A 41,670-nucleotide genomic window follows, 5' to 3' on the forward strand; every position below is an offset into this window, starting at 1 on the left:
CTCGAAATTGTTCGGCCGTTCCGGCAACTCTGAAGACCAGGCGCAGGCAGCACCGGGGAAATCCGAGGCCTATGCGGAATGCACCATCCGCGCGACGCCGATGCGCGAGGGCTCCCAGTTTCGTCTGGCGGGCAACATCGAGAAAGTCTCGGCCGAAGGCGGCGCCAAGGTCCGCAGCTTCATCCGCGCCGATCTCTTCACGTCCGAGCAGGACGCGATCGACGCGGCGCTGCGCAAGGGCCGCCAGATCATCGACCAGACCGGTCCGTCGTTGTTTTCCGACGACGCCCCGTCGCGGCAGGTCTGAGCCGCGCGCCTATATCCAAGATAATCTAAAATAAACAGAACATTGTCTGCCACAGCTCATGTTCTGCGGCAGGAATGCCGGAGACTTGTGTCGGCGGTTTAGCCTGCTGGAGCGGCCAGGCGCCAAGTGTGTGGGCCACCGCAAGCGGCAGCCCACTGATCGGTTCGTGGCTCAGAGCTTGATGCGGAAACGCGCAAAACCCTCGGCAGCGTCACCGGCGTCCTCGATCGTCACGCCCTTCACCTGCGCCAGGAACTGCCGCGCCTTCGGTCCGCTGTCGAAGGTCACGCTGGTGCCTGCGAGCGGGACGAAGGTCCAGTTGGCGTCGGCCGACGGGTTGATCGTGCCCTGCTCGATGATGTAGCGCACCACCACATCGCGGTTGGTGTCGGGCGCGACGAAGACCACCTTGTCGGCGCCGATGTCGGGGAAGTTGCCGCCGCCGCCGGCGCGGTAGTTGTTGGTGGCCACGACGAATTTCTGGGCCGGATCAATCGCTTGTCCGTTGAACTGCAGGTTCTTGATGCGGTTCGAGGCGGCGTTGATGGTGTTGCCGTCCTTGTCGAACTTCGGCGGTACGGAAAGGTCGATCTGATAGGTGACCCCGTCGATGACGTCGAAATTGTAGGACGGGAAGCCACCATTGATCAGCGGTGCGTCCACACTCCCGGGTTTGACCTCGTTGAAGATGCCGGCTGACATTTCCAGCCAGTTGCGCACCTGTTCGCCCGAAATGACCACCGCCTGGACGGTGTTCGGATAGAGATAGAGGTCCGCGACGTTCTTGATCGCGATGTCTCCGGCCGGGACGTCTGTGTAGTAATCGGCGCCGCCGCGTCCGCCGGCCTTGAAGGGGGCCGCGGCCGAAAGTACAGGCAGGTCGCGGTGCTCGGTGTCCTTCAGCATGTCCTTGATGTACCAGGTCTGCGCCTGGCTGACGATCTGCACCGACGGATCGTCGGCAACCAGGGCAAAGTAGGAATAGAGCGGCGCACTGGTCTTGCCGACGGGCGTGCGCACATAGGCGAGCGTCGCCTCGTGGTCCTTCTGCGCGGCCGCCAGGACCTCCGGCTTGTCGGCGACCTCGGCGATGACCTTCTTGTCCTCGCGGCGGTAGATCGGGCGTGCCTCGCTCGTCGAACTGACGACGCGCCATTTGCCGCCGTCGCGCTCGATCAACAGGTCGATCAGGCCGAGATGCGAGCCCCAGAAGCCGCCCATGACGCCGGGCTTGCCGGAGATCAGCCCCTTCTCGTTGTCGACGCCGGCAATCTCCTTGAACTTCGGCCCGGGGAAATCCAGGTGGCTGTGGCCGGTGACGATCGCATCGATGCCTTCGATTGCGGCCAACGGTACGGAGGCGTTCTCGAGGTTCTCCGCATAGGCCTGCTGGCCGATACCGGAGTGCGAGAGCGCCACGACGATGTCGGCGCCTTCTTCGCGCATCTGCGGCACCCAGGCTTCGGCCGCCTTGACGATGTCGCGGGCGTTGGCCTTGCCTTCCAGGTGCTTGGCGTCCCAGGTCATGATCTGCGGCGGTATGAAGCCGATGAGGCCGACGCGGATCGAATGCTCCTGGCCGGAACCGTCCTTCACCTTGCGATCGAGAATGACATAGGGCTTCAGGAACAGTTCGTCCTGGCGCGCATTGGCGGCAAGCGATCCCTTCGTCAGGTTGGCGCAGACCACGGGGAAATTCGCCCCGTTCAGCACCTTGAACATGAAGTCCAGGCCATAGTTGAATTCGTGGTTGCCGAGCGTGCCGCAGTCATAGCCGAGCACGTTCATGGCCGCGACGATCGGGTGGATGTCGCCATCCTTCATGCCGCGCTGATAGGCGATGTAGTCGCCCATCGGATTGCCCTGCAGGAAGTCGCCGTTATCCACGAGGATGGAGTTCGTCGCTTCGGCGCGGATGGCGTCGATGATCGAGGCGGTGCGCGCAAGGCCGACCGTGTCGTTAGGTTTGTCGCCATAGTAGTCGTAGGGGAACACGTGGACGTGCAAGTCCGTCGATTCCATGATCCTGAGATGCGCCTGATTGGCGGCGGCGCGCGCCGAGAATGGATGCAGCATGACGAGTGCCGAGGAGGCCGCGGCCCCCGCGAGAAGCGAGCGGCGCGTGAGGTGAAGCGGGGAAGTCATCGATGTCATGCGGTCCTCCATTTATCAAGAATGCGGGTCTTCATGGAAAAGGAATACAATCGGGAGTTTTGTTCGCTGGTCAGCGAACGACGGTGGGTTGGAGCCGACTATGCCGGAAAGCCGCCGTTTCCGAAAGCGGCAGATTTTCGCACTGAAAGGTCGGGCAACAGCGGACACCTGGTAAAGTTTTCTTCAAGTTTCCTGGTTAACGGTGCTCCAGGAAACGGAACTTTCTCAAGCACATGCCAAACGCCAACCTTCTTCTCTTCGTCGGCGAGGCGCTGGTCTACGTGACGGCGATGATCGGGCTGTTGCACCTTCGTGCCCGACTGGGGCTCGGGGTATTTGTCGCCGCCCTTGGCGTCATGCACTTCATCGAAACCTATCTCGCTGCGGTCTTCTATGTGCAACTGCCGTTCGGCGTGATCTCGCCGGGATCGGCCGTCCTGTTTTCCGGCAAGTTGATGATGATCCTCCTCCTCTATGTGAAGGAGGACGCAGCAACGGTGCGCCAACCGATCTATGGTCTGCTCGCCGGCAATTTCCTGACGGTAGCGCTCAGCCTTCTGCTGCGACAGCACGATACGGTGTCGATCGTCGCGGAGCGCTCCGCCGACCTCGCCTTCATCGACGAGATGGGATGGCTGATGGTCTGGGGGACGACGATCCTCTACTTCGATGCGCTGATGATCATCCTGCTCTACGAGCGCCTCGGTCGGTGGTTGCGTCACTTCGTGACCGTCCGTTTCCTCATCTGCGGTGTAGCGGTGCTCACATTCGATCAGGCCGCCTTCTATGCGGCGCTGCGATGGTGGAACGGCGCGCCGGCGGAGGTGTTCTGGGGCGGCTGGATGGCGAAGATGCTGGCGGCGCCCTTCTATGCCCTTGCCGTCGGCCTTTATCTCAACCTCTCGCGCCACCCGTCGCTTGCCATGTCGGACCGGCCGCTCGGCGATATTTTCAACACGCTGACCTTCCGCGAGCGCTACGAGGATCTGTTGTCGCGCTCGGGGCAGGACACGCTGACCGGCTCGCTCGACCGTAGCCGGTTCGAGGTCGAGGCACCGGAAATGCTGCGCGCGGCCAGCGGCGCGAACGCTGCCGTCACCCTGATGATCATTGACGTCGATCACTTCAAGGGCGTCAACGATCGCTTCGGGCATCTCGAGGGCGATCGCGTGCTCCAACAGCTGGTCGAAACGGTGAAATCGAAGATTCGCCCCGTCGATCGCCTGTTCCGCTACGGTGGCGAGGAGTTCGTCATCCTTTGTCCGGAGATGGACCACGTGGATGGGCTGCGGCGCGCCGATGAAATCCGGATCGCGATATCGAGCCAGTTGTCGACGCCGGATGGGCGCCCGGTGACGGCGAGCATCGGCCTATCGTCGACGCCGGCCGATGGGGGCTCGGTCGAGCGTCTGCTGGCGCAGGCCGATCTGAGGCTCTATGCCGCCAAGGGACGCGGCCGCGATTGCGTCGTCGGCCGGTAGGGTCTGCGGCCGCCTTCAGATGCCGACATTCGGCCGGTCGATGATTTCGCGCAGCGAGAAGCTCGAGTTGATCTTCACCACGTGGGGCAGGGCCGAAAGCCAGTCGCGGTGAATGCGCTCGTAGTCCTGCAGATCCTTGGCCGCCACCCGCAGGATATAGTCGTATTCCCCCGACATCAGGTAGCAGACGAGCACGTTCGGACAGAGCTTTACCGCCGCCTCGAATTCGGCGAGCGTCTTGGCGAACTGCCCCGAGAGCGAAATGTGCACGATGACCATGATCTGGTAGTCGAGCGCCTTGTGGGCGATCCGGGCATGGTATCCGGCGATCGTTCCCGACTTTTCCAGGATGTCGACCCGGCGCGAGCAGGCCGACGGCGAGAGCCCTACCTTGGCCGCAAGGTCGGCATTCGAGATCCGGCCGTTCTGCTGAAGAATGCGCAGAATCGCATGATCGATGGCGTCAAGTTCGCTCATTGGTGATTTCCCTCAATATTGCTCCAAATGCCGCAATATTCTTCGAAATCAATGCGCGTTGGCTTTCGTCTTTGCAAGGACATTCGATTGTCCGCGTGTTTTGCTGATTGCCTCGTCAAAAGCGGCGCAAAAGCCAATAACAGGAGAGGAACGCAAGAATGCGTGTCGGTTGCCCGAAGGAAATCAAAAACCATGAATATCGTGTCGGCCTGACGCCCGGCTCGGTGCGTGAATATGTTGCCCATGGCCACGAGGTAATCGTGGAAACCAAGGCCGGGGCAGGGATCGGCGCGGACGACGATGCGTACCGTGCCGCTGGCGCGAAAATCGTCGCGACGGCAAAGGACGTGTTCGAAAAATCGGACATGATCGTCAAGGTCAAGGAGCCGCAGCCTTCCGAATGGGCGCAGCTGCGCGAAGGCCAAATTCTCTATACCTATCTGCATCTTGCGCCCGATCCGGAACAGACCAAGGGCCTGCTCAATTCCGGCGTCACGGCGATTGCCTACGAGACCGTCACCGACGATCGCGGCGGCCTTCCGCTGCTCGCGCCGATGTCCGAAGTTGCCGGGCGCCTGGCGATCCAGGCCGGTGCGACCTCGCTGCAAAAGGCCAATGGTGGCCGCGGGATCCTGCTCGGCGGCGTGCCCGGCGTACTGCCGGCCAAGGTGACCGTCATCGGTGGCGGGGTCGTCGGCCTGCATGCCGCCCGCATGGCGGCGGGGCTCGGGGCTGACGTCAGCATCATCGATCGCTCGATCCCGCGTCTGCGCCAGCTCGACGATCTCTTTTCCGGCCGCGTACACACGCGCTATTCGACTATCGATGCGCTGGAAGAGGAGGTCTTCTCGGCCGATCTCGTCATTGGGGCCGTGCTGATACCGGGCGCTGCGGCACCGAAGCTCGTGACCCGCGAAATGCTGACCGGCATGAAGAAGGGGGCTGTCATCGTCGACGTCGCCATCGACCAGGGCGGCTGCTTCGAGACCTCGCATGCGACGACCCATTCCGACCCCACCTATGAGGTTGACGGCATCGTGCACTACTGCGTTGCGAACATGCCGGGCGCGGTACCGGTGACCTCGGCGCATGCGCTCAACAACGCCACGCTGCATTATGGTCTGCAACTCGCCGACAAGGGCCTGAAGGCGATTGCCGAGGACCGGCATCTGCGTGCCGGCCTCAACGTGCACCGCGGTCGCGTCACCAACGCGCCCGTGGCCGAAGCGCTCGGCTATGATGCCTATGCGCCCGAAGCAGTTCTGAACGTCGCCTGACAATCGTTTCGGCCCGGCAGCAATGCCGGGCCCATTTCGTCTCAGGCCAGCTCTATCCGGCACTGGTAGCAATTGTTCCGGGTGGAGCGGACGTGCACGGACGTAACGTCCGGTCTCGACAGCAATTCTGTCGCGCGACTTTCCACGTCTTCCCTGGCAACAACGTCGCCGGTTCCATAGACGATGCGCTCGTCCGCGCCGTAGCCGCGCAGCAGGTAGTCGGCGCGTGAGTTCAGGATCGGCGGCAACGCGTCGCCGTCATGCGCCGGGCAGGCCTCGGCGTGCATGAACACGGGCCCGGTTTCCGCATAGGGCTGCAACGAGGAAAACGGCCGAAGCGCGAAAACCAGATAGGGTGCGCCGGCCCCGACATAATCCAGGCAATGACGGCAGGGTACGCCGCCGCCGTCGGAGATCTGTCGCTCCGGCGCATTGCCATAGGCGTCCAGCCCGCCTTCTCTCATCCGGCGGGCTTCCGTGTCGGACATCGGAATATAGCGCAACGACATAGTTTATCTCCTTGATCGGCTTTTGTTGTTCGATCAGGAGAGTGCACTGGCCGCAGCAATCGGGACACCCGGAACTTGCCGCATGGTGTTCTTCAGAGGTTCTTCACCAGCTTCAGAAGTTCGGCATCGGTCAAAGGCTTGACTGTGGCTTCGCGGGTCGCGACCGGCGAGAAGCCGAATTGCTGATAGAGCTGCAGCGCGCGGGGATGGTCGAGGTTGTTGGTGGTCACCGTCAGCTTGCTCGGATTCAGCGCCCAGGCGGCAAACAGCGTCTGCAGCAAGAACCATTTGCCGAGCCCGAGGCCGAGTGCGTGTTCCATCAGCCCGAAATGCACAAGCTCGACCACGTCGTCGTCGCCCTGATGCAGCTCGAAGAAGCCGGCCGGCGCGCCGTTGACGTAAAGGACCGTTACGCTCCGCCTCTTGTCTCCAAGCAGGGCAGCCAGATCCTCGTCGCTCATCCGCAGCCGTTCGGTCCAATGCCAGCGGCGTCCGACGCGCAGATAGAGAAACCGATAGTAGCCGAGCGGAATGTCGGAGACGCGCAGGATCGCGGTCTGGATATTGACCGGCATCGGCAGGCTCTGCTTCGGCGGAGCCGTCATTTCGAGTTCGGTGACGTGCGCCGTCAGCGAGGCGAGCTTCGGAGTGCGCATGGCGTCACTCGCGACCCGTGACGACGGCGGTGTCAGCGCGCCCGCCCCATTCTGACCAGGATCCGTCATAGAGCGTGTTGTCGGTGTGGCCGAGCGACTGCAGCGCCAGGGTGATGATGGCAGCAGTCACGCCCGATCCGCAGGTGGTGACCACGGGCTTCGAAAGATCGACGCCGGCGGCGGCAAATGTCTGGCGGAGGCTCTCAAGATCCTTCAGCTTCCCGTTTTCCGAAAAGACGCCGGACGGCAGACTGTGGGCGCCGGGCATGTGGCCCGAACGAAGGCCGGCGCGCGGCTCGGCTTCCTCGCCATAAAAGCGTGGGGCGCCACGGGCGTCGGCGATCTGGATCGCGCCATCGGCGACGATCTGCTTCATCCCCGCGAGAGACGTGACCGCGGCCGGCGTGAAGCTCGGTGTGAACGTGGCCGGCTTGGGCGAGGGGACGTCCGTGCTCACGGGCCGGTCTTCCCGGTTCCAGCCGTCCATGCCGCCATCGAGCACATAGACATTCTTGGCGCCCATGATGCGAAATTCCCACCACACGCGCGGCGCCGTCATGATGCCGGGGCCGTCATAGACGACGATCGTGTCGCTCTCGCTGACGCCGAGCGCGCCGACGGCTTCGGCAAAAGCTTCCGGCGAAGGCAGCGTGTGCGGCAGGCCACTCGTATGGTCGGCAATGGCGTCCTGGTCGAAGAAGACCGCACCGGGAATGTGCCCGGCGTCGTATTCCGCCTTCGGGTTGCGCTTCTGTGCCGGCAGGTACCACGACGCGTCGAGGATCCTGATCGAGGGATCGCCAAGGCGCTCCTGCAGCCAATCGGCGGAAACGACAAAGGCGCTCTTGTTGTTGGTCACGGTCGCAACTCCTTACTCAAACTGATGCGCGGTCTTCGGGGGAACCGAAGCGGATACGGAACCGGCGGTTCTCCTTACCCTTTTTCTCGATCTTGGCGATGTGGATGGCGCCGACTTCCTGCGTTTCCGACACATGCGTGCCGCCGCAGGGCTGGCTGTCGATCGCCGAATTCTCGCCGATGCAGACGAGGCTGACGCGCCCAAGGCCGATCGGCGGGCGAACATTCTTCGACTTGACGATGCCGGGGTTGGCGGCGAGTTCGTCGTCGGTGATCCACTGGACGTAAACGGGGTGGTTTTCGTCGACGAGCTTCATCAGCGCTGTCGTGACCTCGTCCCGGTCGATCGTCTCACTCATGTCGAAATCGACACGGCTCTCGTCCTCGCCGACCGAGGCTCCGGTAATCGGGAAGGGACAGACGACCGAAAGAAGGTGGCAGGCCGTGTGCATACGCATCAGCCGGTAGCGGCGCGGCCAGTCGATGTGCAGAACCAGCTTCTCGCCGATCTCGGGTGCCGGCTGGCCCTCGGCCGGCACGTGGACGATGATGTCCTTGGTCTGCCCATGGCGGGCGACCGCGATGTCGATGCGGCTGCCATCGGCGCGCTCCAGAAAGCCCGTGTCGCCGGGCTGGCCGCCGGAGGTGGCATAGAAGCAGGTCTGATCAAGCTCGATCCCGCCGTCTTCGAGGATTCCGGTGACATTGGCCTCGCAGGTCGAGAGGTAGAAGTCGTCACGGAAGAGGGCGGTCACGGTCCTGGTCATCGCATTCCTATCCAACTGATTCGTATGGCACTGCAATGTTGGAAGCCGTCTTCAACCACGTTGGCACCGGCAGCCCCTTGGAGGTGAGGAAGTCCGGGTTGAAGAGCTTCGACTGATAGCGGTTACCATAGTCGCACAGGATCGTCACGATCGTATGTCCCGGTCCGAGATCCTTGGCGAGCCGCACCGCGCCGGCGATGTTGATGCCCGTCGAACCGCCGACGCAGATGCCTTCCCGTTCGATCAGATCGAAGACGTACGGCACCGCTTCCGAATCGGGGATCTGGTAGGAGAAGTCGGGCGTGAAGCCTTCGAGGTTGGCGGTGATGCGGCCCTGGCCGATGCCTTCGGTGATCGAGCTTCCCTCGGACTTCAGTTCGCCATTGGTGTAGAAATTGTAGAGTGCGGCCCCTTGCGGATCGGCAAGGCCGATCTTGATCGCCGGGTTCTTCGCCTTCAGCCCTTGCGCGACACCGGCCAGCGTTCCACCGGAGCCGACGGCGCAGATGAAGCCGTCGACCTTGCCATCCGTGTCGCGCCAGATCTCGGGCGCCGTGGTCTCCACATGGGCGTCGCGGTTGGCAACGTTGTCGAACTGGTTGGCCCAGATCGCGCCGTTCGGCTCGGACTTGGCCAGTTGCTCGGCGAGCCGGCCGGAAATCTTCACGTAGTTGTTGGGGTTCTTATAGGGAACGGCCGGCACTTCGACGAGCTCGGCGCCAAGCAGCCGCAGGGCGTCCTTCTTTTCCTGGCTCTGGGTTTCCGGGATGACGATGACGGTGCGGTAGCCGAGCGCCTGGCCGACGAGCGCCAGCCCGATGCCGGTGTTGCCGGCCGTGCCTTCGACGATGACGCCGCCCGGCCGCAACTGACCGGTGCGTTCCGCATGGCGGATGATCGAAAGGGCCGCCCGGTCCTTCACCGATTGTCCGGGGTTCAGAAACTCGGCCTTGCCAAGGATCGTGCAGCCTGTCGCGTCGGAAACGGATTTCAGCCGGATCAGAGGCGTGTTTCCGATTGCTTCGAGCACGGACGGGAGAATGGCCATTTTCAGAACCTCGTGTTTGAGGACAGGCACCGCGGCAAGGCGGCACGTACCAGGTAAAAGCGAACGGCGGCCAGCGAATATCGACAACGTTCCGGGACCGCCGAAATGTTGGCGTGTTTTCGGCTCAGCCTGCACTTCAGGCAAGAAATAGCGTTTCGCCGTCGCTCTGTCCCGAACAAAAATCGTCTCCAGGGACTGCGAGAGCCGACGGCAAGGAGCGCTGCCGCGAAGAAGGGCCGGGCAAGTCATTTTTCGCCCACAGAAGGAGATGCGTACGTGTTTCCCGGCGCGTGCCGAGGAGTGAGTGATGAGTATTCAATCTACGAAATCGGAACAGAAGCTGGCTTGGGTAACGGGCGCAAGCTCGGGAACCGGGCGGGCACTGGCGCTTGCGCTGGTGCGCGAAGGTTACTCCGTCGTCGTGACGGCGAGAAACCACGACAGGCTCGTGGATCTGCAGCATGAAGCGGCAAGTGAGGGGCGGATCACCGTACTCGACGGCGATGTCACCGACCCCGCCGACATGGAGCGGGTGATGGCGGCGATCGAATACGATCACGGGCATCTGTCTCTCGTGGTGCTGAACGCCGGGGTCGCGCTGCCGGTGCGGGGAGACGAGCTTCACCGCGAGGCCTTCGAGAAGAGCTTTGCCGTCAACCTCAACGGCGTCGTCAACTGTCTCTTGCCGGCGGTGGAGCATATGAAGGCGCAGGGGTACGGACACATCGCCATCGTCTCGTCGGTGGCCGGCTATGGCGGATTGCCGACCAGTGCCGCCTATGGCGCCACCAAGGCCGCGCTGATCAATATGGCTGAAAGCCTGAAGTTCGATCTGGACCGGCTCGGCATCCGGCTGCAGATCATCAGCCCCGGCTTCGTCGATACGCCCGGGACCGCACATATCCGATTTCTGAGACCGGCACCGGTGACCAGCGAGGAGGCGGCAAGGCGTATCGTCGCCGGCCTGAAGTCGCGACGGTTCGAGATTGCCTTCCCGCGCCGCTTTGCCTACGCGGTGAAGCTCATGGACCTGCTGCCCTACAGCCTCTATTTCCGCGTGTTGAACTGGCTGACCCGCGGCAAGGCGGAGGCCATGGAAGGCAAGAAGCACGCCGGACCCGGCGGGCACCCGCGTCAGGCGGTGTGAAGCACCAGCACCGCGCCGAAGATGAGCGCCAGCCCGACCCAGCCGATCGGCTTCAGCTTCTGGCCGAACAGGAAACGGCCACAGATGGCCGTCCCGAAGATGCCGGTTGCGCCAAGCACGGCATACGCAATGGCGAGCTCCATGCCCTTGGTGGCTTCCGCCAGGAAGGCAAAGGCGGCGAGTACCAGCAGGATCGAGAGAATGCCCCAGCCACGGCGGGCGAACCCTTCCGATTTCGTCGATGCAAGGTTGGCCCCGATATCGAGGATGCCGGCCACGACCGCGAGAACGAAGTAGATGCTAGGCGCGCTCATCGGCGGCTCCTTCACGCGCTGCTTCGTCTTCCTCATGATACTCGCCGGCATTGACGAGCAGGATGCCGACGATCGCCATCGAAAGTCCGAGCATTTCGCGTCCGGTCAGCACATGGCCGAAGACGAAAACCGAAACCAGTGTGATGATGGCGACGCCCGAACCTTCCCAGATCGCGTAGGCGACGCCGACCGAAATCGTCTTCACGGCCTTCGCCAGAAAGACGTAGGAGAGCGCGATCGAGACATACATGACGATGTGGCCGAGGTAGGAGCCGCTTTCGGAAGCGGCCTTCATCACCGTCAGGCCCACCACTTCAGTCGCGATGGCGAGCGCGAGGAAAAACCATGCAAGACGCATGCTGTACCTTTGAACAGAAACTTGGATCGACCGCCTCTTAAGCGCTACCGGTGACGCGGTAAAGACGCGGCGTGCGCTTCACTCGAAGACGATCTGCCGGACATCGATGTTGCGGGCGCGGAACCCGGCCTCGCAATAGTAGAAGTAGAACTCCCACAGCCGCTTGAAGCGCAGGTCGAAGCCGAGCGGCTCGATCCTGCTCCAGACCGCCCAGAACCGCTCCCGCCATTCGCCGAGCGTGCGGGCATAGTCGACCCCGAAGCCGAAGTCGTTGATCATCCGCAGGCCGACATTGCGGCCAAGCTCGACCAGATGCTCGCGCGTCGGCAGCATGCCGCCCGGGAAGACGTATTTCTGGATGAAATCCGGATTGGAACGATACTCCTCATAGGATTCGGGCTTGATCGTGATGATCTGCAGTCCGGCCTTGCCGCCGGGTTTCAGGCACCGCTTCAGCTGCGAGAAATAGGTTGCCCAGAATTTTTCGCCGACCGCCTCGAACATCTCGATGGAGACGATACGGTCATAGGTGCCTGTTTCCTCGCGATAGTCCTGGAACTTCAGTTCGACACGGTCGGCAAGGCCGGCCCGCTGCATGCGCTCGCGGGCGAAGGCCAGTTGCTCGCGGCTGATCGTCAGCCCGGTGACCTTGCAGCCAATTTCCGCTGCTGCGAACTCGGCAAAGCCGCCCCAGCCACAACCGATCTCGAGCACGTGGTCGCCGGCACGCAGATTCGTCGCCTCGGCCAGCGCGCGGTACTTGGCTTTCTGCGCCGAGCGAAGATCGTTGGCGCCGGTGGCGTAGAGCGCGGACGAATAGGTCATGCTCGGATCGAGCCATTCGCTGTAAAACGCATTGCCGAGGTCGTAGTGGGCCTGGATGTTGCGGCGGGCACCGGAGCGGGTGTTGGCATTGCGCCAGTGCAGGAACTTGTCGAAGAGGCGCAGAAGCCCGCGCGCGCGGTTCGGGAAATTATTGCCGATTTCGGCGTTGACGAGGAAGAGTTCGAGAAAGGCGCCGACATCGGGACTGTCCCAATCGCCGTCGATGTAGCTTTCCGCGGCCCCGATGGTGCCGCCTGAAATGGCGCGCTGGGGCAGGTTCCAGTTGTTGAGATTGAGGATGGCTCTAGGGCCGGCCCTGGCGCCTTTGATCACCAGCCGGCGGCCATCTGGCGTGGCGAGCATCAGCGTTCCCACCTGAAGGTGCACCAGGGCACCAAGCACCATGCGCGCCTTGAGCGGAAAATCCCGCACGACCGTCGCCAGGTTGTCGGAAGATAGCTCCACCGCATCGGAAAATGCAGCAAAATCGGCTTCCAGGTTACGCATACACCACCCCCTCAGCTGTTGCATCCGTAAGGTGAGCCTAGCCGTAATCGGGCGAGACGCCAACTGAGGAATTCTACCGGAGGCTCTATGGCCCCTCGGAACCTCCCGGCGCGCTTGTGATCTGCCGGAACGCCGCCAGTGCCCGATCCCGCGCAACGGCATGGTCGACCATCGGTTTGGGATAGGTCGTGCCAAGTTCGATGCCGGCTTCCGCGAGGGCTGCGGGCGGGGCTGCGAAGGGCCGATGGACATAGCGCGGGGAAAGGCGCTCCAGTTCCGGCACGAAGCGCTTCACATAGAGACCATCGGGGTCGAATTTTTCGCCCTGCAGCAGCGGATTGAAGATTCGGAAGAACGGTGCGGCGTCCGCGCCCGATCCGGCGACCCATTGCCAGCTTGCGCCATTGTTGGCCGGATCCGCATCGACCAGCGTGTCACGGAACCACGCTTCTCCCTTGCGCCAGTCGACGAGCAGGTCCTTGATGAGAAAGGAGGCGACGATCATGCGGACGCGATTGTGCATGTAGCCGTGACGCCACAGCTGGCGCATGCCGGCATCGACGATCGGGTATCCGGTGAGGCCCTTGGTCCAGGCGGTGAAATTGTCCTCGTCGTTCAGCCAGTGGAAGCGGTCGAATCGACGGTCGAGGTTGCGGCGGGGGAGCTCAGGATAATGAAACAGCAGATGGTAGGAGAATTCGCGCCAGGCGAGCTCCTTGCGGAAGGTGGCGGCCCCTTCGCCGCTGTCGGCCTGGGGGCCGGCTGCCGCATGCCAGGCCTGCGCCGGCGAGATTTCTCCAAACGCCAGATGGGGCGAGAGCAGGGATGTGCCATCCGCATCGGGAAAGTCGCGGCGACGTTTGTAGGCGTCGAGCTTTTCGTCGATGAATTCTTCGAGGCGGGTGGCCGCGCCGTCTTCGCCCGGCGTCCAGACCTCGCTGAATGTTGCTGCCCAGTCCGGCTTTGTCGGTAACAGCGACCAGTCGTCGAGGCGCTCCGATCGCGGCCAGGTTTCCGGTGCTGCAATATGGTGCGGCCGGTCGATCGGCGGTGCCGGCTCGTTTTTCAGCTCGAGCGCGCGCCAGAACGGCGTGAACACGCGGTAGGGGCCGCCCGTGGTCGTCAGCAGCCGCATGGGCTCGTGCAGCAACTGTCCTGCAAAGCTCTCGGCGGTGATGCCCCGTTCGGCCAGCGCCTTCTTAAGCGCGGTATCCGTGGCGATGCCGCTCGGGTCGTAGCGGCGGTTCCAGTAGATGCGCTCCGCGCCGCTTGCGCGCGCGATCTCGACGATCACGTCCAGCGGCGTGCCTGATCGAAGAACGAGGCTTGAAGCGCACTCGGTAAGACTTGCGCCCAAAGCTTCAAGCGAATGGTGCAGCCACCACTCCTGAGCCGCGCCGAGCGGACCGTTGCCGCTGTCGGCGGGTTCGCGAATATAGAGGGGAATGACGGCGGCTTCGCCGGCAGCGGCCGAAAGGGCGCGATTGTCGGCCAGGCGAAGATCCTTGCGGAACCAGACGATGATGGGCGGCGCCGCGGCCTTTGTCATGGAGAACCATCGGGAGGTTGGGGATTGATCACCCAGGGAACATAGGTGCAAAATGAAAAAGAGCCATTCGCATCGCTGCAAATGGCTCTTTTAGAAAGTGGCTCCCCGGGCCGGAGTTGGCTCCGTTTGTGATCGCGGCTACCAATCAAGAAATTACAGTAGGTTGACCGCTATTTTCTCAAGTTCTGAAGTTGGGAATGTAGCCAAAATGTAGCCGAAATGTAGTCCGTTATGGCTCCCATAGGGGCCGCGCCGGTAGCGCGACGAAAGCGCGCACCCTCGACCTGAGAAAAAATCAGTTTGCGGAGATCAGTTTGCGGATACGGTCGACCGCCGTGCCGCGCGATTTGGCGGCGAGGTATTCGCGCTCGAGGCGGTCAAGCAACGGTTGCGCGATGGGGCCGCGCCTGTCGACGAGCTCGGCGCAAATCAGCAGCATCTTCTCGATGCGCTCGATCGAGATTTCCGGTGCCTGGCTCATCCTACTCTCCAGGCTTCGGTTGTTTCCTCGCACTCAAGGCCGGGACCACCGATCATGCCGGCGCGTGCGCGATCGCGACGCTTCTGGTTTTCCTTGTGCGTCACCAGTTCCGTGTGCTCGGGGTCGGGATTGACGCAAAGGCGGTTGCGGCATTTGTGGTCGAGTTGCTTCTTTCCGGGAATGTAGCCGTGCTCATTGGTCCACATGACCAGGTGGACAGCGACCGTCTGGCCGCCGAGCGACATGCGCGGGTAGTTCTTGCCGCGGCCTTTGCTTCCCGAAGTCGGTCCCTGCCAGATCCAGCAGCCGGTGACGGGGTCGATAAAGACCCTCGCCATGATCTTTTCGCGGATCTCGTCGCGACGGCTCAACATCATCCGTGCCGCCTCCAAGCATCGAAGGCGTTGACCAGGTTGCGCCAGCGTGCGGCGGCGACCTGGTTGTCGTCCAACTCGCGGCGGGAAGAGATGTTGAGGATGGAGCGGACCTTAGTCGCGGCGCGTTCCTTCGTGAGCGGCCGCTGGAGGCCATGACGCTCCTCAAGGAATTTCAGGAAGGCCGGCTCGCTGCACTTCATGGCGCATTCGGCGGCGAACTGCTTGGGCTTGGGCTGCTGCGCAGAAAGCCTCTGGCGCAAGTCCCGGATCTCGTTAAAGGCATACTGCAGCAGGAAGTCCATCGCCCGCATGTAGGTCGGTGCGTGCGTCATGATACGGCGATCGTCATAGCTGCAGGCCGGCAGAAGGTGGGCTATCGGCTCCACCTCGCCTGTTAATGTGTCCTTGGCGCAGATCTCGGCGAGGCCGCTCTCGATCTCATAGGATTCGCACCATTCCTCGCTGGCAAGACCGAGCAGCTGGCGTGCGTCCTGGTACTTCTCCTTCGCAAGCTCAAGGTTCATCGACCGACCTCGTCGCAGAGTGGGCCATTCGCGATTTCCAGCAGCACGTTGGCGTGGCAGGGGGTGCCGAGCTTGCACCAGCAGGCGAGGTTTCGACCGCGTAGGGCTTTGATGATGTCAGTCCTGGTCGGGACCGGGTCAATGAGACGGCTGTTGTGAGGGCCGGTGACCGTGACGTCCGCGCGGAAGCGCTCTACCGCATCGGCGATTGCCTCTTCCTTGCTCGGCCATGTCGCCGCAACGCTACGGTGCGCCACCATCCAGCGCTCGCTTGGCGGCGCATACTCGTCGCGGTCCACTCGGTAGTGGTTTCCGAAGCGCGTGGTGCGGTCGACCTTGACGGCCGGCAGTCCGTTGAGGGCGAGGCTGGTGGCCTGAAGGTCAAAGCCCTTGCTGCGGGATAGCTGAAGGCGAACGGGCTTCGTCACTGCCGCGGCCCTCCGATAATAACCGTCTGGCACTTGCCATTGGCGCCTCTGGAAACAGCTTCGGCAAGGGCGCGCGGAAGGGCGCGCTCCATAGCGTTACGAAGCTCTTTGCGGTGACGCGGATCGGCGACCGAGGAGAGAACTGCCGCTTGCACGCTGACAAGAGCACCGCAGAGCGCATTCATGATCGGCGCATCGAACGTCTTTCCGGTCTCCTGGATCGCGGCGTCGATCGCGTCGGCAAGAATTTGCGCTTGGCGGGCTTCTTCCGCTTTCCACTTTTTGAAGGCTTCCGGTGTTGGTGTCATCGGCGCACCTCCGGAAAGCCGTTGTGCTCGACGCCGTCGAGGAGGCGGCCGGCTTCTCTCTTGCCGACGTGGCGCATCGCCACGACATTGCTGGCGTCAGCCGGGTACTGATCAAGTTTGCCGTTGGCGTTGGCGATTAGCTCGCCAATACGTGCGGTGGCGGGGTTCCAGAACTCCGTGATGGTGATCCGTGTCGGGGTGAAAGCGCCCCACTGTTTGAACAGAAGCGGCACGCCGGCGGCGGCGCACTGGTCGCGCAGGGATCGTGCCCAGTCTGGATGCATCGGCCGGGCACCGCGGCCGCTCTCGCCGCCGACGACAACCCAATTGAGCCATTCCGGACGGCTGCGGTAGATCCCATGCGAAACCACTTGAGTTTCGCCATCCTCGGTGACCACCCGACCGATGTTATTCCACGCTGGGATAAATCGACCTTCGATTAGTTCCTGTTTGCTGGTGCACCTCTGGTACGAACCGGCTGTCCCCATGGGATGCTGGCCGTTTTCGATCGCGCTGCGCAGCCAAGCGTCCGGTCCGCGCCCGTATTCCGTCCGCCAGAAATCCTCGACCTGTTTGCGCACCTTCTCCGGAACCCATTGCGGCCACGAGAACGTATCCCACGCCCTTTTCGGGCCTTTGATGTACCCGGGAAGAAAGGCGCGAAGGTCGAGCGAACCAAGGAGCGGTTCGGCGCTGATCCAGCGCACGGCGGAAGGCGTGTCGAGTAGGATGGGAATGCGTTCGTCGGCGCGCTTCTGATCCTCAACTGAGACGCCGAGCCAGACATTTGGGAGCGGAAGGCCACGATCACCTGCGATACAAATATCAGCAGACCAGGTTGCGCCATCTTCCGAATCGATGCGGCAAGCCGCCCCCATCAGTCTGTCCAGTAATCCGCCGTCGCACAGATAATGTCGCATGCGCTCCGGTCGCTTTGTCAGCACCTGGAAGGTGTGCTGCGGCGCCAACGCCATGACGGCGAAGATCTGGTCAATCCATTCGTCGGGGACGCCCTCGGCGAAGAGATCGCCATGGGCGCAGACGAAGATCATGCGTGGCTTTTTCCAGCGCAGCGGCTCGTCGAGCCACTGCGGATTGAAGCGGACTTCACCGGTCCAGACCGGACCGGCCTTCGTATCGCGGGTCAGGCCTTCGCGGCTCGGGTGGTTCCGCAGCCGCGTGCCGGCGAGCTTCATCGCATAGCAATTGGTGCAGCCCGGCGAGACGACGGCGCAGCCGGTGATCGGGTTCCAGGTCGCATCGGTCCATTCGATCTTGGTGCCGTCAGCCATCCGCCGTCTCCGCCTGGGGTGATGGCCCGAGAACTTCGGCGAGCTTGGCCTGCTGCCATTCTCGGACCGCAGCCGGCCCCTTCTCGAAGATTGCGTCGGGCGTGATGAAGTCCAAATAGGTAGGGCCATCGCTGATCGTTTCGCAGTCGGTCTCGGAGACCGGCGGCAAATTGAAAGTGACGCCCGGGCTTTGATTGATGCATGCGGCAATGAGTGCAGCGATTGCGTTGACCTGGTCGTCGGGCTGGAAGCCGTTGCTGTCGACGGTCAGGACGTCCCGCCCATCTGCATCAAGGATTACGCCGCACTCTTCTTTGGATACGTGCAGCGGGAGCTTTACGCCTTGGAGTAGGAAGGCGTCGTTGAGAGTGGGTTGGGTGTTCAAGCTCATGGCCGAAACGTCCTAGGCGCGCGGGCCATTACGCTGCCCTCCCTGTACGCTCGTCGATAGCCTTGACGTGCATGGTGATGCGCGGGAGCGAGATGGGGCGGACGTCATAGCCGCCGCCCTCACGGCCGTGGCGGGAGAAAACGACGATGCGGCGGGCGTCTTCGCGGATACCGCGCTTTTCGGATGCGCGCCACTGCTCGCAACGGGCATAGACATAGTCGTGCATCACGTGATCCATCACGCCAAAGGTCTCGGCGAGGCGGACGATCGTCATGCCTGCGAGGAAGCCGGCGCGCACGGCGGGTTCCTTCAGCATGGCTGGCGAGCTGGACAGGCCGGCACGCGAGCGGCGGAGGCCGACGACGGGGTGAGACATCTTCATGACAGCACTCCCACCGGAGCGAGGAGGCACGCATGCAGCTGGCCCATGTCGCGGGCCGGGTCCTGGTCGGGCTGGCGCGAGAAGTAGGCGTGGGCGCTCTCGGCGATCGAAAGGCAGGCGATCTCCTCGATCGGCCGCTCGAAGACCTCGGAGATGACGCGCAACCGCTCGGCGGTCGCGACGTCGATATGGACGGTGATGTGCGACATGGTTCCTCCTGTCGCCGCCTCAGTGGCGGGGGTTGATGAAAAGATCGAAGAAGAGATCTTGCAGGTGCGCGCGGTCGATCCCGTGTGCTTCCGCCGTCTCGCGGAATTCACGCGTCGGGTGGACGAGGCAAACGATCAGCGCCTTGCGCTGCGCGTCGGTGACGTCAGCTTCGGCGAGCTGGCTGAGGACGAAATGGGCGCTGCGGCCGGGTGTGGCGCTCGGCGGGGCGGGCTCCGCCTTCGGGACGAGGGTGAGGACGGGCGCGGTCATGTGCGGGCGTCCGACTTGAACTGCCATTCCTTGCGCAGCACCGTGTTGGTGGCGAGGCCGGCGGAAAGCAGCATGGACATCAGCAGCGCCAGGATGGCGCATGCGACGAAGAAACGGGTGGGGCAGGCTTCCAGCCGTGCCTTGTGATAGCCGGTAAAGCGATCGTTCATGACCAGAAGCTCCAGAGAATGACGAAGTGAAGAGGGAGGGTTGCGGCGATGCCGGCGAGCACGCCGCGCACGATCCAGACAGGCAAGTCGCTTACAGGGGACGGCTGCGGATCGTGGCGGCGGGCTCTCCTCGCCATGGCGCTTTACGCCGCTTGGGCCATGGCGGTGGCAAGCTCGGTGGCACGCGAGCCGAACATCTCGATCTGTTCGGTGCGGAAGCCCTTCAGGCGCAGATCATCGGCCGTGCAGCCGTCGCCGACGTCGATCATGGCCTGCGCCATGCGATTGATGGTGTTTCTGGTGTTCAGTCCGCCGTTCGGTTGCATGGCGATTTCTCCGCTTTCGGGTTGGTGGAACCTCCCGGGCGGCGCGGAGAATGCTGAACCTGTTCCGCGCCGCCTTCAACGAGGAGGCATGCGGACATTAATGCGGACAAATAACCGCTGTCAATCAGAAAATGAGGACAAACGACCGCGTTGCGGTTATGGTGCGGTCGACCGCAGTTTCGATCAGAGGTGAAAAGTGATTCGTTTAATCGGTGTTTCCGCCGCCATATTCCTTAGCGCGCAAGGCGTCGCAGCCGCGGCCATGGATCTGTGTGGATCCGGGAAGCGGATCAATTGCGTAGTGGATGGAGACACATTCTGGCTGCGGGGGGGGGAAAGTCCGCATTGCGGACGTCGATACGCCTGAGATCAGTCAACCTTCGTGCGAATCAGAGTTGCAGCGTGGCGTGGCGGCGCGTGATCGATTGCTGGCCCTTCTGAATGAAGGTCCGTTTCAGCTGGTGGTTTCCGGTCGTGCCGTCGACCGCAATGGCCGTAAGCTTCGCATCGTTGTTCGTAACGGACGTTCCCTCGGCGACCAGCTCGTCGCGGAGGGCTTGGCGCGAACTTGGGATGGAAAACGTAGGCCCTGGTGCGACTAGGCTACTTGAGGCCGAACTGCGCTTTGGAGACGAGCTTATCGTCTTGGAACATGGCGTTCATGTTCCCGCCCATGCTATTCCCGGCCCACATGAGCATCACCGTTTTGATCCCGCCAATGTCGGTGTTGCTCATCTCCTCGCCCTCGCAACCAAGCACGCTCACGGCCTGGTCGTAGGTCATCCCGGAAGCCAGGGCGTTGTAGTGGGCCTTCGTCACCTTGCAATCTGATGCAAACACGGGCGCGGCCGCCACTGACATCAGGGCGGCCAGGATGATGCTTGTTTTCATAAAACGTCGTTCTCCTACTCTAAGTCCGGGATCTTGCCGTGTTTAAAAAGTTCCACGGGAGGGCCGTAATCGCCGACCGCTGGATCGGCATCTCGGGCCCATGCGATCACACCGGCATGTTGAGTGGCGAGGGCGCGAGCTTCGCGTACGGCGCGCTCTTCGGTCTCGATCTGCTTCGGTTCGAAAGCGGGTATCAGCTCGCCGTCACCATTTTCGTCGAACGCCATCAGTACGATCAATTTGCTCGCGCTCATTGGCTACCTCACCGTTCCGAACTTTCTAAGTACCCGCCCGACAATGAAGAGATCCTCGGAATTCCATTCCTTGGTCGCGTGACGCGGGTTATCGGACATCACTGATACAATCTGCTGCTCTGCGCCGGGTTTGCTTGAAACCTCCAGGCGCTTCACGACGACGCCTCCGATCTCGTCGAGCACGGCATACAAACCAGGGGGAGAGGGCCATCGGTGGCGCGTATCAATGAACACGACATCACCCTCGTCGAGGGTTGGCTGCATCGAATCACCTTGAACGGGGATGATTGCCACGTCCTGCGCAGCAAGGCCGAGGGCGATTAATATAGCGGGTGGTAGGCGCCAGTAGTCCCGAACGTGTTCCGCCGCAAAGGTCATCCCATGACGACCTGGAACCCCTTCTGAAACGATACTCAACCCGCCGCCGCCCATGCCGCCCGTGACGTCTATCTGCGCGGAAGCGCCGGCAGGGACGCCCTGCAGCCCAGTTTCGGAGCCCATGGTCATCTGGTTTTCGTGGGGAACGTCGTGGTCGTGAGCGTCAGGGTCGAAACTGGACACAATCCGAGGTTTTGTTGCTTGTCGCGGCTTTTCAGCTGGCAGAAGCTCGGTAACTCCTACACCTAGACCTGCCGCGATTTTCTGCAGGGTATCGCCGCGGGGTGAGTTTCCGCCGCGCTCGAAAAGCTTGCGAAAATAGCTTCGCTCCAGCCCGGCAGCCTTCGCCGCGGCCTCATAGGTGAGGCCCTTCTCGTCGATGATTTCTTTGATGCGTTCTATCACTGGCGTGCTCATGCGCGGATTATCGTCCGCATTGGGGTTTTGTGAATGCGGTCTTTTGGCCCTTGACAAATGCGGTTAAATAGCCGCATTTCTGACCGCATGGTTTTGAGAGAGCAAATCGTTGCCGTTGCCGATGTCTTTGCCGATGCCCGTGGCATAGGGCGAAAGCGCGTTTCCACGCTCGTGTTGAACCGGGGCTCCAAACTCGACGATATCGCGTCGGGGGGAGATCTCGCGACCGGCACTTTTGAACGGGCGATGCTTTGGTTTTCTGAGAATTGGCCCGAGGGTGCCGAGTGGCCCGCCGGCGTGCCGCGTCCACGCGTAATGGCGGAGGCGGCCGAATGACGATGTTTCCCAGGCAAGGCGTGAAAAGCATGGAGCTCCTCCCTCCCGTGTGCCTTGCTGCCTGGCAGGGGCGCGACACCTCCTCCCGTCGCGCTCCTGCCTTTTCTTTTCTGACTGCCTACGCATGCGGGCCTCCCTGATCTGATGGCCTGACCTTAGACCGCCTTCGCGCGGCTCTCACGGAATCCTTTCGCTCTCAATTTTTCCTTGACCTAACTCAGGGGTGTTTTCGTGCGCTCTGTTTCTGACTGCAATTCCATCATCAAGGCGGCGACCGCCTCGGCCTATGAGGCTGTCGGCGGCGTCAGCGCTGCGGCAAACATGCTCGGCGTCGGCTCGTCGTCGCTGACCAAGTACGCTTCGACCGGCGACGAGTGGGCGTCCAGCTTCATCCGCTTCGATCTCGCCGTGCAGCTGGACCGGCAAAGCCCGCACCCGTTTCTCCTTAGCGCCATGTCGCAGCTCGTGAGCGAAGAGAAGCCGGCGAGCCTCGGCAAGATCACCGCCAGCGCGATCCTCAAGCTCGACGGCGTGCTCGACGACGTCGTGCGCGAAGTGGCCCGCGCGATCGAGGATGACGACCACGTGGACGCCGCCGAGAAGCTGGCGATCCGCAACCGCATCAACGCCGCCAAGCGCTTCCTCGCGCAGCTCGACGCCATGCTGGTGGGTGCGGGCTGATGGAGTGGGGTGAAATCGACGTCCATAAGACGGTTTCCGATATCTGCGACCTGCTGCCCGACGATGAGGTCAAGGGGTTTTCGCTCTTGCTGACGACGGCTGCCATCTTCGCGCTGGAGCTCGGGCACGACGACGACCAGGCACTGGCGAGCTTCATCGCCGCGCTACGTGAAGTTCGCGCCAAGAGCGAAAAGCAGGGGGTGCACTGATGTGCTGCACCCTGAACGTCCGCCTTTCCAGTGAGGCTCGCGCCTTCCTCAGAACCGTCCGCAATGCGGGCGGTTCTCTTCATGTCGAGCAAGACTGGCAGATCCCGCTCGCGAAGGAATGCGCCGCGCATGCGCTGCTCGGTTTTGCCGGCGGCACGATTGGCGCCGTCCCGCGTAGTTCCCGCGTCGAGATGACGGGCAGGGGATATGACTACCTCGATCGCCTGATGAGGGCGCACTGATGGTGCTCTCGCTTCCCCGTCAGATCCTCGTCGAACGCGTGCTGCAGCTTTGGCGCGGCGGCCAGCGCGACACCCATGCCATCGCCGCCGAACTTCGCCTCGATGAGCGCGAGGTCTGCCTGATCATCGAACAATCGGAAGGACGCAAGCCGTGAGAAGGATTGAAATTTCGCGCGCCGATCTACGCGCTGATGTGGAAGCCGGCCCCGCGCCGATGCTGGAATGGATCGATATCGACCGCCTCGTTGTTGACGACAGCTATCAGCGCGACCTGAAGCGCGCGAACTGGACGTCGATCCGAAGCATTGCTGCTGAGTTCCGCTGGTCGATGTTCTCGCCTGTGTTCGTAGCGCCAGTCGAGGGGGGGGGCATACGCGATAATCGACGGCCAGCATCGCACCCATGCGGCGGCGATGTGTGGTTTCAGCCAGGTGCCTTGCCAGATCGTGCAGATGACGCGCGGCGAGCAGGCGGCAGCCTTCGCGGCCGTCAATGGCAAGGTGACCAAAGTCACCGTTTGGCAGCTCTTCAAAGCGGCGATGGCGGCGGGCGAAAAGTGGGCGAAGGAAGCCGACGAGATCGCCCGCGAGGGCGGGTGCAAGATCCTGACCTACGGCAAGAGCCCGAAGGACAAGAAGCCGGGCGAGATCTACTCGGTCAAAGGCTTCGTCAAGCTGATCGAACAGCGACCCCGCGGACTGATCGTGGCGGCCCTGAAGTTGGTGCGGGCCGCCGACGGTTATGGCGACAATCCGGACGCGTGGGACAGCACGTATCTGATGCCGCTGCTGATGGCCATCACCGAGCGACCAGCCGCGATCGCGAATCCTGGGTTCGCGCGGGCTTTCGAGGACTTCGACGTCTGGGAGTTGGTCGATCGCGACGATGCCGAACGGAAGGAGAAAAGGCGGCTGGGGATCGACTATCCGCCGCGCTCCGAGACGCTGCGGGCCGGCGTGCTGGAGTGGATCGACAAGACCTTTCCGGCGCGTGTCGGGCTTCCAAAACCCGCAGGCAAAGCCGAGATCATGGGGCGCATCGGCGCCCTGAAGGCGGGTTGATATGAGCGAGTTCGACCCGTTGGCCGTGAGCGGCCGGATGGCTGCAGCCGGTGACGATACACCGGCGCCGACTTCGTGCGAGCGGCCGGGCCGCGAGGTTTCTTCCAACCAGGTCGCACGTGACCAGCTGCGTGCCTTCATCGAGCGGATCGAGCGCTTGGAGGAGGAAAAGTCGACCATCGGTGACGACATCAACGCCGTCTACGCAGAAGCGAAAGCCACCGGTTTCGAGAACAAGGCAATCCGAAAGATCATCGCGATCCGAAAGAAGAGCCTCGACGAATACAACAACGAAATGGCGGTTCTCGACACCTATCTGGTCGCGCTCGGGATGCTGCCCGGAGGCGACGATGACTGATGGGTGGAAGTCCTCATTCGAGGTGAAGATCGGCAACAGTGACTTGCCTGATGCGCTGCTTGTTAGCGAGATCCATGTGGGCCACCGTCTCCGCACGGTCGACCAGGCGAAGGTCGATGCACTCAAGGTCTCGATTGAAGAGTTGGGGTTGCGAACTCCGATTTCCGTCGTCAGGTCTCCCGATGCGCCATCACAGCTGAAGCTCGTTGCCGGCGCACACCGTCTCGAAGCGATGAAGCAACTCGGCCGCGAGTACATCGCTGCTATCGTTCGCAGAGAAGACGATCTCGACGCCGAGCTTTGGGAGATCGACGAAAACCTTTGCCGGGCTGAGCTGACGCCGGCCGACCGGGCGCTGTTCGTGTTCCGCCGCAAGGAAATTTACCTCATGCGGCACCCGGAAACGGGCCATGGAGGGGAGAGGGCAAGTCGCCAAGTTGGCGACTTGCGACCTGACGAGCCGAAGCGGTTTACCTCGGCGACGGCCGAGGCGACCGGGCAATCCGAACGTGCCATCCAGCGCGACGCCGAGCGTGGCGAAAAGATCTCCGAAAAGGCGCTGCGCATGCTGCGCGGCACGCGCCATGACAAGGGCAACGTGCTCGACCGGCTGAAGAGTATGCGCGGCGAGCAGGAGCAGGAAGTTTATGTCCGCGCCTTGTTCGATGCCGACAAGGCGACCGAGCATGAATCCAAGCAGATCCGGACCGATAAGCTAGCGACGAAGCGGGCCGTCCGCATCGGCGTCATCAACGCAATCGCCCAGCATGGCAAGCGTGCCGCCGGCGAGATGCCCCGCGCAGCGTATGCGGTCGGCTATGCTGACCCGCCGTGGGAGCAGGAAGCCTGGAGTGAGGAGACGGGGCAGGACAAGGGTCTGATGTACCCGCCGATGCCGCTCGACGAGATCAAGGCCCTTTGCGCTGGCGACAAGAGCCCGTTCACGCGCGATGCGATCCTGTATCTCTGGGTCACCACGAACCGCCTCGACGACGGCATCGCCGTGCTTAAGGCCTGGGGCTTCGAGTTTGTCTCCGCCATCACTTGGGACAAGCAGCATATCGGTATGGGGCGCTGGGTCCGCGACCGGACCGAGCATCTCCTGATCGGCAAGCGCGGCGATTTCCCGGGCCTCATCATGGGGACGCAGCCGGAAAGCCTCTACTCCGAGGCGAAGGGTGCCCATAGCCGCAAACCGGTCTGGTTCGCCGAGATGATCGAACGGCTGTTCCCGGAAATGCGGAAGCTGGAGCTTTTTCAGCGCAAGGCGAGCCTCGGTGAAGGCGACATTCGGCTGAATGGCAGTTGGGATTTCTGGGGGTTCGAAGCCGGCGAGGGTGAGGCGATCTCGGTGGAGTCGACTGCTGCGGCCGCGACGGCCGATCGGCTCGCCGAAGCGCTGATCGATGCCAAGCTGGCGCCAAGCAGCGCTGTCCTGCATTTCGATCGCGGGTTGACCAACCCCGCGAGCGTGAGCCTACCGTCCAGGCTCTTCCGCTTCCCTATCGAGTTCATGAGTGCGGAAAGAGGCGGCGACGAAAGTCGGCTGCTGTTGCGTCATCCGTTGCTCTGGCAGGTTTCTGACGTCGTCGATTTCCTGGTTGAGGTCGAAAAGAAGACGGGTGTCCGACCGGTCTGGGAGCCTCTAGACGAATTCGGCCGCGACTTCGGCGAGAGGTGGCGCTGGTATCACGCCGTTGATCTCTGCAACGATCGGTACTGGCAAGGGTTGATTGAGACCATGCGGTTCACAGACCGCGACAAGGTCTTCGCCGCTGTCCAGATCGGTCTGGATGGGAAAAGTCTGTCGCTCAAGAACGCGCGTGCGATCATGTCGGAGCTTGAGAGCGCCGAACCGTCGACAGCTTTGAGCGTCGAACTGATGCTCGGCAATGCGCTCCGGCCTTACCAGCATGACAAGCGAAAGCTGATCTCGCCGAACATCGCCGTACGCGACGAGGCGGGCGCCTGGATGGTCATCCATGGTCTTGAAGATGGGTTCTTCAACTACGCCGGCAACTACCTATCGGTGACGCCGGACGGCATGGCGCGCCGAAAAGCCGCCGTCATTCCTGCCGGCGTTGAGCCGGCTCTTCCCCTCGAAATGGAGAGCAGCGATGAAGCTTGAAACGACTGCGCGTATCCTGAAGTCCGCTTTGACCGTCGTTGGCCGCGTGGTCGACAAGAGAACCACCATGCCGATCCTCGCCATGGTCAAGTTCGCCGATGGCGCCGTGACTGGCACGGATCTCGACAATGAAATCTCGGTGAAGCTGCCGGCGAGCGGATTTGAAGGCGCTGCCTGCTTGCCGCTGCATTCGCTCGCGCGCCTGGTCGCGCATCTAGCGCCGGACGAGCTCGTGCGGATCTCCGGCGACGGCAACGGTTCGACAATCAGCTTTTCATCCGGCCGCTATGACCTGCCTTCGATCGATGCCGGCGATTTCCCGGTGTTCAGTATGGCGGAGCCGCAACCGATCGCGCTCGACGGCGACCGCCTGAAGAAGGCTGTCACTTTCGTCGCGCCGTTCATCTCGAACGAAGAGACGCGCTACTACCTTAACGGGGTTCATATCTCCGAGGATGCGGCTGTAGCGACGGATGGGCATCGTCTCGGGTGGCATGCGCTCGGCTTCGAGGGGGGGGCATTCGGCAAGGCGATCCTCCCGCGGCGTCTCGTCGAAACGCTGATCGCATCGCCGCCACCAAAGTCGGCGGCGATGGACAAGGCCGGCAGCAGGGTCGCCTTCGAGATGGAGGGTATGTCCGTGCGCTCCAGGCTCATTGACGGGTTGTACCCGGACTATCGCCGCGTGATTCCGAGTATGTCCGAGAATGCTGCGCGGCTTGTGGTCGATCGACAGTCTCTTCTGCGAACCATGGCGCGAATTGCGGCGCTCAGGAAGCGCTACGGCGCTGATGTGACGCTTGCATGGGACGACGCGCGCCTGGCCGTTGCCACCAAGTTCAGCGATGGCGAGGCAACGGCTCGCGAGACGCTGTCGGTGTTGCGGCCGTCCACCGGTGGCACCTCGACGTACAACTGCCACTACCTCGCGGCGGCTATGCGCTGCCTGCGGTCTGAAGTCGTCAACATGTTCTGCGAGGATGGCCGCAGCCCGTCTGTCTGGCGCTGCGATGAAGACAGCATGATCGTGCTGATGCCCATGCGTGGCTCAAATGAGGATATCGCGACCAGCCTGCTGACCTCGCTTCAGGCGGGAAATCGGTTGGATGCGGCGGCATGACGGGACTGTTGCCGATCGTCGAGGAGCTGCTTGACGCTGCTGAACATTCGGAGCGCGCCCGCTGGTTGCTCGGCGTGCCTCTCGACGTGTTGACGCGTGAGCGGGTGCCGATCCGTCACGCGCTGGTCAAAGCCAATTTTCACGAGGGGCTTGCCTATTTCGAAGCCGAGATCGCGGCGCTGTGCGCGGTGCGCGGCCGTGATGGGTTGGCTCCGGTCACTGTTCGAACGACGCGGTAATACGCGCGCATCGGAGTTCAAGTCATCGCGCGCGGAGGGGCGCTGCAAGCCGAAGGGGATAGAAATGATACCGCTCGAACGCGCTAGCCAGCGCCGTTCCCGCTCTGCTGCCATGAGCGGCAATATGACCGATCTGAAGGCGCTCGCCGCCGTGTTTCTCTGGAAGTCCGGGCATTTCGACACACTCGACATCTCCGACGCGCTTGGCGTTGGCGAGGACGCCGTGTGCCGGACGCTTGCGGCCGCAAGGCATATCGAAAGGGGCGGGCAGTGAGCATCGCCATCATGTCACAGCTATTCAAGGCGCATCTCGGCTCAACCGGGCGCAAGATGCTTGCCGTTCGCTTGGCGGACTTCGCCGACGACGACGGCAAGGGCATCTGGCCGACGGTTGGCCGGCTTGCGCGCGAGACCGAACTTTCCGAGCGCACGGTGCAGCGGACCCTTGCCGAGTTCGTCGACGAGGGCCTTTTGATCGTCGTGAAAAAAGGCGGCAGCCGCCCGGGAGAGGGCACGCGCTACGACTTCAACATGGCGGTTCTGGCCCGTCTACCGTCGTCGAAATCGGTTGCCGACGGGTGTCATGGTGTCACCCATGACACAGTGACACCCATGACACCGGCGACAGCTACGGGTGACACTGACGACACTTACGGGTGTCACGGTGACACCCAAACCGTAATAGAACCACCAATAGAACCATCAGAGAGAGAGGGTGCGCGCGAAGATGATTTGAAGGATCGGGATGATCCCTCGAAGTTCGGCAAGCGGGTCAAGGCGCTGGAAATGGGCTCGGCTAACAATCCGTGGCCGGGAGCAATCGCCTCGTCGACGGCATGGGCTCTCCAGCAGTTCGAAAAGCTGACACCGGAAGAGCGTCGCATGGCCGAAGAGCGTCGGGACGCGTATCTCGCCGAGTGCAAGGCGCAGAAGGTCAAGAACGTCGCTCTGGGCGTCTACCTTCGCGACAAGAAGTTCATCGATGTGGCGGTGACGGCCAAGGCGCAGGCCTCGTCCACGAAAATCGTTGTCCCTTCGTTCGGGCCTGTTTGGGCCGGGATACGGGCGCTGGCGCTCCTGAAAGGCCCCGAGCATGTCGACGTGCCGCTCGACGTACGCGATCGTGTCAAGCAGACCTTCGAGGCACTGAGGCGCGCTAGTGAGGCGCGCGCCATGGCCTATCTCGCTGGCAAGGGCATATCCGTCGGTCACGACGGCGAATTGATCTTCCCCGAAGGCTTCAATGCGGCAGAGCGCGGCCGGCGTGAGCTGGAGAGCGGCTATCCAGCCGTCAATCGCTTGCACAAGATGGCGATGGGCTTCGAGCGCGGATCGGAAGAGGGGCGCTTCCAGGCTCTCGCCGATCTCTGCGAGGCGGTGCCAGTGGGCTCGGAAGTGTTCGAGCTGTGGCGCGATCATCACGCTCGCATGAACTGGCCGTTCGTGCCCGACGCCGGGTCGATGCGTGTCGTCTACTTCCCCAAAGGCGGGCCGGCTGGCCTGGAGCAGTTCGAAATCGCCGCGCGCGCGGCCGTCGCAGAGGACCGGAGCCATGATGATGCAGCATAAGTTTGACCTTGCGGGAGGCCAGCGTGGCGAGATCGTAGGAGCGCCGATCGGTACCGGTGGAAGAGATTGCTTCCGTGAGCGCATGCGCAGAATCACCGACAGCATGCTCGACGAGGGCGCTCTAGTGACGCTGAATTGCCGAATCAATGGCGGGAAGGCGCCATGGTTCGCATTGCGGGTCTGGACTGGCCGAGAGAAGGCTGTGGAAAAGGCGCTCGAAGAGATGGGTATCAGGTCGCTCGTGCCCATGCGCAAGGGGCCCGATTACCGTCGTCGCGGTCGTATCATCAAGGGCCAACTGGTGCCCGTCATTCATGGTTACGTGCTCGTGCAGCTGCTGTCGAGGCCCGAGTACCTTGCCGGATTGCAGGGCGTTGAGCATGCGATCGACGTGCTCGGAGGCTGTGAGAGGCCGAGGCGCTTGAGTGATGTAGAAGTCAACAGATTCAATATGCTTGCGTGCGGTGGTGAATATGATTTCGAGCGCCCGGCGGAGATCGTCGTTGGCGCTGGAGATCGCGTCCTGATCACCGCTGGACCGTTCGGAGGCATGACCGCTCACGTCGTCACGCCGAACAGGAACAGGCGTGGTGATGTGGTCGTCTCGGTCAGCATCATGGGCGGTGAGGTGCCGGTGACGGTCCCTCTTGCATTGCTCGAAAGGTTGTGAGAGTCATTTCGCCATTGGACTAGCTGATGATCCCGTAGTGAGCCTCTGTGAACGCACGAGAGTGTGGGGCCAAGAGCCCGAGGTTGGTACACCGGTCAGCCCCAGCCCTGACAGTCTCCCAAGCGAGACGCTTCGATTTAGGGCCAGTGCGAAAGCTATGACTAGAACGACAGGCGGCCGAGAGGTCGCCTTTTTCATTTAAAGGATATGGGCAGGCTCACCACCATCAAGCCAAGGCTAGGCACACTGGCACCACGATTGGGCCGAGCGCCTGGTGATGAGAAGGCAAGGCTTGCCGAGCGCGACCGCAACGTTGGTTGGCGCAGCTGGTACAAGACGGCGCGATGGCAGAAGCTTCGCATGCGTGTGCTGATCCGAGATCACTTCACGTGCCAAATGGTCGGATGCGGACGCATCGAGCCCGAGACCTCGCAACTCGTGGCGGACCACAAGATCCAACATCATGGCGAAGAGGCGATGTTCTGGGATGAGGGCAACCTCCAGTGCCTTTGCAAGCCCTGCCATGACAAGCTGAAACAGAAGCAGGAGCGGGCGCAGCCGCACCGATAGGGGGGTGGGTCGAAAGTCTGAACGGCCTCGCCGCCTAGACCCGCGCCCCTCTCATTCAGAGATTTTTTAATCGTGACCGAAGTTTTTGACCTCTTTGGCAACCCCTATGTGGAGAAGCCAACCAAACGGGGCAGGCCTCCGCACGATGTCACGCTGAAAACTCGCAACAGAGTCAACATGTTAGTGGCGCTCGGGTGGACTAACCCTCGGATTGCCTTGGCGATGGGCGTCACTCTTCCCACGCTGCACAAGCATTATTTTTACGAGCTGCGCCAAAGGGAGGTTGCTCGCGATCGCCTTGAACTCCGCCGGCTTGAGATGGCGTGGGACCTGGCGGAAGCCGGCAACGTCGGCGCGCTCAAGGAGTTCGGCAAGCTCCTCGAGCGCAACGATCGGATGGAAGTCGAGCGTGAGCTTGGCTCTTCGCCCAAGCAGCCGGAAGAGAAGCCTGCGGCGCCGGAGCGTGTCGGAAAGAAAGTTCAGGACGCCCAGCGGGCGCTCGACGCCGATGCCGACTTGATGGCCGAGCTGGAGCAGGAAGCAACTCAGAATGCTCGACACCACTGAGGAAGATCTGCCGCGGTTCGCATGTCCAGACTGGTGGGAGAAACTACAGGCCGGCGAAACGCCGATGGCGGACGTGCCGCTCAACAAGCAGCGTGCAGGGAAAGCCCTGGCGTTCTTCAATCGTCTGAGGCTGCCAGACATACCCGGAAATCCGCCGCTGGCGGAGGCGTGCGGCGACTGGTTTCGAGACATCCTTTGCGCATTCCTTGCCAGCGAGGACCCGGAGACGCAACGGCGTCTGGTCTGGGAACTTCTCTGCATGGTGCCGAAGAAGAATTCGAAGACGACCTATGTCGCGGCGCTGGGTTTGACCGCGCTCTTCATGGAGGAGGCGCCAAACCGCCAGATGCTGATCGTGGCGCCAAGCCAGAACATATCCGAGCGCTGCTTCGAGCAGGCTCAGGGCATGATCCGGATCGACCCGAAGCTTAGCGATGTCTTCAAGGTGCAGGACCACCTGAAGTGCATCACCCGCACAAAAACGGGCACCAAGCTCAACGTGAAGACCTTCGACACGTCGATCGTCACGGGTGAAATTCCGGTTCTGACCATCATCGACGAGTTGCACGAGCTCGGGAAGAACGCCAAGGCGACACGCGTCATGCAGCAGATCCGCGGCGGTGGTATCACCAAGCAGCGCGGTCAGGTGCTGATGATCACGACACAGTCCGACGAGCGTCCCGCTGGAATCTGGGAGACCGAACTTAAAAAGGCCCGTGCCATCCGTGACGGCAAGGGCGGCGCGGCTCCGATCATGCTCCCGGTGCTCTATGAGTTTCCTCGGGAGAAGCAGCTCGATCAGGATTATTGGCGCGATCAAAAGAACTGGTCCTTCCTGCTGCCGAATCTGGGTCGCTCGATCGATCCGCAGGCGCTGATCGACGACTATGAGAACAACGGCAAGGTCAGCAAGGAAACGGAACAAGTTTGGACCAGCCAGCATCTGAACATCGAGATCGGTGTCGGTCTCGGCGGCGATGCCTGGTCCGGCGCCATACATTGGACGGACTGCATCGACGAGAAGCTGACCGGGCTGGAAGATCTGCTGGCGCGCTCTGAAGTTTGCACGCTTGGAATCGACTGGGGCGGTGCAGACGACTTAGCCGGTCTCTACGTCATTGGACGTGAGATGAAGACAAAGCGCTGGCTTGGATGGGGGCGGGCGTGGGCGCGCGAGACCGTCTTCGAGCGCCGGAAGAGCATCGCGGCGCAGCTTCGCAAGTTTGCAGAAGATGGTGACTTGGTCATCTGCGCATCGGGAGAGGAGCAGGCGGCATCGGCCGCCGAGATCTGCCAGCGCGTGGCAAACTCTGGTCTTCTGCCGGAAACCTCCGGGATCGGACTTGATAGCGCCGGCGTTGCGCTTTTGCTGGATGCCCTGGAGGGTCTCGGCCTTGAGCATCCGCTTGTCCAAGCGGTGATGCAGGGATGGAAATTGCAGACGGCAATCTCGTCGGTCCCGTTGAAGCTCGAAGATCGCCGGTTCCTGCATGGCGACCAGCCGATCATGGCCTGGTGCGTCGGCAATGCAAAACAGACGCTCAGAGGCAGCAATTACGTGGTGACCAAGGAAGTGTCCGGCGCCGCGAAGATCGACCTCCTAATGGCATTGTTCAACGCGGCGATGCTGATGTTCATGAACCCGGAAGCCAAGCGCGAACCGGAGTTTCAAATGCTGGTTTTCGGCTAAGCGCCCCAAGAGGAATCCCGACATGAACCGGATGTATTCGGTCCTGACCGTCAAGGCGGTCGAGGAAGAGCAGCGCATTATCCGCGGCGTCGCCACGACGCCGAACCCTGACCGGGTGGGCGACATCGTCGAACCCTTGGGCGTCCAGTTCAAGAACCCGATGCCACTCCTGCATCAGCACGATCACGACAAGCCTGTCGGGACCGTCACCTTCGACAAACCCACGAAGAACGGCGTCGCTTTCGAGGCGAAGCTGCCGAAGATCGAAGAGCCCGGGCCGCTGCGCGATCGCATCGAAACGGCGTGGGGTGAGGTCAAGGCCGGGCTGGTGCGCGCCGTCTCGATCGGGTTTCGCTCGCTGGAGCACTCGTGGATGGATGATGGCGGCATCCGCTTCATCTCCACTGAAGTGCTAGAGCTCTCGCTCGTCAGCGTACCGGCCAATGCCGACGCCGTCATTTCCACCATCAAGTCGATCGATGCCCCATTGCTCGCCGCGTCCGGCAAGGAGCCGAGGGCAACCGATCGACCTGCTCGCCCCGGCGCCACGGGAAAAACCACGAAACCTGTCAGTCTCAAACCACAGAAAGGAACTGCAATGAAGACCATTGCGGAACAGATCGCGGCGCTGGAAGCCTCGCGGCTTGCCAAGGCTGCGCGTATGGCGGAAGTCATGCAGAAGTCCATCGACGAAGGCCGCTCTACCGACCAGGCCGAGCAGGAAGAATTCGATACTCTCGAATCGGAAATCGGCGCGCTCGATGGCGACCTGAAGCGACTGCGCTCGCTCGAAAAGGCTCAGGCATTGACCGCAAAGCCGGTGATTGCCAGCCAGATCAAGAGCAGCGACGCCGGGACTACATCGCGTCTCGGCGCCCCGGTCGTCATCAAGGCTGATAAGGACGAGGCCTTTGAAGGTCAGAACTACACCCGCATGGTGATCGCCAAGACTTTGGCGCGCATCGACGACCTGTCGGCGGTTGGCGTTGCGCATAAACGCTGGGGGCGGAGCAATCCGCAGCTCGTCGAAAGCATCAAGGCCGCCGTCGCTGGTGGCGGCACGGACTCCGGCGAGTGGGGTGCCGAACTCGTCCACATCGATCGCTACACGGGCGATTTCATTGAGTACCTGTACAGCCGTACCGTCTTCGACAGGCTGCCGCTTCGCGAGGTGCCGGCCAACATCAATATCGCCGGCCAGGACGGCGCGGCGACTGGCTACTGGGTCGGTCAGTCCAAGTCCATTCCGGTCAGCAAGGCTGACTTCATGGATGTGAACCTGACCCCGCTCAAGGTGGCCGCTCTGGCTGTTGTCTCGAAAGAACTGCTCCGTGACTCCTCGCCTTCGGCCGAGAAGCTGGTGCGTGACTCTCTGGTCAACGCTTCGGCGCAGCGTGTCGACCAGACGTTCCTCGGAACGGCGGCGGCATCTGCCGGCGTGTCTCCGGCCGGAATTCTCAATGGCCTCACGGCAGGTACCAGCGCGGGCCCGGATGTCGAGGGTGTCATCGCGGACGTGAAGGCCCTCTACGCGGGTTTCATCGCCGCGAACAATGCCGACGACCTCCAGTTCGTCAGCACTCAATCGCTGTCGAAAGCGCTGGGGCTGATGCAGAACGTCATGGGCAATTTCGCATTCCCCGGCCTCTCGGCGAACGGCGGCGCGCTCCTCGGAGATCCGCTGGTTGCTGGCGGCAATGTTGGGGTTGGCGACTTCATTCTGCTGAAGCCATCCGACATCTACAAGATCGGCGACCGCGGCGTGGAGGTTTCCCTCTCCTCCGAGGCGGCGATCCAGATGGATGACGCCCCGAACGGCGCCTCCGACACTCCGACGGCACACACCGGCGTCGTTTCGATGTTCCAGACCGAGTCCGTCGCCATCAAGGTTGTTCGCCCGCTGAACTTCGCAAAGCGCCGCGCATCTGCGGTCGCCTACATCGGCAATGCCGATTACGGCGCTGCTGTCTCTTGATCGTCGTCGCAGCATTGGTGGGGCCATCCCAGGCCTCACCTTCCTTTTCGAACTAGATGATGGAGGGCCGCCCCGATGGATCTGATCGCTACTCGCCGGTTTACCTATGCTACCCGCCGACTTTTGCCGGGCGACCGGTTTGCGGCGGCTGACCGGATTGCCCGGGTTTTGATCGCTGTGCGTAGAGCCGAGCAGGCCCCGCCAGAGGAGCCCAAAGAAGTTCCGCCCCAAGACACGTTGTCCATGCTGCGGGCGGAATACGAACGCGCGCTCGGAAAGCGAGCCTATCATGGTTGGGACGAGGACGAGTTGCGCGCGAAGATCGCCGTTGCGAAGGAAGACTGATGCGCATCCTCGGTTTCAACATCGGACGTCGGCGCGAAAAAGCTCTCAATGCCGTCAATCCAAACCGTGGTGGTTGGTTGCGGATCATGGAGAGCTTCACTGGCGCCTGGCAGCAGAACGTCGAGGTGAAATACGACTCCGTTCTGTCGTATCACGCTGACTTCGCCTGCCGAACGCTGATTGCTTCGGACATCGCGAAGCTGCGCATCAAGCTCGTCGAGCGCGATGACGATGGCGTCTGGAGCGAAACCAAGAAATCTTCCTATTCGCCTGTCCTGCGCAAGCCGAACCATTTCCAGAACCGGATCCAGTTCATGGAGTGCTGGGTTCTGTCGAAGCTGCAGCGCGGCAACGCCTACATTCTGAAGCAGCGCGACGCCCGCGGTGTTGTGGTACGGCTTTATGTCCTGGACCCTCTGCTGGTCACGCCACTGATCAGCGACGACGGCAGCGTCTTCTACCAGCTCCAGTCCGACAATCTGGTCGGGCTCGGCGAGCCGAGCATCACCGTGCCGGCGCGCGAGATCATTCACGATCGCTTCAACTGCTTTTTCCACCCGTTGGTCGGGCTTTCGCCGATCTTCGCTGGGGGCCTTGCAGCCATGCAGGGACTTGCGATTCAGAATGACAGCACGCGGTTCTTCGAGAACGGCGCTCGTCCAGGCGGTGTCCTTACCGCACCAGGGTCCATCAGCGACGATACCGCGAAGCGTCTCAAGGAATACTGGGACCAGAATTTCTCCGGCAAGAATGCCGGCAAGGTCGCTGTCCTCGGCGACAATCTCAAATACGAGGCGATGCGGGCGAAAGCCGTCGATTCGCAGCTAATCGAGCAGCTCAAATGGTCCGCAGAGGTCGTTTGCTCCGTCTACCATGTGCCAAACTACAAGGCCGGCGTCGGATCGATGCCTACCCACAACAATATCCAGTCGCTCAACGTTGAATATTACTCCCAGTGCCTCCAGGTGCTGATCGAGTCGATCGAGATCTGCCTCGACGAGGGGTTGGGAATGGGTGAAAGCATCGGCACGGAGCTCGATGTCGATGGGCTATTGCGCATGGACAGCATCACCCAGATGGATGTTCTCGACAAGGCCAAGGGCGTAATGACACTCGACGAGCGCCGCAAGAAGATCGACCTCAAGAAAGTCACTGGCGGAGACACCATCTATCTCCAGCAGCAGGATCATTCGCTCGAGGCGATCGCGGCGCGCGATGCGCAGCTGATTGCGCAGTCTCAGGCGTCGCAGGCCGTTCCGGATGAACTAACCGACAACTCCGATGATGATGATGCCGCCGCGCTTGCGCAAGCGGAACAGCGCGCCTTCTTTGCCGAGGCCATGCTGGCATTTCAGAAAGGTCTCGCGGCATGATCGACGCCAAGGCATTCGGACTTGAACTCGCCGGCATCGTGAAGGCGCAACTTGATCCCGTCACGGCGCGGCTCGATGCGTTGGAGCGGCGTCTCGATGGAATGCCCACGCCGCGCGACGGCAAGGATGCGGATATCGATGATGTTCGCCGGCTGGTTGGCGAGGAACTCTCTTCGCTGAAAGCTGCGATTGAGGCGATACCCGCGCCCCCGGAGATGCCCGAGATCCAGTTTCCGGAATTGCCTGATCTCGATGTCCTGGTCGCCGATGCGGTAGCGTCGGCATTTCAGGCGATGCCGATCCCGCAGGACGGAAAGAGCGTATCAATCGAGGATGTCCGACCTTTGGTCGTCTCCGAGATTGAGCGGCAGGTGTCCGCACTGCCGGTGGCGAAAGATGGCGAGCCTGGCGCTGACGGCATCGGTGTTGCTGGCGCAATCATCGATAGGGACGGCAACCTTATCATTACGGCGACCAACGGCATGCCTTACAATCTGGGCAAGGTCGTCGGAAAAGACGGTGACCCCGGTCACGATGGGTTCTCGCTGACGGATTTCGACGCGACGCTGATGGATGATGGCCGCACCGTGCTTCTGTCGTTCGAGCGTGGTGAGCAATCGTTCAAGGTCGAGCTTGGCATTCCGGCCATGATCTATCGCGGCGTCTACCGAGAAGGCACTTACCAGAAGGGCGATACGGTGACTTGGGGTGGAAGCCTCTGGCATTGTGACGCCGACGAAACCACCGAGAAGCCTGACAGCAGCGCGAAGCATTGGACTCTGGCTGCAAAGAAGGGACGCGACGGCAAGGATGGTACGGTGAAGGAGATGACGCCCGCCACTCCGGTTCGCGTCGGTCTGCCGGCGGAGGCGCGGTGATGGTTGCTTTCGTGTCGCTTGAATATGTGAAGCGTCGCCTTCGTATCGACCATACCGACGACGACGAAGTTTTGACGGACCTGATCGAAAGCTCGACAGACGTCGTTATCAATCACCTGAAATCAGCCGCAGATGCCTATCTCGACAGCGGTGGCGATGTCCCGAGTGGCGTCGAAGTTCCCGCTGCGATCAAGACGGCGACGACGATGCTCGTCGGCTATCTCTATCGGGATCCGGATCAGGACCCGGAGAAGGCCTTTGGCGAAGGCGAGTTGCCAGGCCCGGTTGTCGTCATCCTTCGTCCTCTAAGAGACCCGGCACTGGCCTGACCATGAATCTTGAACTGGCGAAGTCGCTGAATCAGGACATACCGTCCTGGTGGCCTAATTGGCATGGCCTAACCTGTGTCATTATTGCCGGCGGACCTTCTGCGAAGTCGCAGGATCTCGCGCTGGTGCGGGAGAGCGGTGCCAAGGTCGTTGTGGTCAATAATGCCCATGAGCTGGCGCCGTGGGCCGACGTTCTCTTTGCGTGCGATCTCGCCTGGTGGCGTCGGTATGGTCCCGATCTTCAGTTTGAAGGCCTCCGTCTTTCGACGGATCGAAGCGTGTGTGAACCGGTGGCACCCTGGCGCGTGCAGTGCGTCATGGTCGACAAACCGAGCGACCGGATGAACTTCGCGCAATTCAATCGGGTGGGTTGGGGCGGCAACAGCGGATTTCAGGCGCTCAATCTGGCTGTGCAGTTCGGTTGCATGAAGATCGTTTTAGTCGGCTTCGACATGACGACGGCCTATGGACTTCATTGGCACGGAGCGCACCCGGCGGGAATGAATAATCCCTCTGAGGGCAATATCGCGAGATGGCGACGGGCGCTGGATGCGGCGGCTGACCAGATCGAGCATCTAGGCATCGACGTGATCAACGCAAGCGTCATATCGACGCTCACGCGTTATCGAAAAGCGTCTCTCGCCGAGGCGTTGTCGGCATGAAGGTGTTGTGCGTTCTTCGCTCGAGCCGCGATTATCGGCCAGAGCATGTGGTGAGGCTGCGCGACCAGGTGCTGGCGCATCTTCCGGGGGCTGACTTCTGCTGCCTATCCGATGTTGCGGTCCCTGGCGTCGATTGCCTGCCGCTGGAATACGCTTGGCCGGGCTGGTGGGCGAAGATGGAAGTGTTTCGGCCGTCGATCAAAGGGCCGGTGCTGTTCTTCGATCTCGATACATCGATCGTCGGCGACCTCTCGGAGATTGCTGCGGTCGATCGTCTGTCAATCATGCGAGACGTGTACCGGTCCGCCGGATTGCAGTCGTCGATGATGTTTTTGCCGGAGGCGTCCCGTGAGCGGATCTGGCTCGAATGGATCGAGCGGCCGGATCATTGGATGAGCGTCTATGCCCGGGGCGGCGACCAGGCCTTCCTTGAGCGCTTCTGGCTCGATCGGGCGACGCGCTGGCAGGACGAACTGCCGGGGCAGGTTGTCTCCTACAAGGCGCACGTCCGCGAGGCGGTGCGCAAGGATCTTGAAACTGGTGACGGCAATATACCGGAAGGAGCGCGCGTCGTGATCTTCCACGGAAAGCCGCGACCTTGGGAAATTGGATGGTGATCGTGCAGCCTTTTGAACAGCGGGGAACCGCAATCCTTAAGCGCCTTCCCCAAAATGCGAAGGCAGCGGAGATCGGCGTGCTGATCGGCACGTTGTCGGCGTTTCTTCTCCAGTCGCGCGGTGACCTGAAGCTGTTGATGGTCGACAGCTGGGCGCCGGCCGATCAGCAGCCGGAGCGATACAAGCTGACCGGCGACACGCACTCTAGCCATGATCTGGCCCGCGTGCAGCGTCATCGACAAGAGGCAGAGGCTCGTGTTCGGAGGTTCTCGGATCGCGCCATCATCATGCCGACGACCTCGGCGACTGCTGCCGAAGAGGTGGCAGACGGTTCGCTGGATCTCGTATTCATCGATGCTGACCATTCCTATGAAGGCGTCCGCGACGATATCTCCGCTTGGCTACCGAAAATCCGCTCCGGCGGATGGGTCGGCGGTCATGATTACCGCAACCCGGATCCGCGTTTCCGTTTTGGTGTCGATCGCGCTGTCGACGAGTGGGCGGAAGCGACCAGTCGACCAATTGAGACTGATCTGAACTTCACGTGGTTTGCGAGGGTCTGATGGCTGATCGTGGCGCCGGACAGCTCTTCGAGAGGGTCGCTTTCGACGAGCGGGCTAACGCCAGCGACGGCGAGGGCAACATCGAGGGGGAGTTTGTCCAGCAGTTTGAATGCCGGGCCGGGTTCACTTTCCTTCGCGGTGGTGAGACCGTCATCGCCGGTCGGCTTGAAGGGCGCCAGCCTGTTGTCGTGAGGGTCCGGCGCAGCAGCAACACGCTGCGCATCGAGTCCGACTGGCAGATGCGCGATCTGGGTAAAGGTGAGTGGCTTGGCGGCTCTGGCGCCGAATACTGGTCAGGCCCTTGCTACGCTGTGCGCTCGGTTATTCCGACTGACGATCGGCTTTTCCTCGACATCACCGTTGAGAGCGGCGTGGCAGCATGACGATTGAAGGTTTGGAGCGACTGAACCGCAAGCTGACGAAGGCGATCCCGGCTGCGGCGTACAGGCGCGTCAAGGAAGCACTGGAGGCGAGCGCCAACGAGGCCGTCGCGGCAATGAAGCGCCTGGCTCCCGTTGACGATGGCGATCTTCAGATGAGCATCTCCTGGACGTGGGGCGATGCGCCGAAAGGGGCGCTTGCTATCGCGACCAGCAAGGGCAGCGCCGACGGAATGCGGATCACGATCTACGCCGGCGGCGGTGATGCCTTCTATGCTCGCTTCGTCGAGTTCGGCACGGCGCCGCACGTCAACGGCGGGCTCTATGCCGGGTCGAAACATCCCGGCACGCGGGCGCAACCGTTCTTCTTTCCCGGCTGGCGCGTGGTCCGGCGGAAGGTGAAGGGGCGGGTGACACGCAACATCAAGCGGGCGATCAAGGAGGCTGCATCATCATGAGCCCCAGTCGGGAACTTTGGAACCTGGTTCGCGACAGCCTTCTCGCCGAAACAGCAGTGATGGCGGAGATCGACGCGATCTACGACAAGGTGCCGTCTAAGCCATGGGGCGCGAAGAAGGCTTACATCAGCCGCGGACCGTTTTTCGGCGCGCCCGATGACGCAGACTGCATCCCCGGGCAAGAGATTACGCTGCAGATCGATATCTGGTCGCAGAAATCGAATCGCTGGTCGGTTGATGAAATCGTCGCAGCAATTCGAGCCGCATTGCACGAGCGCGACCTGCAATTGACCGAGAATGCGCTGGTTGAATTGCGGGTGACGCTCTGGCGCATCATCGACGATCCGGACCCGCTCACCGTCCACGGGATCGTGCAGGTCACGGCCTTGGTCGAGGAGGCGAATGGGACGTAAATGGCTTGGATGATTGTCTATCGTGAAGGAAATTTCCGGCGACCAAACTCGAAGTTCTCCTTCAATTTCAAGCCGGGGCCGGTGCCACAAGAGCATCCCGCCGATGTCGTCGAATATGCCATCTCGAAAGGGATGGCGGAACGTGTGCCGGCGCCGAAGCGTCGCGCGAAGTCCGCTCTGAGCGGCGGCAAAGGGGCGTAGCCCCAATCACCTGAAACCGGGCCCCGTAAGCCCTTTTGTCCAGGCTGGTTTTCCGGCCCGTTTTCACATGGAGAAACGACATGACACGCGCTGTCACCGAGAATTTTCACGAAATGGTCGTTGAGGTCGAGACGACGCCGGGTAGCGGTGTCTTTGCCAAGCTCTGCGGCCTCACCTCGCGGACCACGAATCGTACGTCGAACATGAGCACCTCGGAGGTGCCGGATTGCGACAACGAAGCGCTGCCGGCCGCCGTCGAGCGCGCGGTCCAGTCGCAGGAAGTCACGATTTCTGGCACTGGTGTCTGGGCAGCGCAGAGCCACGGCACGATGATGGACTGGTGGTATTCGGGCGCCACCAAGAACATTCGTGTTGGCCACTTGAAGGCAGAGCCGGGCGACACGGAATACGAAACCGGGCCGGCCTATCTCGTCACGCTTAACAACACGGCCGAACGTGGCGCGAAGGTGACGGCGGAAATCGAAATCCAGTTCGATGGACTGCCGGTCCGTACTCCGGCGGCTAGTGGCACCTGATGCGCGCCGTCGATCTGACCTGGGCGGGCGGGGAGCACAGCTTCTCGCTCACCATCGACCTTCTCAGAGCGTTGCAGCTCAAGTGCGATGCCGGCCCGCAGTTCATCCTGGAACGGCTGACTAGTCGGCGTTGGATGGTCGACGACGTGATCGAGCCGATACGGCTC

Annotated in this window: 59 protein-coding genes and 2 pseudogenes (1 of these 61 only partly in view); 34 read left to right on the forward strand and 27 right to left on the reverse strand. The window is 62.0% G+C overall.

Annotated elements, in window-relative coordinates; translation table 11 throughout:
• Positions 1–307, forward strand: the 3' portion of a protein-coding gene (locus tag L981_RS20735; RefSeq protein WP_043620382.1) for an HlyU family transcriptional regulator. 14 nt of this gene lie to the left of the window's left edge; only the last 307 of its 321 coding nucleotides appear in the window; its start codon lies off the left edge, out of view; the stop codon is at positions 305–307.
• 171 nt (positions 308–478) lie between these two features.
• Here the strand turns inward: L981_RS20735 and L981_RS20740 are convergent, their stop codons facing one another.
• Entirely contained in the window at positions 479–2,452 is a 1,974-nt protein-coding gene (locus L981_RS20740; protein ID WP_043620510.1) for a bifunctional 2',3'-cyclic-nucleotide 2'-phosphodiesterase/3'-nucleotidase, read from the reverse strand.
• A 242-nt stretch (positions 2,453–2,694) separates the two neighbouring features.
• Between L981_RS20740 and L981_RS20745 the strand changes: the two genes are divergently transcribed.
• Positions 2,695–3,942, forward strand: coding sequence for a diguanylate cyclase (locus L981_RS20745; protein ID WP_043620384.1), 1,248 nt, complete (start codon positions 2,695–2,697; stop codon positions 3,940–3,942).
• A gap of 15 nt (positions 3,943–3,957) precedes the next feature.
• Here the strand turns inward: L981_RS20745 and L981_RS20750 are convergent, their stop codons facing one another.
• Complete coding sequence (locus tag L981_RS20750) at positions 3,958–4,419, reverse strand: Lrp/AsnC family transcriptional regulator (protein ID WP_034791115.1); 462 nt, start codon at positions 4,417–4,419, stop codon at positions 3,958–3,960.
• A 158-nt stretch (positions 4,420–4,577) separates the two neighbouring features.
• Here L981_RS20750 and ald point away from each other — a divergent pair, with 158 nt between their 5' ends.
• Positions 4,578–5,696, forward strand: a complete 1,119-nt coding sequence (gene ald, locus L981_RS20755; protein WP_043620387.1) for an alanine dehydrogenase — start codon at positions 4,578–4,580, stop codon at positions 5,694–5,696.
• Positions 5,697–5,737: 41 nt separating this feature from the next.
• On the opposite strand, the gene L981_RS20760 is transcribed toward ald, so the two are convergent.
• From L981_RS20760 to L981_RS20780, 5 genes are all read right to left on the reverse strand, one after another.
• Positions 5,738–6,205, reverse strand: a complete 468-nt coding sequence (locus L981_RS20760; RefSeq protein ID WP_043620390.1) for a DUF1203 domain-containing protein — start codon at positions 6,203–6,205, stop codon at positions 5,738–5,740.
• Between the two features lie 92 nt (positions 6,206–6,297).
• On the reverse strand, positions 6,298–6,861 hold the full coding sequence (locus L981_RS35180) for a GNAT family N-acetyltransferase (protein ID WP_043620393.1): 564 nt from the start codon (positions 6,859–6,861) through the stop codon (positions 6,298–6,300).
• A 4-nt stretch (positions 6,862–6,865) separates the two neighbouring features.
• Positions 6,866–7,720, reverse strand: coding sequence for a 3-mercaptopyruvate sulfurtransferase (gene sseA / locus L981_RS35185; protein WP_043620396.1), 855 nt, complete (start codon positions 7,718–7,720; stop codon positions 6,866–6,868).
• 16 nt (positions 7,721–7,736) lie between these two features.
• Positions 7,737–8,486: an alanyl-tRNA editing protein gene (locus L981_RS20775; RefSeq protein ID WP_043620399.1), complete on the reverse strand. Its 750-nt coding sequence runs from the start codon at positions 8,484–8,486 to the stop codon at positions 7,737–7,739.
• A 7-nt stretch (positions 8,487–8,493) separates the two neighbouring features.
• The gene (locus L981_RS20780) at positions 8,494–9,534 is read right to left on the reverse strand and encodes a cysteine synthase A (protein ID WP_043620402.1); all 1,041 of its coding nucleotides are present in this window, start codon (positions 9,532–9,534) and stop codon (positions 8,494–8,496) included.
• A gap of 304 nt (positions 9,535–9,838) precedes the next feature.
• On the opposite strand from L981_RS20780, the gene L981_RS20785 reads away from it, so the two are divergent.
• Positions 9,839–10,681, forward strand: a complete 843-nt coding sequence (locus L981_RS20785; protein WP_245281675.1) for an SDR family oxidoreductase — start codon at positions 9,839–9,841, stop codon at positions 10,679–10,681.
• On the opposite strand, the gene L981_RS20790 is transcribed toward L981_RS20785, so the two are convergent.
• The 17 genes from L981_RS20790 to L981_RS20860 form a co-directional block, all read right to left on the reverse strand.
• On the reverse strand, positions 10,669–10,995 hold the full coding sequence (locus L981_RS20790) for an SMR family transporter (protein WP_043620407.1): 327 nt from the start codon (positions 10,993–10,995) through the stop codon (positions 10,669–10,671). The genes L981_RS20785 and L981_RS20790 overlap by 13 nt on opposite strands.
• On the reverse strand, positions 10,982–11,353 hold the full coding sequence (locus L981_RS20795) for an SMR family transporter (RefSeq protein ID WP_043620410.1): 372 nt from the start codon (positions 11,351–11,353) through the stop codon (positions 10,982–10,984). Before L981_RS20795 ends, L981_RS20790 begins: the two co-directional genes overlap by 14 nt.
• A gap of 78 nt (positions 11,354–11,431) precedes the next feature.
• Positions 11,432–12,685 (reverse strand): cyclopropane-fatty-acyl-phospholipid synthase family protein, encoded by a 1,254-nt coding sequence (locus L981_RS20800; protein WP_156134176.1) that lies wholly within the window; start codon positions 12,683–12,685, stop codon positions 11,432–11,434.
• An 85-nt stretch (positions 12,686–12,770) separates the two neighbouring features.
• The gene (locus L981_RS20805; protein WP_043620416.1) at positions 12,771–14,234 is read right to left on the reverse strand and encodes a deoxyribodipyrimidine photo-lyase; all 1,464 of its coding nucleotides are present in this window, start codon (positions 14,232–14,234) and stop codon (positions 12,771–12,773) included.
• Positions 14,235–14,529: 295 nt separating this feature from the next.
• Positions 14,530–14,715, reverse strand: coding sequence for a hypothetical protein (locus tag L981_RS20810; protein ID WP_192370806.1), 186 nt, complete (start codon positions 14,713–14,715; stop codon positions 14,530–14,532).
• Complete coding sequence (locus L981_RS20815; protein WP_043620517.1) at positions 14,712–15,089, reverse strand: HNH endonuclease signature motif containing protein; 378 nt, start codon at positions 15,087–15,089, stop codon at positions 14,712–14,714. The genes L981_RS20810 and L981_RS20815 overlap by 4 nt, the downstream gene beginning before the upstream one ends.
• Entirely contained in the window at positions 15,089–15,616 is a 528-nt protein-coding gene (locus tag L981_RS35190) for a hypothetical protein (RefSeq protein WP_052201908.1), read from the reverse strand. Before L981_RS35190 ends, L981_RS20815 begins: the two co-directional genes overlap by 1 nt.
• Positions 15,613–16,044, reverse strand: coding sequence for a DUF4326 domain-containing protein (locus tag L981_RS20825; protein ID WP_043620418.1), 432 nt, complete (start codon positions 16,042–16,044; stop codon positions 15,613–15,615). The genes L981_RS35190 and L981_RS20825 overlap by 4 nt, the downstream gene beginning before the upstream one ends.
• On the reverse strand, positions 16,041–16,352 hold the full coding sequence (locus L981_RS20830) for a hypothetical protein (RefSeq protein ID WP_043620421.1): 312 nt from the start codon (positions 16,350–16,352) through the stop codon (positions 16,041–16,043). Before L981_RS20830 ends, L981_RS20825 begins: the two co-directional genes overlap by 4 nt.
• On the reverse strand, positions 16,349–17,644 hold the full coding sequence (locus L981_RS20835; RefSeq protein ID WP_043620424.1) for a phage Gp37/Gp68 family protein: 1,296 nt from the start codon (positions 17,642–17,644) through the stop codon (positions 16,349–16,351). Before L981_RS20835 ends, L981_RS20830 begins: the two co-directional genes overlap by 4 nt.
• The gene (locus L981_RS33375; RefSeq protein WP_052201909.1) at positions 17,637–18,035 is read right to left on the reverse strand and encodes a hypothetical protein; all 399 of its coding nucleotides are present in this window, start codon (positions 18,033–18,035) and stop codon (positions 17,637–17,639) included. Before L981_RS33375 ends, L981_RS20835 begins: the two co-directional genes overlap by 8 nt.
• Before the next feature lie 28 nt (positions 18,036–18,063).
• Positions 18,064–18,417 (reverse strand): hypothetical protein, encoded by a 354-nt coding sequence (locus tag L981_RS20845; protein WP_245281676.1) that lies wholly within the window; start codon positions 18,415–18,417, stop codon positions 18,064–18,066.
• The gene (locus L981_RS20850) at positions 18,414–18,626 is read right to left on the reverse strand and encodes a hypothetical protein (protein ID WP_043620426.1); all 213 of its coding nucleotides are present in this window, start codon (positions 18,624–18,626) and stop codon (positions 18,414–18,416) included. The genes L981_RS20845 and L981_RS20850 overlap by 4 nt, the downstream gene beginning before the upstream one ends.
• A 19-nt stretch (positions 18,627–18,645) precedes the next feature.
• The gene (locus tag L981_RS20855; protein WP_052201910.1) at positions 18,646–18,897 is read right to left on the reverse strand and encodes a hypothetical protein; all 252 of its coding nucleotides are present in this window, start codon (positions 18,895–18,897) and stop codon (positions 18,646–18,648) included.
• On the reverse strand, positions 18,894–19,067 hold the full coding sequence (locus tag L981_RS35195) for a hypothetical protein (protein WP_197067174.1): 174 nt from the start codon (positions 19,065–19,067) through the stop codon (positions 18,894–18,896). Before L981_RS35195 ends, L981_RS20855 begins: the two co-directional genes overlap by 4 nt.
• Positions 19,064–19,204 carry a hypothetical protein gene (locus L981_RS34640; protein WP_156134177.1) on the reverse strand — a complete coding sequence of 47 codons (141 nt, stop codon included), beginning with the start codon at positions 19,202–19,204 and terminating at the stop codon, positions 19,064–19,066. The genes L981_RS35195 and L981_RS34640 overlap by 4 nt, the downstream gene beginning before the upstream one ends.
• Positions 19,205–19,210: 6 nt before the next feature.
• The gene (locus L981_RS20860; protein ID WP_043620432.1) at positions 19,211–19,393 is read right to left on the reverse strand and encodes a hypothetical protein; all 183 of its coding nucleotides are present in this window, start codon (positions 19,391–19,393) and stop codon (positions 19,211–19,213) included.
• Positions 19,394–19,698: 305 nt separating this feature from the next.
• Here L981_RS20860 and L981_RS33960 point away from each other — a divergent pair, with 305 nt between their 5' ends.
• Positions 19,699–19,995, forward strand: a complete 297-nt coding sequence (locus tag L981_RS33960) for a thermonuclease family protein (RefSeq protein ID WP_371258900.1) — start codon at positions 19,699–19,701, stop codon at positions 19,993–19,995.
• A 1-nt stretch (position 19,996) separates the two neighbouring features.
• On the opposite strand, the gene L981_RS33380 is transcribed toward L981_RS33960, so the two are convergent.
• From L981_RS33380 to L981_RS20875, 3 genes are read right to left on the reverse strand one after another with little or no spacing between them, the layout of a single operon-like run.
• Positions 19,997–20,284: a DUF3862 domain-containing protein gene (locus L981_RS33380; RefSeq protein WP_052201911.1), complete on the reverse strand. Its 288-nt coding sequence runs from the start codon at positions 20,282–20,284 to the stop codon at positions 19,997–19,999.
• Between the two features lie 14 nt (positions 20,285–20,298).
• A complete protein-coding gene (locus L981_RS20870; RefSeq protein ID WP_043620435.1) occupies positions 20,299–20,538 on the reverse strand; it encodes a hypothetical protein in 240 nt (79 codons plus the stop codon).
• 3 nt (positions 20,539–20,541) lie between these two features.
• The gene (locus L981_RS20875) at positions 20,542–21,333 is read right to left on the reverse strand and encodes a LexA family transcriptional regulator (RefSeq protein ID WP_043620438.1); all 792 of its coding nucleotides are present in this window, start codon (positions 21,331–21,333) and stop codon (positions 20,542–20,544) included.
• Between the two features lie 567 nt (positions 21,334–21,900).
• On the opposite strand from L981_RS20875, the gene L981_RS20885 reads away from it, so the two are divergent.
• From L981_RS20885 to L981_RS36055, 29 genes and pseudogenes are all read left to right on the forward strand, one after another.
• Complete coding sequence (locus L981_RS20885; protein ID WP_043620444.1) at positions 21,901–22,350, forward strand: hypothetical protein; 450 nt, start codon at positions 21,901–21,903, stop codon at positions 22,348–22,350.
• Entirely contained in the window at positions 22,350–22,559 is a 210-nt protein-coding gene (locus L981_RS20890; protein ID WP_043620446.1) for a hypothetical protein, read from the forward strand. The genes L981_RS20885 and L981_RS20890 overlap by 1 nt, the downstream gene beginning before the upstream one ends.
• A complete protein-coding gene (locus tag L981_RS20895; RefSeq protein ID WP_043620449.1) occupies positions 22,559–22,801 on the forward strand; it encodes a hypothetical protein in 243 nt (80 codons plus the stop codon). Before L981_RS20890 ends, L981_RS20895 begins: the two co-directional genes overlap by 1 nt.
• Complete coding sequence (locus L981_RS34645; RefSeq protein WP_156134178.1) at positions 22,801–22,956, forward strand: hypothetical protein; 156 nt, start codon at positions 22,801–22,803, stop codon at positions 22,954–22,956. The genes L981_RS20895 and L981_RS34645 overlap by 1 nt, the downstream gene beginning before the upstream one ends.
• Before the next feature lie 210 nt (positions 22,957–23,166).
• Positions 23,167–23,862, forward strand: a pseudogene (locus tag L981_RS33390) (ParB N-terminal domain-containing protein); the annotation flags it as partial.
• A 112-nt stretch (positions 23,863–23,974) separates the two neighbouring features.
• Positions 23,975–24,220, forward strand: a pseudogene (locus L981_RS35820) (DUF2312 domain-containing protein); the annotation flags it as partial.
• The gene (locus tag L981_RS33965; protein ID WP_082006103.1) at positions 24,213–26,348 is read left to right on the forward strand and encodes an MT-A70 family methyltransferase; all 2,136 of its coding nucleotides are present in this window, start codon (positions 24,213–24,215) and stop codon (positions 26,346–26,348) included. The pseudogene L981_RS35820 and the gene L981_RS33965, both read left to right, overlap by 8 nt.
• On the forward strand, positions 26,338–27,468 hold the full coding sequence (gene dnaN / locus L981_RS20915) for a DNA polymerase III subunit beta (RefSeq protein WP_043620452.1): 1,131 nt from the start codon (positions 26,338–26,340) through the stop codon (positions 27,466–27,468). The genes L981_RS33965 and dnaN overlap by 11 nt, the downstream gene beginning before the upstream one ends.
• Positions 27,465–27,707 (forward strand): hypothetical protein, encoded by a 243-nt coding sequence (locus L981_RS20920; RefSeq protein ID WP_052201914.1) that lies wholly within the window; start codon positions 27,465–27,467, stop codon positions 27,705–27,707. Before dnaN ends, L981_RS20920 begins: the two co-directional genes overlap by 4 nt.
• Positions 27,708–27,831: 124 nt before the next feature.
• The gene (locus L981_RS20925) at positions 27,832–27,981 is read left to right on the forward strand and encodes a hypothetical protein (protein ID WP_245281678.1); all 150 of its coding nucleotides are present in this window, start codon (positions 27,832–27,834) and stop codon (positions 27,979–27,981) included.
• Positions 27,978–29,276 carry a helix-turn-helix domain-containing protein gene (locus L981_RS20930; RefSeq protein ID WP_043620458.1) on the forward strand — a complete coding sequence of 433 codons (1,299 nt, stop codon included), beginning with the start codon at positions 27,978–27,980 and terminating at the stop codon, positions 29,274–29,276. Before L981_RS20925 ends, L981_RS20930 begins: the two co-directional genes overlap by 4 nt.
• Positions 29,260–29,946, forward strand: a complete 687-nt coding sequence (locus L981_RS20935; protein WP_245281679.1) for a transcription termination/antitermination protein NusG — start codon at positions 29,260–29,262, stop codon at positions 29,944–29,946. Before L981_RS20930 ends, L981_RS20935 begins: the two co-directional genes overlap by 17 nt.
• Positions 29,947–30,306: 360 nt before the next feature.
• Positions 30,307–30,516 carry an HNH endonuclease gene (locus tag L981_RS35640; protein WP_245281680.1) on the forward strand — a complete coding sequence of 70 codons (210 nt, stop codon included), beginning with the start codon at positions 30,307–30,309 and terminating at the stop codon, positions 30,514–30,516.
• A gap of 72 nt (positions 30,517–30,588) precedes the next feature.
• Positions 30,589–31,083: a hypothetical protein gene (locus L981_RS20945; protein WP_043620464.1), complete on the forward strand. Its 495-nt coding sequence runs from the start codon at positions 30,589–30,591 to the stop codon at positions 31,081–31,083.
• On the forward strand, positions 31,067–32,773 hold the full coding sequence (locus L981_RS20950; protein ID WP_043620467.1) for a terminase large subunit domain-containing protein: 1,707 nt from the start codon (positions 31,067–31,069) through the stop codon (positions 32,771–32,773). Before L981_RS20945 ends, L981_RS20950 begins: the two co-directional genes overlap by 17 nt.
• 22 nt (positions 32,774–32,795) lie before the next feature.
• Positions 32,796–34,748: a phage major capsid protein gene (locus tag L981_RS20955; RefSeq protein ID WP_043620469.1), complete on the forward strand. Its 1,953-nt coding sequence runs from the start codon at positions 32,796–32,798 to the stop codon at positions 34,746–34,748.
• A gap of 75 nt (positions 34,749–34,823) precedes the next feature.
• Positions 34,824–35,093, forward strand: a complete 270-nt coding sequence (locus tag L981_RS20960) for a hypothetical protein (RefSeq protein WP_043620472.1) — start codon at positions 34,824–34,826, stop codon at positions 35,091–35,093.
• The gene (locus L981_RS20965) at positions 35,093–36,466 is read left to right on the forward strand and encodes a phage portal protein (RefSeq protein WP_043620475.1); all 1,374 of its coding nucleotides are present in this window, start codon (positions 35,093–35,095) and stop codon (positions 36,464–36,466) included. Before L981_RS20960 ends, L981_RS20965 begins: the two co-directional genes overlap by 1 nt.
• Positions 36,463–37,344, forward strand: a complete 882-nt coding sequence (locus L981_RS20970) for a hypothetical protein (RefSeq protein WP_052201915.1) — start codon at positions 36,463–36,465, stop codon at positions 37,342–37,344. The genes L981_RS20965 and L981_RS20970 overlap by 4 nt, the downstream gene beginning before the upstream one ends.
• Positions 37,344–37,673: a head-tail connector protein gene (locus L981_RS20975; RefSeq protein ID WP_043620477.1), complete on the forward strand. Its 330-nt coding sequence runs from the start codon at positions 37,344–37,346 to the stop codon at positions 37,671–37,673. Before L981_RS20970 ends, L981_RS20975 begins: the two co-directional genes overlap by 1 nt.
• A 2-nt stretch (positions 37,674–37,675) precedes the next feature.
• Positions 37,676–38,335: a hypothetical protein gene (locus tag L981_RS20980; protein ID WP_245281681.1), complete on the forward strand. Its 660-nt coding sequence runs from the start codon at positions 37,676–37,678 to the stop codon at positions 38,333–38,335.
• Positions 38,332–38,952, forward strand: a complete 621-nt coding sequence (locus L981_RS20985; protein WP_043620480.1) for a hypothetical protein — start codon at positions 38,332–38,334, stop codon at positions 38,950–38,952. The genes L981_RS20980 and L981_RS20985 overlap by 4 nt, the downstream gene beginning before the upstream one ends.
• A complete protein-coding gene (locus L981_RS33395; protein ID WP_052201916.1) occupies positions 38,946–39,515 on the forward strand; it encodes a class I SAM-dependent methyltransferase in 570 nt (189 codons plus the stop codon). Before L981_RS20985 ends, L981_RS33395 begins: the two co-directional genes overlap by 7 nt.
• A complete protein-coding gene (locus tag L981_RS20995; RefSeq protein ID WP_043620483.1) occupies positions 39,515–39,898 on the forward strand; it encodes a head-tail adaptor protein in 384 nt (127 codons plus the stop codon). Before L981_RS33395 ends, L981_RS20995 begins: the two co-directional genes overlap by 1 nt.
• The gene (locus L981_RS21000; protein WP_043620486.1) at positions 39,895–40,353 is read left to right on the forward strand and encodes an HK97-gp10 family putative phage morphogenesis protein; all 459 of its coding nucleotides are present in this window, start codon (positions 39,895–39,897) and stop codon (positions 40,351–40,353) included. The genes L981_RS20995 and L981_RS21000 overlap by 4 nt, the downstream gene beginning before the upstream one ends.
• On the forward strand, positions 40,350–40,766 hold the full coding sequence (locus L981_RS21005; protein ID WP_043620489.1) for a DUF3168 domain-containing protein: 417 nt from the start codon (positions 40,350–40,352) through the stop codon (positions 40,764–40,766). Before L981_RS21000 ends, L981_RS21005 begins: the two co-directional genes overlap by 4 nt.
• Positions 40,767–40,967, forward strand: coding sequence for a hypothetical protein (locus L981_RS21010; protein WP_043620492.1), 201 nt, complete (start codon positions 40,767–40,769; stop codon positions 40,965–40,967).
• A gap of 80 nt (positions 40,968–41,047) precedes the next feature.
• The gene (locus L981_RS21015) at positions 41,048–41,503 is read left to right on the forward strand and encodes a phage tail tube protein (protein WP_043620495.1); all 456 of its coding nucleotides are present in this window, start codon (positions 41,048–41,050) and stop codon (positions 41,501–41,503) included.
• Positions 41,503–41,670 (forward strand): gene transfer agent family protein (locus L981_RS36055; protein WP_197067177.1); only part of this gene is annotated, 168 nt, incomplete at its 3' end. The genes L981_RS21015 and L981_RS36055, both read left to right, overlap by 1 nt.

Source organism: Ensifer sp. ZNC0028 (assembly GCF_000799055.1).
Taxonomy (GTDB): Bacteria; Pseudomonadota; Alphaproteobacteria; order Rhizobiales; family Rhizobiaceae; genus Ensifer.

Coding starts and splice junctions, on each gene's coding strand:
- L981_RS20790 (WP_043620407.1), bottom strand. CDS start 10,995: ATGAGCGCGCCTAGCATCTACTTCGTTCTCGCGGTCGTGGCCGGCATC.
- L981_RS20775 (WP_043620399.1), bottom strand. CDS start 8,486: ATGACCAGGACCGTGACCGCCCTCTTCCGTGACGACTTCTACCTCTCG.
- L981_RS20780 (WP_043620402.1), bottom strand. CDS start 9,534: ATGGCCATTCTCCCGTCCGTGCTCGAAGCAATCGGAAACACGCCTCTG.
- L981_RS20995 (WP_043620483.1), top strand. CDS start 39,515: ATGGCTGATCGTGGCGCCGGACAGCTCTTCGAGAGGGTCGCTTTCGAC.
- L981_RS33375 (WP_052201909.1), bottom strand. CDS start 18,035: ATGAGCTTGAACACCCAACCCACTCTCAACGACGCCTTCCTACTCCAA.
- L981_RS20760 (WP_043620390.1), bottom strand. CDS start 6,205: ATGTCGTTGCGCTATATTCCGATGTCCGACACGGAAGCCCGCCGGATG.
- L981_RS20830 (WP_043620421.1), bottom strand. CDS start 16,352: ATGACACCAACACCGGAAGCCTTCAAAAAGTGGAAAGCGGAAGAAGCC.
- L981_RS20975 (WP_043620477.1), top strand. CDS start 37,344: ATGGTTGCTTTCGTGTCGCTTGAATATGTGAAGCGTCGCCTTCGTATC.
- L981_RS20800 (WP_156134176.1), bottom strand. CDS start 12,685: ATGCGTAACCTGGAAGCCGATTTTGCTGCATTTTCCGATGCGGTGGAG.
- L981_RS34645 (WP_156134178.1), top strand. CDS start 22,801: ATGGTGCTCTCGCTTCCCCGTCAGATCCTCGTCGAACGCGTGCTGCAG.
- L981_RS20980 (WP_245281681.1), top strand. CDS start 37,676: ATGAATCTTGAACTGGCGAAGTCGCTGAATCAGGACATACCGTCCTGG.
- L981_RS35640 (WP_245281680.1), top strand. CDS start 30,307: ATGCGTGTGCTGATCCGAGATCACTTCACGTGCCAAATGGTCGGATGC.
- L981_RS33380 (WP_052201911.1), bottom strand. CDS start 20,284: ATGAAAACAAGCATCATCCTGGCCGCCCTGATGTCAGTGGCGGCCGCG.
- L981_RS20985 (WP_043620480.1), top strand. CDS start 38,332: ATGAAGGTGTTGTGCGTTCTTCGCTCGAGCCGCGATTATCGGCCAGAG.
- L981_RS20965 (WP_043620475.1), top strand. CDS start 35,093: ATGCGCATCCTCGGTTTCAACATCGGACGTCGGCGCGAAAAAGCTCTC.
- L981_RS33960 (WP_371258900.1), top strand. CDS start 19,699: ATGGAGACACATTCTGGCTGCGGGGGGGGGAAAGTCCGCATTGCGGAC.
- L981_RS35180 (WP_043620393.1), bottom strand. CDS start 6,861: ATGCGCACTCCGAAGCTCGCCTCGCTGACGGCGCACGTCACCGAACTC.
- L981_RS21015 (WP_043620495.1), top strand. CDS start 41,048: ATGACACGCGCTGTCACCGAGAATTTTCACGAAATGGTCGTTGAGGTC.
- L981_RS33395 (WP_052201916.1), top strand. CDS start 38,946: ATGGTGATCGTGCAGCCTTTTGAACAGCGGGGAACCGCAATCCTTAAG.
- L981_RS20955 (WP_043620469.1), top strand. CDS start 32,796: ATGAACCGGATGTATTCGGTCCTGACCGTCAAGGCGGTCGAGGAAGAG.
- L981_RS20920 (WP_052201914.1), top strand. CDS start 27,465: ATGACGGGACTGTTGCCGATCGTCGAGGAGCTGCTTGACGCTGCTGAA.
- L981_RS21000 (WP_043620486.1), top strand. CDS start 39,895: ATGACGATTGAAGGTTTGGAGCGACTGAACCGCAAGCTGACGAAGGCG.
- L981_RS20810 (WP_192370806.1), bottom strand. CDS start 14,715: ATGAGCCAGGCACCGGAAATCTCGATCGAGCGCATCGAGAAGATGCTG.
- L981_RS33965 (WP_082006103.1), top strand. CDS start 24,213: ATGACTGATGGGTGGAAGTCCTCATTCGAGGTGAAGATCGGCAACAGT.
- L981_RS20750 (WP_034791115.1), bottom strand. CDS start 4,419: ATGAGCGAACTTGACGCCATCGATCATGCGATTCTGCGCATTCTTCAG.
- L981_RS20875 (WP_043620438.1), bottom strand. CDS start 21,333: ATGAGCACGCCAGTGATAGAACGCATCAAAGAAATCATCGACGAGAAG.
- L981_RS20855 (WP_052201910.1), bottom strand. CDS start 18,897: ATGACCGCGCCCGTCCTCACCCTCGTCCCGAAGGCGGAGCCCGCCCCG.
- L981_RS20805 (WP_043620416.1), bottom strand. CDS start 14,234: ATGACAAAGGCCGCGGCGCCGCCCATCATCGTCTGGTTCCGCAAGGAT.
- L981_RS20890 (WP_043620446.1), top strand. CDS start 22,350: ATGGAGTGGGGTGAAATCGACGTCCATAAGACGGTTTCCGATATCTGC.
- L981_RS20970 (WP_052201915.1), top strand. CDS start 36,463: ATGATCGACGCCAAGGCATTCGGACTTGAACTCGCCGGCATCGTGAAG.
- L981_RS20950 (WP_043620467.1), top strand. CDS start 31,067: ATGCTCGACACCACTGAGGAAGATCTGCCGCGGTTCGCATGTCCAGAC.
- L981_RS21005 (WP_043620489.1), top strand. CDS start 40,350: ATGAGCCCCAGTCGGGAACTTTGGAACCTGGTTCGCGACAGCCTTCTC.
- L981_RS21010 (WP_043620492.1), top strand. CDS start 40,767: ATGGCTTGGATGATTGTCTATCGTGAAGGAAATTTCCGGCGACCAAAC.
- L981_RS20795 (WP_043620410.1), bottom strand. CDS start 11,353: ATGCGTCTTGCATGGTTTTTCCTCGCGCTCGCCATCGCGACTGAAGTG.
- dnaN (WP_043620452.1), top strand. CDS start 26,338: ATGAAGCTTGAAACGACTGCGCGTATCCTGAAGTCCGCTTTGACCGTC.
- L981_RS20925 (WP_245281678.1), top strand. CDS start 27,832: ATGACCGATCTGAAGGCGCTCGCCGCCGTGTTTCTCTGGAAGTCCGGG.
- L981_RS20895 (WP_043620449.1), top strand. CDS start 22,559: ATGTGCTGCACCCTGAACGTCCGCCTTTCCAGTGAGGCTCGCGCCTTC.
- ald (WP_043620387.1), top strand. CDS start 4,578: ATGCGTGTCGGTTGCCCGAAGGAAATCAAAAACCATGAATATCGTGTC.
- L981_RS20815 (WP_043620517.1), bottom strand. CDS start 15,089: ATGTTGAGCCGTCGCGACGAGATCCGCGAAAAGATCATGGCGAGGGTC.
- L981_RS20850 (WP_043620426.1), bottom strand. CDS start 18,626: ATGTCGCACATCACCGTCCATATCGACGTCGCGACCGCCGAGCGGTTG.
- L981_RS20845 (WP_245281676.1), bottom strand. CDS start 18,417: ATGAAGATGTCTCACCCCGTCGTCGGCCTCCGCCGCTCGCGTGCCGGC.
- L981_RS20860 (WP_043620432.1), bottom strand. CDS start 19,393: ATGCAACCGAACGGCGGACTGAACACCAGAAACACCATCAATCGCATG.
- L981_RS35190 (WP_052201908.1), bottom strand. CDS start 15,616: ATGAACCTTGAGCTTGCGAAGGAGAAGTACCAGGACGCACGCCAGCTG.
- L981_RS20835 (WP_043620424.1), bottom strand. CDS start 17,644: ATGGCTGACGGCACCAAGATCGAATGGACCGATGCGACCTGGAACCCG.
- L981_RS20960 (WP_043620472.1), top strand. CDS start 34,824: ATGGATCTGATCGCTACTCGCCGGTTTACCTATGCTACCCGCCGACTT.
- L981_RS35195 (WP_197067174.1), bottom strand. CDS start 19,067: ATGAACGATCGCTTTACCGGCTATCACAAGGCACGGCTGGAAGCCTGC.
- L981_RS20740 (WP_043620510.1), bottom strand. CDS start 2,452: ATGACTTCCCCGCTTCACCTCACGCGCCGCTCGCTTCTCGCGGGGGCC.
- L981_RS34640 (WP_156134177.1), bottom strand. CDS start 19,204: ATGGCGAGGAGAGCCCGCCGCCACGATCCGCAGCCGTCCCCTGTAAGC.
- L981_RS20870 (WP_043620435.1), bottom strand. CDS start 20,538: ATGAGCGCGAGCAAATTGATCGTACTGATGGCGTTCGACGAAAATGGT.
- L981_RS20745 (WP_043620384.1), top strand. CDS start 2,695: ATGCCAAACGCCAACCTTCTTCTCTTCGTCGGCGAGGCGCTGGTCTAC.
- L981_RS20935 (WP_245281679.1), top strand. CDS start 29,260: ATGATGATGCAGCATAAGTTTGACCTTGCGGGAGGCCAGCGTGGCGAG.